At 61.7% G+C, this 40897-nt stretch carries 30 protein-coding genes; 11 read left to right on the forward strand and 19 right to left on the reverse strand.

The genetic code is table 11. The features are described from left to right. Positions 1-191, forward strand: a 191-nt coding sequence (locus ACWR1S_RS26635) for a hypothetical protein (RefSeq protein WP_454565583.1), incomplete at its 5' end; no start/stop codon positions are given. 584 nt (positions 192-775) lie between these two features. After that, the gene (locus tag ACWR1S_RS26640) at positions 776-943 is read left to right on the forward strand and encodes a metallothionein (protein WP_194936029.1); all 168 of its coding nucleotides are present in this window, start codon (positions 776-778) and stop codon (positions 941-943) included. A gap of 23 nt (positions 944-966) precedes the next feature. On the opposite strand, the gene ACWR1S_RS26645 is transcribed toward ACWR1S_RS26640, so the two are convergent. Continuing rightward, positions 967-1239: a hypothetical protein gene (locus ACWR1S_RS26645; protein ID WP_454565584.1), complete on the reverse strand. Its 273-nt coding sequence runs from the start codon at positions 1237-1239 to the stop codon at positions 967-969. Between the two features lie 39 nt (positions 1240-1278). Further along, complete coding sequence (locus tag ACWR1S_RS26650) at positions 1279-1506, reverse strand: DUF6555 family protein (RefSeq protein WP_034154602.1); 228 nt, start codon at positions 1504-1506, stop codon at positions 1279-1281. Positions 1507-1642: 136 nt separating this feature from the next. Between ACWR1S_RS26650 and ACWR1S_RS26655 the strand changes: the two genes are divergently transcribed. The 3 genes from ACWR1S_RS26655 (at position 1643) to ACWR1S_RS26665 (ending at position 3807) form a co-directional block, all read left to right on the forward strand. Next, on the forward strand, positions 1643-2425 hold the full coding sequence (locus tag ACWR1S_RS26655) for an AraC family transcriptional regulator (RefSeq protein WP_454565585.1): 783 nt from the start codon (positions 1643-1645) through the stop codon (positions 2423-2425). 221 nt (positions 2426-2646) lie between these two features. Then, positions 2647-2820, forward strand: coding sequence for a DUF1427 family protein (locus ACWR1S_RS26660; RefSeq protein ID WP_080750762.1), 174 nt, complete (start codon positions 2647-2649; stop codon positions 2818-2820). A gap of 30 nt (positions 2821-2850) precedes the next feature. Beyond that, entirely contained in the window at positions 2851-3807 is a 957-nt protein-coding gene (locus ACWR1S_RS26665) for a quinone oxidoreductase family protein (protein WP_454565586.1), read from the forward strand. Positions 3808-3929: 122 nt separating this feature from the next. On the opposite strand, the gene ACWR1S_RS26670 is transcribed toward ACWR1S_RS26665, so the two are convergent. Next, positions 3930-4952 carry a purine-nucleoside phosphorylase gene (locus ACWR1S_RS26670; protein ID WP_454565587.1) on the reverse strand — a complete coding sequence of 341 codons (1023 nt, stop codon included), beginning with the start codon at positions 4950-4952 and terminating at the stop codon, positions 3930-3932. A gap of 15 nt (positions 4953-4967) precedes the next feature. After that, complete coding sequence (locus ACWR1S_RS26675; RefSeq protein WP_454565588.1) at positions 4968-5927, reverse strand: nucleoside-specific channel-forming protein Tsx; 960 nt, start codon at positions 5925-5927, stop codon at positions 4968-4970. Between the two features lie 511 nt (positions 5928-6438). Between ACWR1S_RS26675 and ACWR1S_RS26680 the strand changes: the two genes are divergently transcribed. From ACWR1S_RS26680 to mnmH, 3 genes are all read left to right on the forward strand, one after another. After that, positions 6439-16956 (forward strand): autotransporter-associated beta strand repeat-containing protein, encoded by a 10518-nt coding sequence (locus ACWR1S_RS26680; RefSeq protein WP_454565589.1) that lies wholly within the window; start codon positions 6439-6441, stop codon positions 16954-16956. Between the two features lie 230 nt (positions 16957-17186). Next, the gene (gene selD, locus ACWR1S_RS26685) at positions 17187-18221 is read left to right on the forward strand and encodes a selenide, water dikinase SelD (protein ID WP_454565590.1); all 1035 of its coding nucleotides are present in this window, start codon (positions 17187-17189) and stop codon (positions 18219-18221) included. Next, a complete protein-coding gene (gene mnmH / locus ACWR1S_RS26690) occupies positions 18221-19321 on the forward strand; it encodes a tRNA 2-selenouridine(34) synthase MnmH (protein ID WP_454565591.1) in 1101 nt (366 codons plus the stop codon). Before selD ends, mnmH begins: the two co-directional genes overlap by 1 nt. Before the next feature lie 122 nt (positions 19322-19443). Here mnmH and ACWR1S_RS26695 read toward each other — a convergent pair whose 3' ends face one another. Then, positions 19444-20118 carry a histidine phosphatase family protein gene (locus ACWR1S_RS26695; protein ID WP_454565592.1) on the reverse strand — a complete coding sequence of 225 codons (675 nt, stop codon included), beginning with the start codon at positions 20116-20118 and terminating at the stop codon, positions 19444-19446. A gap of 316 nt (positions 20119-20434) precedes the next feature. Between ACWR1S_RS26695 and ACWR1S_RS26700 the strand changes: the two genes are divergently transcribed. Further along, positions 20435-21133: a glutathione binding-like protein gene (locus ACWR1S_RS26700; protein WP_454565593.1), complete on the forward strand. Its 699-nt coding sequence runs from the start codon at positions 20435-20437 to the stop codon at positions 21131-21133. 242 nt (positions 21134-21375) lie between these two features. Continuing rightward, positions 21376-22350, forward strand: a complete 975-nt coding sequence (gene hemB / locus ACWR1S_RS26705; protein WP_454565594.1) for a porphobilinogen synthase — start codon at positions 21376-21378, stop codon at positions 22348-22350. Between the two features lie 125 nt (positions 22351-22475). Here hemB and ACWR1S_RS26710 read toward each other — a convergent pair whose 3' ends face one another. After that, positions 22476-24011, reverse strand: a complete 1536-nt coding sequence (locus tag ACWR1S_RS26710) for an FAD-dependent oxidoreductase (protein ID WP_454565595.1) — start codon at positions 24009-24011, stop codon at positions 22476-22478. Positions 24012-24448: 437 nt separating this feature from the next. Continuing rightward, positions 24449-26653 (reverse strand): TonB-dependent receptor, encoded by a 2205-nt coding sequence (locus ACWR1S_RS26715; protein WP_454565596.1) that lies wholly within the window; start codon positions 26651-26653, stop codon positions 24449-24451. 292 nt (positions 26654-26945) lie between these two features. On the opposite strand from ACWR1S_RS26715, the gene ACWR1S_RS26720 reads away from it, so the two are divergent. Continuing rightward, positions 26946-28037: a DUF1615 domain-containing protein gene (locus ACWR1S_RS26720; RefSeq protein WP_454565597.1), complete on the forward strand. Its 1092-nt coding sequence runs from the start codon at positions 26946-26948 to the stop codon at positions 28035-28037. A 70-nt stretch (positions 28038-28107) separates the two neighbouring features. On the opposite strand, the gene ACWR1S_RS26725 is transcribed toward ACWR1S_RS26720, so the two are convergent. The 12 genes from ACWR1S_RS26725 to ACWR1S_RS26780 form a co-directional block, all read right to left on the reverse strand. Then, positions 28108-28548 carry a phage infection protein gene (locus ACWR1S_RS26725; RefSeq protein ID WP_454565598.1) on the reverse strand — a complete coding sequence of 147 codons (441 nt, stop codon included), beginning with the start codon at positions 28546-28548 and terminating at the stop codon, positions 28108-28110. A 132-nt stretch (positions 28549-28680) separates the two neighbouring features. After that, a complete protein-coding gene (locus tag ACWR1S_RS26730) occupies positions 28681-29373 on the reverse strand; it encodes an anti-sigma factor (RefSeq protein ID WP_454565599.1) in 693 nt (230 codons plus the stop codon). Beyond that, positions 29370-29903, reverse strand: a complete 534-nt coding sequence (locus ACWR1S_RS26735; protein ID WP_454565600.1) for a sigma-70 family RNA polymerase sigma factor — start codon at positions 29901-29903, stop codon at positions 29370-29372. Before ACWR1S_RS26735 ends, ACWR1S_RS26730 begins: the two co-directional genes overlap by 4 nt. 163 nt (positions 29904-30066) lie before the next feature. Then, on the reverse strand, positions 30067-30588 hold the full coding sequence (locus tag ACWR1S_RS26740) for a DUF3455 domain-containing protein (RefSeq protein WP_454565601.1): 522 nt from the start codon (positions 30586-30588) through the stop codon (positions 30067-30069). Between the two features lie 169 nt (positions 30589-30757). After that, positions 30758-32392 (reverse strand): ABC transporter ATP-binding protein, encoded by a 1635-nt coding sequence (locus ACWR1S_RS26745; protein WP_454565602.1) that lies wholly within the window; start codon positions 32390-32392, stop codon positions 30758-30760. A 1-nt stretch (position 32393) separates the two neighbouring features. After that, positions 32394-33416 carry an ABC transporter permease gene (locus ACWR1S_RS26750; protein ID WP_454565603.1) on the reverse strand — a complete coding sequence of 341 codons (1023 nt, stop codon included), beginning with the start codon at positions 33414-33416 and terminating at the stop codon, positions 32394-32396. Further along, positions 33416-34480 carry a microcin C ABC transporter permease YejB gene (locus tag ACWR1S_RS26755; RefSeq protein ID WP_454565604.1) on the reverse strand — a complete coding sequence of 355 codons (1065 nt, stop codon included), beginning with the start codon at positions 34478-34480 and terminating at the stop codon, positions 33416-33418. The genes ACWR1S_RS26750 and ACWR1S_RS26755 overlap by 1 nt, the downstream gene beginning before the upstream one ends. 1 nt (position 34481) lies before the next feature. Then, entirely contained in the window at positions 34482-36347 is a 1866-nt protein-coding gene (locus ACWR1S_RS26760) for an extracellular solute-binding protein (protein WP_454565605.1), read from the reverse strand. Positions 36348-36496: 149 nt separating this feature from the next. Beyond that, entirely contained in the window at positions 36497-39208 is a 2712-nt protein-coding gene (locus ACWR1S_RS26765; protein WP_454565606.1) for a TonB-dependent receptor, read from the reverse strand. A gap of 207 nt (positions 39209-39415) precedes the next feature. Further along, a complete protein-coding gene (locus tag ACWR1S_RS26770) occupies positions 39416-39817 on the reverse strand; it encodes an ExbD/TolR family protein (protein WP_093433931.1) in 402 nt (133 codons plus the stop codon). Next, positions 39817-40503 (reverse strand): MotA/TolQ/ExbB proton channel family protein, encoded by a 687-nt coding sequence (locus ACWR1S_RS26775; RefSeq protein WP_454565608.1) that lies wholly within the window; start codon positions 40501-40503, stop codon positions 39817-39819. The genes ACWR1S_RS26770 and ACWR1S_RS26775 overlap by 1 nt, the downstream gene beginning before the upstream one ends. 67 nt (positions 40504-40570) lie before the next feature. Beyond that, positions 40571-40897, reverse strand: a 327-nt coding sequence (locus tag ACWR1S_RS26780; protein ID WP_454565607.1) for an energy transducer TonB, incomplete at its 5' end; no start/stop codon positions are given.

Here is a 40897-nt window from a genome sequence, read left to right on the forward strand (position 1 = left end):
GATCAAGATCAAGAGCAGGCGAGCTGACACTCGGCCTATTGAGTGGTGAAGAGCGGGTGGTCGGCTTTGGATTTGTGGTGGATTTGCCCCTCATCGGAACGCCGCCCGCCCAGCCCTCTCCCGAGGGAGAGGGGGCCGATTTTTGGGCCTTTCAGAACCTGAGTTTGGCTCGATATTGCACGTCGGCGTAACTCCCCCAAACACCTCGGTCAGTCCCCTTTTCCTCATGGTGAGGGGGGCAGATTTGTTTGCTTTTTAGAGCCTGAGTTCAACGCGGTATCGCATGTCGGCGTAGCTCTTCCAAACACCCCGGTCAGTCCCCTCTCCCTCTGGGAGAGGGCTAGGGTGAGGGGCTTGTGATCTGGCTTGTGATCTTGCTTTGGCTTCGGCTTTTGATCTTTTGCCCCTTCGGCAGGCCGAGCGGAGGTGTTCATCCGGGGGGTAGGCGCGCAGCGCCGTGCGGCGCAGCCGCATACATCGAGAGGAGGTGCAGCGAAGCAAACCGTAGGCGATGCCCCCGGATGGACACCGTAGCGAGGGAACACTGAGCCTCAGCGAAGTGCCGTACGCCGGGGCAAAGCCTTTTGCTTACTTTTCGGCGTCTGGAAAAGTGAGTCGCTGTAAGAGCGAACCCGCCAGCGGCAACACCCGCAGCAACGGATATGCCCCCAAATCCCCCAACCCCACAACCCCCTAAATCTCCGACAGCTTCTACACTGGTTATCACGGCTCGCCCTTCAAGCCCCAGACAACCCCCACCCAAGGAGTCTGTCCCATGCCCGATAGAAAATGCGATTGTCCCAACTGCAAATGCACCATCAAGGAAGGCGATCATGCCTACGCAGTCCACGGCAAACACTATTGCTGCGAAGCCTGCGCCCACCACCACAAAAGTGGCGAAGAATGTTCAAACAAAGGCTGCCATTGCGCCCATCCGAAATAACAGCACGCATAAAAAAGTGGAGCCTAATCAGGCTCCACTTCCAGTTTCAGACTCTCATCATCCAGCCGCTCTGTATGCCGCACCGTGCCTTGCAGCCGTCGGCCATCAACGCTGACCACGACGGTTTTCGCCCGGTCGAGGTCTTCGGGCAGTGGTGCTGGCACGAGCAGGGCAAAGCTAAAAGGATCATCCGCGACCGCCTCCAGCCCAACGCGGCAGTCCACGCTTTTGGTGATCCGCCCGGATAGCGTATCGAGGCCGTAGTCCAGATGCGCAGGGCTGTTGATGTCGCTCATGGTGCATTCCCCCGAATGAAGCCGATCGCCAGGCTGAGCTTAGCTGGTCGGTCGCCAGACGACGTTTTCCACGCCGAATTTTTCCGCCATCGGTTTGCTGGTCTTCTGCACCTTCTCACGGCCAAAACGCGGGATGCGGCCGACCCCGGCGTCGCAGCTCGCCCAGTGCCACGCCTCGGCGTTGTCCATCTTGTCCGAGCGGATAATGAACGACTTGGGCGTGCCGTGAAGGGTGTAGTCGATGACATAGAGTTTTGCGTTGTTCATAAAGCCCGTATTCCTCCCTGTGGTAATAGAGGGATCGCGGCGCTGCGGGAAAATTCACTCGGATTGTCCGACGGTATCTATCGTTGGCGACGCCGTGGTGCACTGGGTACCATGGAGTTTCCACCAACCCCAATGAATGCTCGCCATGGCCCTTGCCGCCCCCCCTGATCTGAGTGATACCGATGTGCCCGTGCAACGTGTGGCGCGGACTTACCCGCGTGGCTTGTTCATCGAGCCGCACGAGCATGTCTGGGGGCAGTTGCTGTATGCGATGAGCGGGGTGATGTGGGTCGAGACGCCGCACGAAGCGCTGGTGGTGCCGCCGCAGCGGGCGGTGTGGTTGCCGCCGGGCGTGCCGCACGGGATTCGGGTGGTGTCGGATCTGCAGATGCGCAATATCTACTTGCGTCCGGCGCTGGCGGCGACGCTGGATCAGACGGTGCAGGTGATCGAGGTCGGTGGGTTGCTGCGCGAGTTGATTGTCGGGCTGGTGGAGCAGGGCGACAGCGGTGAGCCGGCGTATTACGAGGCGTTGGTCGGGTTGGCGTTGCTGGAGCTGAAACGTGCACGGCGTTCGCAGTTGAAAATCCCGATGCCGGATGACTCTGATCGACGTCTGATGAATCTGTGTCAAGCGGTGATGGCGGCGCCGTCGCTGGAAATTCCTTTCGAACAGCACGCGGAAAACGCCAGCGCCAGCGTGCGCACGTTGGCGCGGTTGTTCAAGGACAGCCTCGGCATGGGCTTCGCCGAATGGCGGCGGCAGGTGCAACTGGCAACAGCGGTGGCGGAACTGATTCAGGGCGTGGCGGTGAGTGTGATTGCCCGGGAACTCGGCTATTCACCCAGTAGCTTCAGCGACATGTTCCGCCGCGAATTGGGTGTGGCGCCCTCGCAATTTGCTGTCGAACACGATTAACCAAACCTGCATAAATACAATGTGGGGAGCCTGCTCGCGAATGCGGTGGATCAGCTGGCTCATCCTTCACTGACACACCGCTTTCGCGAGCAGGCTCGCTCCCACAGGGTTATGTGGTGTTCATCCGATACTTGTCCGAAATTCAGAAGTCCTTGGCCGATGCCATCCCGGCCGGTTCCCTAAACTCTGCCCATTCCCTTCAAACGGCGGAGTTCCTCCCCATGAATTACTTGATTTCGCTGGCCATCGGTCTGGGCGTCGGCCTGCTGTACGGCGCGCTGGATTTTCGTTCGCCCGCACCGCCGGCCATCGCGCTGGTGGGTTTGCTCGGCATGCTGGCCGGTGAGCAGTTGTGGCCGATGGGCCGGCAACTGGTTTCCGGTTGGCTGTCCTGAGTGTCCTTTTCTCCTTCGGTGGATGTCCCTATGAAAGCACTGCAATTCGATAAAACCGGCGACCTGTCTTCCCTGCGCTTCGTTGAGGTGCCGACCCCTGTTCCTGGCGCAAGCGAAGTGTTGGTGCAGATCAAAGCGGCAGGTCTGAATCCGAGCGACGTGAAAAACGTCCTCGGCCGCTTCCCCTACACCACGCTGCCACGGATTCCCGGTCGCGATTTCGCGGGTGTCGTCGTCGAAGGCCCGCAAGCGTTGATCGGTCAGCAAGTCTGGGGCACCGGCCGTGAGCTCGGCTTCTTCGCCGATGGCACCCACGCCGAGTTCGTCAAACTGCCGGCCAATGGCGTGGCGCACAAACCCTCGCATCTGAGTTTCACCCAGGCCGCCAGCCTCGGCGTGCCCTACACCACGGCGTGGGATGCCTTGGAACGTAGTCTGGTGACGGCCGAAACGCGTTTGCTGGTGATCGGCGGCGGCGCGGTGGCCACGGCGGCATTGGCGCTGGCGAAGGTGCGTGGTGCGCAGTTGCTGGCAGCCGCGCGGCGCCCGGAGCAGGTCGCGGATTTGCAGGCGCAGGGTTATCAGACGATTCAACTGGATAAGCCGGAAGACCTCGGCGCGCAGGTCAACGCGGTGTATCGCGGCGGTGCTGATGTGATCTTCGACACCACCGGTTTCTGGCTGCCGGCGTCGGTGGCGGCATTGGCCACGTTCGGACGCATTGCGATCATCGCGGCGCCGGTGGACGGGCATGTGCAACTGCCGGCACTGGCGCTGTATCGCAAGGGCGGTTCGGTGGTCGGGATCAATTCGTTGTTGTATGGCGTAGAAGCGTGTGCGGCGATGCTCGAGCAGTTCGGGCGGTTCTTCGATGAAGGCTTGCTGCCGTTGCCGCAAGGGTTGGTCGAAGCGCCGTTGGCCGAGGGGCTTGCACGTTACGCCGATGTGAATCAGGGCAGCGGCGACAAGGTCATCCTCATCCCCTGATACACCCCAAAACCTTTGTAGGAGTGAGCCTGCTCGCGATCGCGGTGTGTCAGTCACTCATGATTAAACTGACACACCGCTATCGCGAGCAGGCTCACTCCTACAGTTGATTGGTGTTGGGCTCAGGATTGCGGAACACCGTTTTCCCACGCCGACCAGTTTTTCAGGATGTCCTGCACCAGCGGATTACCTGCGCGGTAGAGGTTTTCCAGCGCCGGCACAAAACCTCCCTGATCAGCGTATTTGAGCAAGTTATCCACTTCACTGCCGCCCGGCTGCGGGCGGTCAAAGTCTGAGCCGGCACGCACCACAGCCAGGCGTTGCACATCGACCAGACCTTCGCGACTGGCGCGCAGCAAGGCCTCATAGGTCGAGTTGTCTTCCTGTTGCGTCGTGCAGTATTCGCCCTTGTTGTCGGTCAGTAACTTGGTCCAGACCTCGGCCCGTTCGCTCAGGCGCGTACCGGAAAACCAGGTGTTGCCGGCCAGTGTGTCGCAGCGCGTCACCACCGGTGGTTGATTGGCCGGGGCTGACGGATATTTAAGGCGCCATGCCGCCGATTCCTTGCTTTCGCTGAGCTCGACCTTGTGGCTCAGGGCGAAGGCCTTGGCTTGCAGTTTCGGGTTGAGTTCAAAGACTTCGGTCTTGTAGTCCAGCGGCGGTTTTTCGTTCGGCCCCTTGGTGTTGATGCCCAGATAGCCGGTCGGCCAGGTCGACGGCGCATCCCGCGAATCGATCTCCCATTGCGTGCCGAACTCCACCAGATAATGCGCCCACGCAGCCGTGCCGATGGTCCCGTGTTTCGGGCTGATCCCGGCAATGCCGGCGATCAAAAAATAGCTTTTGCGCAGATCGAATTTCGGCGACAGCGCCAACGCCAATGTCGAAGCGGCCGCGTTGGTCTGGCCCATGCCAGTGGTCAACAGACACACTTGCTGCGCGTTGCAGCGGATGTTCGGATACTCGGCGGACAGGCCCGGCACGCGGATTTCCTGCTTCAACTCCAGGCGATCGATCCAGTTTTGTGCCTCGGGGGCGAACATGGTGATCAGCATGACTTTCGGTTGAATCGGCGCCTCTGCGGCCCACCCGGTGGAAGAGAGCAGGGCCGCGCCGGCCAGGGTCAAACGCATCATTGCTTGCATGGAAAACTCCTTGATTCAGAACTGATAACCGACGCCGGCGTAGTAACCCCAGCCGTTGGAACGCGCACGGAAATTGCCGTCGCCAAAATTCAGCTCGCTGCCGTCCTCCCAGTTGCCGCCGTTGTGGAAATAACGGCCGACCAGGGTGAAGCGCAAGTGGGTGAACGAGTAGAGCAACACGTTGGTCGCCACCGTCGCGTTGGCCGTACGCGCCGGGTTGTCCTTGTGGATGTCAGAGCCGAAATCGAAGTTGGTGAAGCCGATGTAAGTCAGCGAGGCGCCGTTGCTGAATTTGTCGATCGGCACGATGTACTTGAGCTGCGCTCGGTAGCCGTCCCACGAATATTCATTGCTCGCACCGTAGTTTTCCCACTGATAGCGACCATAGAGGTTGGCCGACAGGTTGACCCGCGAGTGGGTATCGATGTCGGTGCCGAAACCGCTGTAGAGGGTGTTGGCGCGGTTCTCCTTGCGGCTGCCGTGGTCGTAGATCCAGTCGAACGCGACGTACCATTCCTTGAACGGGCCGATGGCCAGGCTGCGGCCGGCGAGGTAGTCGATGGAGATGCGCGGTTCGTGTTCCATGAACACCGGCGAGCCGTGATCCCACACGCCTTTGTCGTGGCTGTTGCCGATATTGAAGATCTTCGGGATGTCGACGTAGCCGTACAGTTCGAACGGACCTTTGCGGCCGAAGTACTCGTATTCCAGATAGATGTCGTCGGCCGGTTGCGGGCCGAAGCTGATGTCTTTGCTGCCGATCAGCATCAGGTCCTGGTTGTACCAGTCCGACAGGTACGCACCTTTTTTGGGCGGGCTGGCTTCGGGGCTGAGCGCTTCGCCCTGGGCAGATTCTTCGGCCGGCGCCGGTTGTGCCAGCGCACTATGGCTGAGAAGTCCGGTAACGCCGGTCAGTAGCAAGGAAACAGCAAGCGTGCGCGCAAAAGGTGCGCGAAAAGGCGTGGCGGCGTGCATTCAAAGTCCTTTTTTGCGGATCGAAGCCCGTGTTCCGTGGGCTTGTACGGTTTTGTTACGAAAACGTTGGTATTGCCGTTACGCAAACGTTTGCACAAGGCGTACCAAAACCTTCAATGGGCTGAAAAATATGTCCTTTTTCAGTATTTCCTGATGGATCGGTCAGGCGCGGGTTTGCAGACCCTACAGTTCCCTGTGGGAGCGAGCTTGCTCGCGAAGGCGGGGTATCAGAAAAGTATCCGCAAGCTGACACAACGCATTCGCGAGCAAGCTCGCTCCCACAGTTTTTAACCTCTTCACAGTCAATGACTGCGGGCTGAAACGCTGATTCCAGCCTCCTCTAGTATTAAAGTATTAACACCATTTAATCAGTGCCCCATGGCGGGGCGTCTACTAGCTTTGTCCCCAATCAACGGTTTTGTGATGACCGTCGCAGTCTTGATTCGCGTGTGGAATAAGCACGGCTCTGCGCGCCCTCAAGGAAGAAATTGGCCACGACAAGGAGTAGCCCGTGGAAGCAAGGTTTGGTGTCGCCCTCGTTTCGCGTTTTTCCCCTCTATCCCTTGCCGTGCACCTGAGCGTCGCCGGGCTGTTGTTCGGCGGGGTCAGCGCACCTGCGCTGGCCACGTGCTCCACGGCCGGCTCAATCGTGACGTGTACGGGGGTGCCGCCACTGCCACTGGTTCCCAACGACTTTGCCAGTGCCTCTAACAACCTGACGGTCAACGTCAACAGCGGCGCGCAGATGAACGCGACCCTTGGCGGGCATGTCATGGACCTGACGGGGGTCGGCATCACCCTGAACAACTCCGGCATCATCGATCCGGCAGTCCTCGGTCTGGTGTCGGTTTTGAGTGGCGGGGCATTCATCGGCAGCGGCGCGACCAGCACGGTCAGCGTGCTCAACAACGCTGGCGCGATCATGCGTGGCACCGGGATGTTGCTGGGGCTGAACCTGACGAGCATCGACGGCCTGGCCCTTTCGGTTAACAACGCGGCAACCGGCACCACCAGCATCACCAACAACGGCACCATCACCTCGACCGGTCTGTCGATCGGCGGCATCACCCTCGCCGATACCCCGGTAATCGGCATCTACGGTGGCTCGCAGGTCAACATGACCAACAGCGACACCGGCGTCATCAACGGCCGCATCGCTTTCGAAACGTCGGCGGCGGGCAACACCTTCACCAACGCCGGTGCAATTACCGGCGGTGTGTCGATGGGCGCGGCGAGCACCAACACCTTCACTGCGGTGACCGGCTCCAGCGTCAACGTCGGTGACGGCGTGCAGATCAGCGTCGGTCTCGGCGGTCTGGTCAATATCAACCTGACCTTCGCGCCAACCGGCACGGTCGATGGCGGTGCGGGCGGCACCAACAGCCTGATCCTGCAAAACCCGGCCGGCGTCGGTATCACCGGGACTGGCACGGCATCGAGCGCCACTTACGTCAACTTCAACAACCTGACCCTCAACAGCGGCACCTGGACCTTGCAGGGGCCACTGGTCAGCGGCGCGACCACGCTCAACGGCGGTATCGCGAATTTCAACAACAACGCCACCTTCGGCAGCGGTGTGCTCACCTCCAACGGCGGGGTTCTGCAGGCCAGCAACGCCGGGTTGAACATCAGCAATCTGATCTCCCTCGGCGCCGGCGGCGTCACGCTACAAGGCAGCAACGCGACCACCCTGAGTGGGGTGATTTCCGGCAGCGGCGGTTTCACCAAGGCCGGTACCGGCCAGCTTAATCTCAGCGCCGCCAACACCTATCTGGGCAACACCACGCTCAACGGCGGCACGGTGCAGGTGGGCAACAATCAGGCGTTCAGCACCGGCACGCTCAATGTGACCGGCGCGACAACGCTGAGCGCACCGGGCACCATCAGCCTGGCCAACGCCATCAGCCTCGGCGGCACCTTGACCGCCGGTGGCACTGGCGCGCTGACCCTCGGTGGTTTGATCAGCGGCAGCAGTGGCTTGACCAAAACCGGCAGCGGCAGCCTGACTGTCAGCGGCGTCAACACCGGGTTCACCGGCACCACCACCCTCAGCGCCGGCAGCCTGCTGGTGACCAACAACAACTCGCTGGGCAGCGGTGCGCTGAACACTGCCGCCGGCACCAGTCTGGACAGCACCACCAACGTTACGCTGGCCAATAACATCGGCATGACCGGTGCGCTCAACGTGCTCGGCAGCAATGCCCTGACCCTTGGCGGCGTATTGTCCGGCACCGGCGGCATCACCAAATCCGGCAGTGCCAGCCTGACGTTGACCGGCAACAACAACAACAGCGGCAACACGCTGCTCAATGCCGGTAGCCTGTTGGTGGGCAGCAACACCGCGCTGGGCACGGGCGCACTGAATACCGCCGCCGGGACCACGCTGGATGCGACGGCGGCGGTGACGTTGGCCAACGCCGTCGCAGTGACCGGAGCGCTGACCCTTGGCGGCACGCAGGCATTGGGCCTGAGTGGCGTCGTCAGCGGTGCGGGTAACCTGATCAAGAACGGCACCGCCAACCTGAGCCTCAGCGGCAACAACACGTTCTCCGGCGGCACCGCGCTCAACGCCGGCACGCTGATTGTCGGCTCCAACACCGCGCTGGGCACTGGCGCGTTGACCACGGCGGCGGGCACTACCCTCGACGCCAGCACGGCAGTGGCGTTGACGAACGCGGTCTCCCTGGGTGGCAACCTCAACGTCGGCGGCAGCGCCAACCTGACCCTCGGCGGCATCGTCAGCGGCAGCGGCGGGCTGACCAAAAACGGCGCGGCCAACCTGATTCTCAATGGCGCCAACACTTTCCTCGGTGCGGTCGCGTTGAACGCGGGCACGATCACGGCGGGTGCCAACGCGGCGCTCGGCAGCGGCAACATCACCGTCGGCGGTGTGGCGACTCTCGACAGCAACGCGGCGGTAACCCTCAACAACGCGGTCATTCTCAACAACAGCCTGGGCATTGGCGGCAGCAACGCGCTGACCCTCGGCGGGGTGATCAGCGGCGCCAGCCAATTGGTCAAAAACGGCGCGGCCAATCTCACGCTCAGCGGCTTCAATACCTACAGCGGCGGCACCACGCTGAATGCCGGCAGCCTGACGGTCGGTAACGGCGCGGCACTGGGCACCGGCGCGTTGTCGGTGGAAGGTGCGGGCACGCTCAACAGTAGCTCGGCCGTGACCCTGAACAACAACGTGATCCTCAACGCCAACCTCACCGCCGGCGGCGCCAACGCGCTGACGCTTGGCGGGGCGATCAGTGGCGCCAACGGCTTGATCAAAACCGGCGCGTCGAGCCTGACCCTCAACGGCAATAACACCTACACCGGCACCACCGCGCTGAACGCCGGTTCGCTGATTGTCGGCTCCAATACCGCCCTCGGCACCGGCACACTGAACGCCTCGAACGGCACCACCCTGGATGCCAGCACTGCGGCATCGCTGGCCAATAACGTCAACCTCGGCGGCACCCTGACCCTGGGCGGCAGCAATGCGCTGACCTTGGGCGGCGTGGTCGCCGGTATCGGAGGGCTGACCAAGAACGGCGCTGCCGACCTGACCCTCAATGGCGCCAACACTTATTTTGGCAACACCGCGTTGAACACCGGCAAACTGACCGTCGGCAGCAACAATGCGTTGGGCTCCGGTACGTTGAACGCTGCGGCCAACACCACGCTGGACGCCAACACGGCGGTCAGCCTGAACAATGCCGTGGGACTCGCCGGTGCCTTGAACATCGGCGGCACCGCCAATATGACCCTGACCGGTCTGGTCAGCGGCGCTGGCGGCCTGGTGAAAGACGGCGCGGCCAATCTGATTCTCAACGCCGCCAACAACTACCTTGGCGGCACCACGCTGAACGCCGGCACCCTGACCGTCGGCAACAGTTCGGCGCTCGGTTCCGGTGCATTGACCGTCGCGGGCGCCGCAACGCTGGACAGCAATTCTCCGCTGGTCAGCCTCAACAATGCCGTCGCCCTGAATGCAGCGTTGACCGTGGGTGGCACGCAGAACCTGACCCTCGGCGGCGTCACCAGTGGCACGGGCCAGTTGATCAAGAACGGCGCCGCCAACCTGACCGTCAATGGCAACAACACCTTCAGCGGCGGCACCACGCTCAACGCCGGCACGCTGACCCTGGGCAATGCCAACGGTCTGGGCAGCGGCGCATTGGTCGTCGGTGGCGCGGCAACGCTGGATAACAGCGCTTCGTTCGGCATCGGCAACGCGATCACGCTGAATGCCGGGTTGACCGTCGCCGGCAACAACGATTTGAGTTTGAACGGCATCATTGACGGTGCCGGCAGCCTGACCAAAAACGGTCTGTCGGACCTGGCTCTGGCTGGCAACAACACCTTCACCGGCGCGCTGAACATCGTCTCCGGCAGCGTCACCACGCTCAACAGCAATGCGCTGGGCAGCACTTCCGGGGTCAACATCAGCGCCGGCGCCGGGCTGAATCTGGGCAGCGACGCCAGCCTCGGCGCGCTGACCGGTAGCGGCAGTGTGCAACTCACCGGCAGCAACCTGCTGACCGTCGGCAGCGGCAACGTCACCAGTACGTTTGATGGCGATCTCAGTGGCAGCGGCGGCCTGGTCAAAGTCGGCACCGGTACCTTGAACCTCACCGGGATCAGTGGCATCACCGGCAATACCGCGATCAATGACGGCACCGTCGACCTCAGCGGTTCGCTGGCCAGTGCACAGGTCAACGTCAACACCGGTGGCACGCTCACCGGCACCGGTTCAGCGCTTGGTAGCGTCAACGTCAACAGCGGCGGTCATCTGGCGTTGTCGTCGGGCAACCAGCTGTCCGCCGGTGCGTTGACCCTCGGTGCGGGCAGCAATGTCGATGTCGCGTTGGGCACGCCGTCGACCACTTCACTGATGAACGTCGGCGGCAACCTCACCCTCGACGGCAATCTCAACGTCACCGATGCCGGCGGTTTTGGCGTTGGGGTATATCGCCTGTTCAACTACACCGGCGCCCTGACCAATCTCGGTCTGGACGTCGCCAGCGTGCCGGTCGGTTACGGCCTCGGCGATCTGCTGGTGCAAACCGGGGTGGCCAATCAGATCAACATTCAAGTCTCCGCGCCGAACAGCAACATCCGTTACTGGGACGGCAGCCAGACCATCGCCAACGGCGTCGTCGATGGCGGCAGCGGCACGTGGAATGCGGTCGGCACCAACTGGACCGATGCCAACGGCCTGGTCAATCAACCATGGGCCGGCGATTTCGCGGTGTTCCAGGGCACCGCCGGCACCGTGACGGTGAACGGCACGCAAGCGTTCACCGGCATGCAATTCCTCACCGATGGCTACAACGTGGTCAACGGCGCGGCGGGGCAACTCACAGCGGTCAACGGCACCGGCGGTACCGCCGCATTGCGGGTTGATCCGGGCGTGACGGCAACCATCAATGCCAATATCGATGGCAGCGGCATCCTCAATAAACTCGACGCCGGCACCCTGGTGCTCGGCGGTGCCAACACTTATACCGGCGGCACCCAACTGGACGGCGGCAAGATCATCGTCGGCAGCAACACCGCGCTCGGCACCGGAACGTTGACGGCGAATGCCGGCACGCAACTGGATAGCAACGCGGCGGTGACACTGGCCAACGCCGCGACACTCAACGGCAACCTGACCATCGTCGGCAGCAATGCATTGACCCTCAACGGCGTGATTGGCGGCACCGGTGGCCTGATCAAAACCGGCACGTCCAACCTGACCCTCGGCGGCAACAACGCCTTCCTTGGCCCGGTAGCCTTGAACGCCGGTGGACTGATTCTGGCGTCGAACTCGGCGCTGGGCTCCGGCACGTTGAACGCGGCGGGCGGCACCACGCTGGATGCGAGCACGGCGGTTTCGCTGAACAACGCGGTGAATCTGGCCGGCAATCTCGGCATCGACGGCACGGCGGATCTGACCCTGGCCGGTACGGTCAACGGCGCCGGCAGTCTGAGCAAAAACGGCGCCGCCAACCTGACCCTCAGCGGCAACAACAACTTCCTCGGCGGCATCACCCTCAACGCCGGCACCCTGACCGCTGGCAGTAACTCGGCGCTGGGCCTGGGCAACCTGACCGTGGCGGGTGCCTCGGCGCTGGACAGCAACAGCGCGCTGAGCCTAGGCAACAACGTCGTGCTCAACGCCAATCTGAGCAACACCGGCAGCAACAATCTGACCCTCGCAGGTGTGGTCAGCGGCGCGGGTGGCTTGATCAAGGACGGCGCGTCGAACCTGACACTTAACGGCATCAACACCTTCACCGGCGGGACCACGCTGAATGCCGGCACGCTGACCCTTGGCACTGGCGGCTCTTTGGGCAGCGGCGCGCTGACCGTGGCCGGCGCTTCGACCCTCGACAACTCCGCGCCACTGGTGCTGGCCAACAACCTCAACGTCAACGCCAATCTGGCCCTGGCCGGTAACAACAACCTGACCCTTGGCGGCGTGATTGCCGGCGCCGGTACGCTGAGCAAAAACGGTCTGGCCGACGTGACCCTGAGCGGCAGCAACACTTTCAGCGGCACCTTCGATGTGCTCGCCGGCAGCCTGACCACGCTGAGTGGCGGTGCACTGGGCAACAACGCCACGGTCAATCTCGCGGGCGGTGCAGCGCTCAATCTCGGTGCTTCAGGCAGCCTCGCCAGCCTCACTGGCAGCGGCACGGCGCTGATCGGCACTGGCAATACGCTGAGCCTCGGCGGCAACAATGTCAGCAGCACCTTCGCCGGCATCCTCAGTGGCGACGGCGGCCTGAGCAAACTCGGCACGGGCACCCTGACCCTCAGTGGCGTCAGCGACCTGACCGGTGACACCAACGTCAACGCCGGCACCTTGCAGGTCAACGGCTCACTGGCCAGTGGCAACGTGCTGGTCAACAGCGGCGGCAATCTCGGTGGCAGCGGCACCTTGACCGGTGCCGTGACAGTCGCCGATGGCGGTCATCTGGCGGGCGTTACCGGCAGCACCTTGTCGGTGGACTCGCTGGTGTTCAACGGCAATTCCAACTTCGACGTCGGCCTCGGCACACCGGTGTCCGGTGGCGGCAATGCGCTGGTGAATGTCGGCGGTAACCTGACCCTCGACGGCACCCTCAACGTCAGCGACATCGGCGGGTTCGGTAGCGGTGTGTACCGCTTGATTAACTACACCGGTGGCCTGACCGACAATGGCATGCTCTTCGGCACACTGCCGGGCAGCGTGACGCCGGGTGATCTGACCCTGCAAACCGCACTGGCCAATCAGATCAACCTGCTGGTGACTGCACCGGGCGTCACCGTGCAGTTCTGGGACGGCAACCAACTGGTGGCCAACGGTTCGGTCGAAGGCGGCAGCGGCACCTGGGGCACCGGCACCACCAACTGGACCGACGTCAACGGCACCACCAATCAGGCCTGGACCAACAACTTTGCGGTGTTCCAGGGCGCGGCCGGCACGGTCACCGTCAACGGCGCGCAAACCATTACCGGCATGCAGTTCGTCACCGATGGCTACAGCCTGGTGAACGGCACGGCGGGCTCGCTGAATCTGGTCAACGGTTCACTGGGCAATGCCACGGTGCGGGTTGACCCGAACGCCACGGCAACCATCGGTGTCGCGCTCAACGGCAGCGGCACGCTGGGCAAATACGACAGCGGTACGCTGGTGCTCAACGCGGCCAACGGCTACACCGGTGGCACGGCGCTGAACGGCGGCAAGATCGTGGTCGGTAACGACGCGGCACTCGGCACTGGCGTGTTGACTGCTGCTGACGGCACAGCGCTGGACAGCAACGCGGCCGTCAGTCTGAGCAACGATGTTGTGCTCAACGGTGGCTTGAATGTCGCTGGCTCCAACGCCTTGACCCTCGACGGCGTGGTCAGCGGCAGCGGCAGCCTGATCAAGGCCGGCGCATCGAGCCTGACCCTCAACGGCAGCAACACTTACACCGGTGGTACTCAACTCGCCGGCGGCACGCTGATTCTCGGCAACAACAGTGCCCTCAGCAGCGCTGCGCTCAACGTGACCGGCAACGGCACGCTCGACAGCACCGCGGCGCTGCAACTGGCCAACGCCATCAACCTCGGCGCGCAACTGACCCTCGCCGGCACTCAGAACACCACGTTGATCGGTGCTGTGACCGGCACCGGCAGTCTGCTGAAAAACGGCAGCGGCGATCTCGTCCTCAGTGGCGCCAACACCTACAGCGGCGGCACCACACTGAACGGCGGCACGACGCGCGGTAACACCAGCAGCCTGCAAGGGGCGATCGTCAACAACGCGACGCTGACCTTCGAACAGAACGCCGATGGCAGCTACACCGGCAACCTCACTGGCACCGGTACGCTGAACAAAACCGGCAGCGGCGAATTGCTGCTGACTGGCAACAACAGCTTCACCGGCAACACCTCGGTGCAGGCTGGCAATCTGATCGTCAACGGCGTGCTCAACAGCGCCAATGTCGACGTTGCCAGTGGTGCGGGCATCGGCGGCGGTGGCCAGTTTGGGGGTGCCGTGCAACTGGCCAGCGGCGCGACGCTGCTGGGTGGCGGTACGGCAACGCCATTGTCGGTCGGTTCGCTGGCGCTGTCTTCGGGGACCAATCTGGACTTCAGTCTCGGCTCGGCGGCCAGTTCGACCACGGTGGTCAATGTCGCCGGTAACCTGACCCTCGACGGTACGTTGAACATCAGCAACGCCGGCGGTTTCGGCACCGGCGTCTATCAACTGTTCAGCTACGGCGGCAGCCTGACTGACAACGGTCTGGTGTATGGCAGCCTGCCGGTGTCGGCGGCCAATCTGACGCTGCAAACCGCTATTGCCAACCAGATCAATCTGCTGGTGCAAGGCACCCCGGGTGAGGTGCAGTTCTGGAACGGTGGCACCACCAACCCGGACGGCAGCATCGGTGGCGGCAGCGGCGTGTGGGGGCCGGGCACCAACTGGACCGATCCGAGCGGTACTCAGGCCCTGGCTGCAAATGGTCAGTTCGCGGTGTTCGGCGGTCAGGCAGGTACGGTGACCGTGCAGGGCAATCAGAACTTCACCGGTCTGCAATTCCTCTCCGGCGGCTACAGCCTGGTCCCGGGGGCTGGCGGTACGCTGACGCCGGTCAACGGCGCGGACGGCAGCCTTGCACCGGTGCGGGTCAATGCCGGCGCGAGCGCGGAAATTTCCACGCCACTGGTGGGCACGGGCGGCATCGAGAAGCTTGATTCCGGCACGCTGGTTTTGAGCGGTGCCAACACCTACAGCGGTGGCACCACCGTCAGCGGCGGTACGCTGGTCGGTAACACCACCAGCCTGCAGGGCAACATCCTCAACAACTCATCGCTGCTCTTCTTGCAGAACTTCAATGGTCAGTTCAACGGATCGCTGCGCGGACTGGGCGCGATGCTCAAACGCGGCACCGGCACCTTGCTGTTGACCGGTGATAATCCGTTCAGCGGCACCGTGTCGGTCGATCAAGGCGTGCTGCAAGTCGGCAGCCGTGCGGCGCGGGCTTCGTTGGGCGGGCAAGTCACCGTGGCCAACGGAGCCGGCCTGAGCGGTAATGGCAGTGTCGGTTCGGTGATCAACCATGGTGTAGTGGCCTCCGGCGCCGAGGCCGGAACCCTGAGCGTGGCCGGCAACCTGACCAACGCTAGCGATGGTGTGCTGGCGCTGACAGTCAGTTCGCCAACCGCGACACCATTGGCAGTCGGTGGCACCGCGACGTTGGGCGGCGCCTTGCAGGTCAACTCGCTGGCACCGTTCACCGGCAACACCACGTACTCGCTGATTACGGCGGGTGGCGGTGTCAACGGCACCTTCAGCGCCGCAGACCTGCCGCAATACGCGTTTCTCAACACGGCACTGGTGTATGACGCCAACGCGGTGAACCTGGTGGTCAGTCGCAACGGCAACTCCTTCGCCGATGTCGCCGCCACCGGCAACCAGTTCCGGACCGCCACCGCGCTGTCGAACAACGGCCCGGCGGGCGCGGCGTTGCAGAACGAGATCGTCAACCTCAGTGTTGCCGGTGCGCGTAATGCCTTCGACAGTCTGTCGGGTGAGATCCATGCGAGCACCGCCAGCGCCATCCTCGAGGATTCGCGCTACGTGCGTGACGCGGTCAACGATCGCATGCGCCAACCGTCATGCAGCGCGGCGGATGATCCACGCCGCGCCCTGGCGCCAAGTGACAACCAACTGAGCAGCAACGGCTGCCACGGCGAAATGGTCGGCTGGGCGCGGGCACTCGGCGCATGGGGTGAGTCGGATGGCGACAGCAACGCGGCGAAACTCGATCGCAACCTCAGCGGCTTCATGCTCGGCACCGACAAGCAACTCGATGACCAGTGGCGCGTGGGCATGGCCGCCGGTTACACCCGCAGCGATCTCGATGCGCATGATCGTCGCTCGGACGCCACCGTCGAAAGCTACCACTTGGCGGCGTATCTCAATTCGCAGTTCGACGCCTTGGCGGTGCGCCTCGGCGCGGCTTACAGCTGGCACGACATCGAGACCAAACGCAACGTCAGCGTCGGCAGCTACAACGACCGCTTGAAGGCCAATTACGATGCGCGCAGCGCCCAGGTGTTCGGTGAAGTCGGTTACACGATTGAAGCCGGCGGCATTGCCCTCGAGCCGTTCGCAGGGCTCGCCTACGTCAACTACGACACTGACAAGGCCAAGGAGAAGGGCGGAGTCGGGCGCCTGGAGGCTGATGCCGATCAAGACATCACCTTCTCGACCCTCGGCGTGCGCGCCGGCAAAGTCATCACCCTGGCCAACGGCGGGCAATTCACCCCGCGCGCGGCCGTCGGCTGGCGCCATGCCTTCGGCGACACCAAGCCTGACGCTGATCTGACCTTCATCGACGGCGGCGCTTCGTTCAGCACCCAAGGTGTGCCGATCGCCAAGGACAGCGCCATTGTCGAAGCGGGGGTCGACTTCCAGATCAGCCCGACCGGCAAGCTCGGCGTCGGCTACTCGGGGCAACTGTCGAACGACAGCAACGACCATGCAATGACCATCAGCTTCAGCCTGGGCTTCTGATTTAGGGTCGAAGCACTTTTAGCCGCCCGTAAGGGCGGTTTTTTTTGCCTTGCCTCAAGCTGCTCGTTCCCACGCTCTGCGTGGGAACGCCTCTAGGGACGCTCCGCGTTCCGGCTCCGGAAGGGACGCGGAGCGTCCCGGTCTGCATTCCCACGCGGAGCGTGGGAACGATCGGATAGACCCGGCGTGCTCTGCTAGAATCGCCCCCATCAACAGCCTGAGACTCCCCCATGAGCGAGCCGATTCGTCTGACCCAATACAGCCACGGCGCCGGTTGCGGCTGCAAGATTTCCCCGCAGGTGCTGGAAGTGATTCTGGCCGGCAGCGGTGCGCAGAACCTTGATCCGAAACTGTGGGTCGGTAACGCCTCGCGTGATGACGCAGCGGTGTACGAGATCGACGCCGAGCGCGGTGTGGTCTCGACCACGGACTTTTTCATGCCGATCGTCGATGACCCGTTCGACTTCGGCCGCATCGCTGCGACCAACGCGATCAGCGACATCTATGCGATGGGCGGCGATCCGCTGATGGCGATTGCGATTCTCGGCTGGCCGGTCAATGTGCTGGCGCCGGAAGTGGCGCGTGAAGTGATTCGCGGTGGCCGTGCGGTTTGCGACGCGGCGGGCATTCCACTGGCGGGTGGGCATTCGATCGACGCGCCAGAGCCGATCTTCGGCCTCGCCGTCACTGGTCTGGTCGAGAAGCGCCACATGAAGCGCAACGACACCGCCACCGCCGGCTGCCTGCTGTACCTGACCAAACCGCTGGGCATCGGCATCCTCACCACCGCCGAGAAGAAGGGCAAATTGCGCGCCGCCGACGTCGGCGTGGCCCGCGACTGGATGTGCACCCTGAACAAACCCGGCAGCCGTTTCGGCAAACTCGCCGGCGTGACGGCAATGACTGACGTCACCGGTTTTGGTCTGCTCGGGCACCTGGTGGAAATGGCCGATGGCAGCAAGCTCACCGCGCGCATCGCTTATGACCGCGTGCCGCGTCTGGACAGCGTCGAGTATTACCTCGATCAGGGTTGTGTACCCGGCGGTACGCTGCGTAATTTCGACAGCTATGCGAGCAAGGTCGGCCGCGTGCAGGAGCTGCATAAACGCGTGCTCTGCGACCCGCAAACCAGTGGTGGTCTGTTGATCGCGGTGACGCCTGAAGGCAATGAAGCGTTCCTCGCCCTCGCCGCTGAACTGGGCCTGAACCTGGCGCCAATCGGCGAATTGGTTGAGCGACAGACGAACGCAGTCGAGGTGATTTGATGCTCCGCGACTGCACTGACTACCGAGACATTTTCCTCAACGACCGGCCGCTGATGGACGCCCGCGCGCCGGTCGAGTTTCACAAGGGCGCGTTCCCCGGTGTGATCAACCTGCCGCTGATGAACGACGTCGAACGGCAGAAGATCGGCACCTGCTATAAACAGCACGGTCAGCAGGCCGCCATCGAGTTGGGTCATCAATTGGTCTCGGGAGCGCTGAAAGCCGAGCGCATCCAGGCCTGGGCCGATTTCGCTCGGGCCCATCCTGATGGGTATCTCTATTGTTTTCGCGGTGGTCTGCGCTCGCAGATCACCCAGCAATGGCTGCGTGACGAAGCCGGGATCGACTATCCGCGTATCGGCGGTGGTTACAAGGCGATGCGCAACTTCCTTATCGACACCCTTGAGCAGGCCATCGCGCAATGTGATTTCGTCCTGCTCGGCGGCATGACCGGCACCGGCAAGACCGAAGTGCTGGTGCAACTGCAAAACGGCCTGGACCTGGAAGGGCACGCCAACCATCGCGGCTCCAGCTTCGGCAAACGCGCGACCGGGCAGCCGTCGAACATCGATTTCGAAAACCGCCTGGCCATCGACATTCTCAAGAAGCGCGACGCGGGTATCGCGCAGTTTGTGCTTGAGGATGAGAGCCGGGTGGTGGGCAGTTGCGCCTTGCCGCTGCCGCTGTATCAGGGCATGCAGCAGTACCCGATGGTCTGGCTGGAAGACCGTTTTGAAGACCGTGTTGAGCGGATTTTGCGTGATTACGTGGTCGATCTATCGGCGGAGTTCGTGGCCGTGCACGGGGAGGAGGGTTTTACCTTGTTCTCGGAGCGCCTGCTGGAAAGCCTCAACAATGTGCAAAAGCGCCTCGGTGGCGAGCGTCATCGGCGGATGCTGTTGTTGATGGAAGAGGCGTTGATTGAGCAGGGGCGAAGCGGGGCGGTGGATCTGCATCGCGGCTGGATCGAAGGGTTGCTGCGTGAGTATTACGACCCGATGTATGTGTTTCAGCGCGAGAAGAAGGGCGGGCGGATCGAGTTTGCCGGGGAGCGTGGGGCGGTGCTTGAGTATTTGCGTGAGCGGGCCCAGAAAGGTTGAGGTTGTAGCGGCTGGCCTCTTCGCGAGCAGGCTCGCTCCCACAGGGGATTTGTATTTCACGCAAATCCAATAATGTGGGAGCGAGCCTGCTCGCGAAAGGGCCGGGCCAGGCCAGACAAAACTCAGGTCGGGCAGGTTTCCTTGCCATGATCCAGTCCCTGCTTGTAGCTGTGGCTCTGCAGGCTGGCCTTGCCGTTGTGCCAGGTCAGGGTCAGTACGTAAAGCGAGTCAAAATCATTGCCCGCCCAGTCTTCGGTGATGTTCTGTTTCTCGCCGACCGCTTTGCCGGCGACCTTGTTGATCAGCTCCGGCAGATAGCCGTGGGACCACGCGGTGTAAATCGTCGAGTTGTGATACTTGTCTTCCAGCAGTTCGCGGGCCAGATCGCTGGTGTCGTTGGCCGAGAACTCGATGTTCACCGGCAGGCCGAGCTTGATCGCCGCCGGACTGATGGTCATCAGCGGGCGAATGTAGCTGTAGGAGTTGTCCAGCTCACCTTCCTCGACATTGCGTGTCGGGTTGGCGGCGAACACGTAATCGGCTTTGCCGAATTTTTCCGGCAGCAGGGTCGACAGGTCGATGGCGCGGTTCAGCCCCTGACAGTTGAGCTGACCAAGACCGCCCTCGGGCTTCTCCGCATGACGCAGGAACACCAGCGTCTGGGTGCCGTCCACCGGTTGTGCGCGGCTTTCGCTGGACTCAAGCGACAGGAACAGCGCACTGACGGCCAGCAGGGAAGGCAGGGCCACATACGCACGGTGTTTGAAGCGTTTGGCGAATCGCATAAGGTTCGTCATGAAATAAAAAGTTCTTCAGCTGATTCAATTAAGGCTGACAAACCTTTACACCGCGGGCTCCCAGCACCGGGTGTTTTCCCTGTCATGAACGGCTTCCTCTGCAACAAAGGCATAGCTCAGAGTCCCCTGAGGGCCGATTGGTTCGATCACCCGAGCGCGCAGCACTCTAACGGCAACGTTCAGCGGCCTGGTGGCAGGTTAGCGACAGGATGTTGCGGATTTAAGTAGGTGCAACGACGCTGGCAAAAAGAACCCGCGCTAGAGCGTGTGATCCTGGATTATGCTCAGGACTTTAATTTGTGACTGGATGCTTCCCATGACCGATCTGTCCGCGTTCCCGATCACCCAGAAATGGCCGGCGCAGTACCCTGACTGGATTCAGCTCTATTCCTTGCCGACGCCCAACGGCGTCAAAGTCTCGATCATGCTCGAAGAAATCGGCCTGCCGTACGAGCCGCACAAGGTCGCTTTCGAAACTCAGGATCAGCTGTCCGCTGAGTTCCTGTCGCTGAACCCGAACAACAAGATCCCGGCGATCCTCGACCCGCACGGTCCCGGGGATCAGCCACTGCCGCTGTTCGAGTCGGGGGCGATTCTGATTTACCTGGCCGACAAAAGCGGCCAGTTGCTCGCGCAGGAAGGCGCGCTGCGCTACGAAACCATTCAGTGGCTGATGTTCCAGATGGGCGGCATCGGTCCGATGTTCGGCCAGCTCGGCTTCTTCAATAAATTCGCCGGCAAGGACTACGAGGACAAGCGTCCGCGTGACCGTTACGTCGACGAAAGCAAACGCCTGCTCAAGGTGCTCGACGGTCGGCTCGAGGGCCGTGACTGGATCATGGGCGAGCGCTACACCATTGCCGATATCGCCACGTTTCCGTGGGTACGCAACCTGATCGGGTTTTATGAGGCCGGTGATCTGGTGGGCATTCAGAACTTCCCGAATGTCACCCGTGTGCTTGAGCGTTTTCTCGCTCGCCCAGCGGTGGTTCGCGGCCTGAGCATCCCTTCCTGACACCACACATAACCCCTGTGGGAGCTGCCGAAGGCTGCGATCTTTTGATCTTGCTTTTAAAAATCAACATCAAAAGATCGCAGCCTTCGGCAGCTCCTACAGGGGATTTGGGTACTCTCTGGGATTATTACACCCCCGGTAATGCACTCTTGATTGATCCAGGTTTGTACCCCGCCCCCCGCAAGGCATAAGCTTCGCCCCCTACGACTTTCGTCTCATCTTCCGTTTTCAGGAAAGGCCCCATGTCCAGTCAGTTCCCCGAAGCACGTCCCCGCCGTCTGCGCCGCAATGCGAGCCTGCGCAGCCTGTTCCAGGAAACCGAATTCAGCCTGAATGATCTGGTGCTGCCGATTTTCGTCGAAGAAGACATCGACGACTTCGTGCCGATCAACAGCATGCCGGGTGTGATGCGCATTCCCGAGCGCAAACTGGCCAGCGAAATCGAGCGCTATGCCCGTGCCGGCGTCAAGTCGGTGATGACCTTCGGCGTGTCCCACCATCTGGACAGCAACGGCAGCGACACCTGGCGCGAAGACGGTCTGGTCTCGCGCATGTCGCGCATTGCCAAAGATGCCGTGCCGGAGATGATCGTGATGTCCGACACCTGCTTCTGCGAATACACCGATCACGGCCACTGCGGCGTGATGCACAACCATGAAGTCGACAACGACCAGACCCTGATCAACCTCGGCAAACAGGCTGTAGCCGCTGCCCGCGCCGGTGCCGACGTAATCGCGCCATCGGCAGCGATGGACGGTCAGGTGCGGGCGATTCGTCAGGCCCTGGATGCGGCCGGATTTACTCAAATTCCGATCATGGCCTATTCGACCAAATTTGCTTCGGCGCTCTACGGCCCGTTCCGCGAGGCCGGTGGCAGCGCGCTCAAGGGCGACCGCAAAAGCTATCAGATGAACCCGATGAACCGCCGTGAAGCACTGCGCGAATCGCTGCTCGACGAGCAGGAAGGCGCCGATGCGCTGATGGTCAAACCGGCCGGTGCTTACCTCGACATCATCCGCGATATCCGCGAGGCCTCGAACCTGCCGCTGGCGGCGTATCAGGTCAGTGGCGAGTACGCGATGATCAAGTTCGGTGCACAGGCCGGGGCGATCGATGAGGATCGCGTGGTGCGTGAGAGCCTGGGCGCGATCAAGCGTGCGGGTGCGGATTTGATCTTCACTTACTTTGCGATGGATCTGGCCTTGGCCGGGATCTAAGTAACACCGCAAATCCAAACTGTAGGAGTGAGCCTGCTCGCGATAGCGGTGTATCAGTCAACATTGATGTCGGCTGATACACCGCTATCGCGAGCAGGCTCACTCCTACAGGGTTTTGTGGTGGGTCAGGGACAGTTGAAGTAGGGCCGGATGCCGTGATCGCGGAAGTAGCGTTCAATCACCTTCGGATCCGCACTGTTTTCAGCAATCGCCACATACGTATCCGGGCGCAGCAGATAAAAGCCATTGCGCCCCAATCCTGCCGTGTCAAACGCCGGACGCCAGTCGAACACATGCAGCGGCAGGTGATGTTCGTGGCACCAGGCAATCATCTCGTCGCTGGTGTCGCCGTAGACATGCACCTGCCAGCACGGCTGGCGTAGCGGCTCGTAATTATCCCCCTCACCATCATGCGCCCACGGCAAACGGTCACCGCCGTGGACGTGGCCGGCTGCGCCCTGGCTCAGCGGCATGCCGCGGTAGTTGAGGGTGACCTGCGACACCGTGCGAAAGAGGAACTCGCGACTGGCCTCGAACGAAGCCATTTTCGGGATCAGAAACGGCGCCACACGCATGCGCAGCAAGTCAGCCATGCGCCCCTCGGCAGTGACGAAGCTGAAGACTTTGTCGGTGGTCGACACCAGTCGACGGGCGAAGGCAATGCGTTCGGTTTCGTAGCTGTCGAGCAGGCTCGGCTCGGCGCCGCCGCTGAGCACAGCGGCGAGTTTCCACGCCAGATTGATCGCGTCGCCAATCCCGGTGTTCATGCCCTGACCGCCCGCCGGGCTGTGCACATGCGCGGCATCGCCGAGCAGAAACGCGCGGCCACTGCGGAAATGCTCGGCCACGCGGTGATGCACGCGGTAGGTCGAGAACCAGTGCACGTCTTCGATGTGCACCTTGAGATGTTCGATGGCGCGGCTGCTGACATCGGAAAATTCCAGGGTTTCGGCGCGATCCGCACGCTCGTCCCGCACGGTGCCGATCAGCCTTGCGCGGCCTTCGCCGGCGAGAGGAAACACGGCGAGGAAGTCCGCCTCATCCAGATCCAGGTGCAACTCGCCGTTCATTGCCGGGCCGCTGGCCTTGACGTCGGCGACATAGAAAATCTGCTGATACGTGCCGCCGGGGAAACCGCTGTCGAGGGTTTTGCGCACCACTGAGCGGGCGCCGTCACAGCCGGCCAGATAACAGGCCTGGCAGATTTCCTGCTCGCCATCGGGCAGGCGCAAATGCGCGGTGAGGCCATCGCCGGTTTCCTCGAAACTGTCCAGCGTGGTGTTGCGTTCGACCGTAATGCCATAGTCTTCAAGACGCTCGATCAGCAGCCGTTCGTGCTCATCCTGCGGAAATATTTCGACGAACGCGTAGGGCGTCAGGCCTTCGCCGATGCGGTTCAGCGGTAATTGCGCGACCGGTTTGCCGTTGACCCAGAAATTCGCCGCCGCCACCCGATGGCCGTTGCGCACCACGGTGTCAGCAAGGTCCAGTTGCCGGTACAACTCGAGGGTGCGCGCCTGCACCGCCAGCGCTCGCGAAGTGGTGCCGGGCGCGGAGGTTTTATCGATGATGCGCACGCGCACGCCGAGTTTGCTCAGCCACAGGGCCAGCACCAGACCGGTCGGGCCGGCGCCGATGATCAGAACGTCGCTGCGGTTCATGGGCCTGTCCTCCGTTTGCTGTGCAGCAAGTATGGATCAGAAGGAGAGGGTGGCCAGTTGATCGGCCAGACGGAAAAAGGCTCCGCAGCGGTGAGGCTGCGGGGCCTTTTTCGGGTGTTCGACGGGAGGGCTGTTGTGCTGCGTAGATCCGGGCCCCTCACCCCAGCCCTCACCCCAGCCCTCTCCCGAGGGAGAGGGAGCCGATTTGGGTGCTTTTCAAAACCTGAGTCCGACTCGATATTTCAAGTCGGCGTAATTTGCAAGAACACCACGGTCAGTCCCCTCTCCATTAAAAGGCGAGGGGGAAAGGGAGCCGATTTGGGTGCCTTTCAAAACCTGAGTTCAACTCGGTGGCACACGTCGGCGGAACTCGAAAGAACACCGCAATCAGTCCCCTCTCCCTTTGGGAGAGGGTTAGGGTGAGGGGCTTTTCAGCGTTAGAAATCAATAGTCCCGGACAACTTCGCCACCCGCGGCTCACCCTGAGTCAGATACCCGCCCTGAGCCGATTCCCAGTACTTCTTGTTCGCCAGGTTCTCCACGCCCAGACGCAACGTCACGTCCTTCTCCGACACCTTGAACGCATAACGCGCGCCGGCATCGAAGCGGTTCCAGGTCGGCAGGCTCAGATTGTTCGCCGCATCGGCGTATTGACCGCCGGTACGCAGCATCCGCGCATTCAGTGCTACGCCTTGCAGGCCGGGCACGTCCCAATCCGCACCGGCGTTGAACTGGAAGGTCGGCACACCGATCGCACGGTTGCCGTCGTTGGCGCCGTTGAGGGTGTTCTTCAGTTCGGTGTCCATCAGGGTCAAGCCGCTGATCAGGCGCAGGCCCTGGATCGGCTCGCCGAACACGTTCATTTCCACGCCTTTGTTGATCTGCTCGCCTTCACGCACGTAGGTGCAGGTGGTGGCGCTGTCGATGTTGCAGTAACCGTCGCTCGGCTGTTCGATGCGATAGACACCCAGGCTGGCGCCGTAAGTGCCCATGTCGACCTTCACCCCGACTTCGGTCTGCTTCGAGCGCGCCGGTGCGTAGACTTCGTTGCCGTTGGTCACGCGAAAGCCGCCGGTGCTGGTCGGCGAGGTCGGGCCCTGGGCCAGGCCTTCGATGTGGTTGGCGTAGAACGACACGTGTTCCCACGGCTTGAACACCACGCCATACACCGGTGTGGTGATCGATTCGTCGTAGCTCGACTTGCGATCGCCGCTGCCCCAGCTGGCGTAGTTGTAACCTTGCACCACCAGTTGCTGGCGACGCAGGCCGGCGGTGACCAGCAGGCGATCATCGAAGAAACCGAGGGTGTCGGAGAGTGCGATGCTGCGGTTGAAGGTTTTGCCGACGATACCGGGATCATTCAAATCACCACCGGCAAAATTGCCCACCGGCGACGGCGTCTGCACCGGGTGGTAGATGTTATTGGCGTACTGGGTCAGGTCGAAATCGTAGGCGCTGCGCTGCTCAGCCCAGATACCGGTCAGCCCGAAGTTGACCTTGTGACTGATCGCGCCGGTATTGAATTTGCCGTTGAGGCCAGCCATGACGCTGGTGTTGTCTTCATCGTGGGGGATGAACGAGCCGGTAGTGAACGACGCGCCGCTGTTGCCGACCAACGTGGTCGAGTTGTAACGCCCGACTTCGCGGGTGTGCTTGGCGCCGCCGGCTGCATAGGCGGTCCAGTTGTCGTTCAGGTCGTACTCGGCGCGGAGCATGCCGAAAGTGTCTTCGATGTCGGTGTAGCCCCACTTCGGCGCGTAGTTGGTGTCGGCCGATGGCGCATCCGGAATGTGTGTGGCAGTGCCGAGGTTGACCGAGTTGCGGCCACCGTTGACGCGTTCTTTCTGGTAGGCGAAGTCGCCGGAGAGGCGCAGGGCGTCACCGCGATAATCGAGGCCGATGGCGAACAGTTTCGAGCGCTGGTTTTCGTGATCGATGCCGGTGTCGCCTTCGCGCTGGGACAGGTTGATCCGTGCACCGAAGCGGTTGTCTTCACCGAAGCGCTGGCCAATGTCGAAGTGATGACCGATGCGACCTTCGCTGTTGATGTCGGTGGTGTAACGACGCAGCGGCACGTCGCCGGCGCGTTTTGGTTGCAGGTTGACGCCACCGCCAATGCCGGAACCGGTCGGGGTCACGCCATTGATAAAGGCGTTCGGACCTTTGAACACTTCCACGCGCTCCAGCGCATCGGTGGAAATGATCTGCCGTGGCAACACGCCGTAGAGGCCGTTATAGGAAATGTCGTCGCCGGTCAGCGGCAGGCCGCGGATCATGAAAATCTGCGCCTGGTTAGAGAAACCCGAGGCCTGGCGCACCGACGAATCGTTGAGCAATACGTCGGCGACGTCTTCGGCCTGCTGATCCTGAATCAATTGTTCGGTGTAGGAGGCGGCGCTGAACGGCACGTCCATCATGTCCTGATTTCCCAGCACGCCGAGCTGGCCGCCACGGGCGACCTGACCACCCGCGTAAACCGGGGGCAGGGCGTTAGGCGTCGGGGCTTGGGCGTTGACGTTGACGTCGTCCAGCACCAACGCTTTGGTATCGCCTTCGGCGGCGTAAGCGGTGACAGTCAGGGAGCACAGCAGGGCGAGAAGCGTCGGGCGAAACGGGACGGCGAGTCGAGCTGGAACGGGCATGTAGGGACCTGGAGGCACGCGGCCGGTGAGAAAAATAAGGGCGGCGCGGGAACTCCTTGCGCAAATGCGACTCCAGGTGCAAATGATAGGTTTTCTCAGTAACGTTTTGCAATCAGTTTGTCATCACCTCTTCAAAACCCATATTTCTGTGTAGGAGCTGCCGAAGGCTGCGATCTTTTGATCTCGTTTTTAAAATCAAAGTCAAAAGATCGTCCGATCGCGGCCCGAGCCTTCGGCAGCTCCTACACGGATTGTGTATGGTGTTCGGGCTTAATGGACTGGATGGAGCAACATGCACAGCCTTCGATTACCGATCACGCTCGCCGCACTGCTGGTGCTCGCCGGTTGCGCCGGGCAGCGCAGCCAGGAACCGCTGCCCCGTGCCCCCGCTGAAGTAAAGGCTGAGATCGTGCGGCTGTTGCCGGCCAAGACCGCCGATCGCCAAGGCTGGGCCACCGATATCTACGCTGCATTTGCCGCGCAGAACATCAGCCCGACCACGCAGAATCTGTGTTCGGTGCTGGCCGTGGCCGAACAGGAATCCACCTTCCAGGCCGACCCTACAGTGCCCGGTCTGGGCAAAATCGCCCGCGACGAAATCGACCGCCGCGCTGCCAAAGTGCATATCCCCAGCCTGTTGGTCAGTGGTGCATTGCAAGTGCGCTCAACCAATGGCAAGACCTACAGCGAACGCCTGAACGCGGCGCGCAGTGAAAAAGAACTCAGCGCCATTTTCGACGACTTCATCGGCCGGGTGCCGATGGGGCGCACGCTGTTTGGTGGCTTCAACCCGGTGCACACCGGCGGGCCGATGCAGGTCAGCATCGAGTTTGCCGAACAGCACGCCAAGGATTATCCCTACCCGGTGGATGGCACGATCCGCCGCGAAGTGTTCAGCCGCCGGGGTGGCATGTATTTCGGCATCGCGCATTTGCTCGGCTATCCGGTGAGTTATCGCGAGCCGCTGTACCGGTTTGCTGATTTCAATGCCGGTTGGTACGCCAGTCGCAACGCGGCATTTCAAAACGCGGTGAGCCGCGCTTCGGGCATTCCACTGGCACTCGATGGCGATCTGATCCGCTACGACTCGATCATGCCCGGCGGCACGGAACTGGCGGTGCGAACCCTCGGCAAGTCGCTGGGCATGCGCAACCCGACTATTCGCGATCAGCTAGAGAAGGGCAAAACCCTGGAGTTCGAAGAGACCAAGCTCTATCAGCGAGTGTTCGAACTGGCGGAGCAAGCGGAGGGGAAAAAGCTGCCGCGCGCGGTGTTGCCGGGGATCGTGCTGCAAAGCCCGAAGATTACCCGCAAACTCACGACGGCGTGGTTCGCCAAGCGCGTGGACGAGCGCTACAAACGCTGCATGGCCAAGGCCGGGTAAAACACACCGACATAAAAAACCCGGCTAGGGCAGCCGGGTTTCTCTGGGGTGTTGCGCTTACAGCCAATCATCAGGCAACGCGGCGTTCGAGCAGACGATCAGCGCCACCTTCAGCGACGCGACGTTCGATCAGACGATCCGAACCACCTTCAGCAACGCGACGTTCGATCAGATGATCCGAGCCACCTTCGGCAACGCGGCGTTCAAGCAGACGATCCGAGCCACCTTCGGCAACGCGGCGTTCGAGCAGACGATCCGAACCACCTTCAGCAACGCGACGTTCAAGCAGACGATCAGCGCCACCTTCGGCAACGCGACGTTCGATCAGACGATCTGAACCACCTTCAGCAACGCGACGTTCAAGCAGACGATCCGAACCACCTTCAGCCAAACGACTTTCGATCAGTTTGTCCGAGCCGCCTTCGGCGATCATGGTGTGGGCCGGGGTAGCGGCGAAAGCGTTGATAGCGAAGACCGAGAAAGCGATTCCGAGAAGAGTTTGGCGTTTCATGATGGTGTGCTCCGGGGTGTTGTTGGTTGGTATGGAGCAGATGTTACGCCCGGGATTTTTTATGAGAACTTCATTGCCGTGATGGTGAACATCGATGCCGATGATGGTAGCCAGGAGCCGCAGAGCAGAGCCTCACAGCACCTTCACAGCGCGCCCGATCGCCTGAATCGGCCCGGTCGGTTTGCCGATCGGCGAGCCATTGGCGCCCTCAAGTGTCAGCTCGAATAGCTGATTGGGTTGCAGCGGCGGCAATTTGTCCAACGGCACCGATAACGCCTGTCCAGGCTTGACCAACCCTAGCGAAACCGGCCCCTGCCAGCCGTCAGCCTTGGTCCAGAATTCCAGCGCCTTGTCTGCCGGCACCTCAACCACACCGAGCGGAATCAACTGAATTTCCCGCGAGTTGCTCGCCTGAATCACCCAGCCCGGGGCCTTGTCCTGCGGCGCAACCAGCACCACCAGATAGCTGGGTTTCGGCGTGGTCTGGGTCAGCAGGATCGAGCCCAGTATCAACGTCGCGGCCAATCCGGCCGCACTCAATCCGCGCCAGAGCGGCAGCAGATTCCACCATGAGGTCGATGGCACTTTCGGCGTGAGTCGTTCGAGACTGCGCTCGATCCTCGGCCACAACTGCGCCGAGGGTTGTTGCGCGGGCGCCAGGTCGGTCAACTCCAGCAGGCGCCGCTCCCAGGCGTCCACCGCTGCACGCAATTCGGGGTCATTCGGCAAGCGCCGTTGCACCTCGATGCGCTGCTCGGTCGGCAGCGTGCCGAGCACATATTCGCCGGCCAGTTCATCGCGGTCCTGCGCCGATTCAGTGGTCATCCCATGCACTCCCGCAACGCGTTGAGGCTGCGTTTGATCCACGCTTTGACGGTGCCCAGCGGCGTGTCGAGGCGTGCGGCAATCTGCGCGTGACTGTAGCCATCGACATAGGCGTGCAGGATGCAGTTGCGGCGTTGCGGCTCCAGTTGTTCCAGACAACCGTGGATGCGCGCCGAATGCGCGGGAGCGTCGTACCCGTAGTCGGCCACAGCGACCTCGTGGACTTCGTCGAATGGCGTTTCCCGCCCGTGATCACGCAGCAGATTCAGCGCCAGATGCCGGGTCACACTGAACATCCAGCCACGCGCCGAACCGCGCGCCGGGTCAAACCCCGCCGCGCCGTTCCAGATCTTGATAAACGCCTCATGAACAATGTCCTCCGCCAGCGCCGTGTCGCGCACCAGCCGCTTGGCAACACCGAGCAGACGCGGGCCTTCCTGCATATACAAATCGCGCAGGGCCGCGCGCTCGCCTCGGGCACAGGCAGCGAGGCGGGCTTCGTAATCGAACGCGGATTCGGCTAAAGGCATGTCGTGCAATCTAGCTCACATTCCCCAAACATCCAGAACACATAATTCCCCTTGTAGGCCTTCGCCTGCTCGCGATAGCGGTGTGTCAGCAGCATATTCTTCACTGATACACCGCTATCGCGAGCAGGCGAAGGCCTACAGGGGATTTGTGGTGTTCCGGAGATCAGTTCGCCGCCCAGAAAATGTAATCGGCCTGATACTTCACGACTTCCTGCTTGCCCTTGTTCGCCGCTGTGCATTCGCTGCCCGGTGCCACGCCGCCCTTGAGCGCGACACGCTGGATGTAACTCACGCCACTCATCGCGCCTTTGCCCTCGGCCGGGTTGGCCTTGACCAGTTGATAGGGCAGGTTGCCCGGAGTCGACGGCGCCACGGCCAATTGCGTACCGGTGACTTTCGAACCGTCCTTGGCCTGCCAGGTGGCCGGCGGGCCGAAGTAAGTGCCGACTTGTTTGCCGCTGCGATCATTGAGCACCGCTTTCGGGCCGACGAAGGTCCACTCGGTCTGTCCGGCCGCGTTGGGTTTGTCGCGGCATTCGTAAGTGATCTCGCCGACCCCGGTGGTTTCCAGGGCGATCTTGTGGCCATCCGGGACTTTGATCGCGTCGGGGTAACTGCTTTGGGCGAAGGTCGTCGAGGACAGGGCGAGCAAACCGGTGAAGCCAATCAGCTGGGTGATGTTCATCAGTGTTATCTCCGAAAAGGGTAGACCGCTGGCAGCCGAAAAGGGCTGTTACAGGGACTACCCGTGGCGGAGGCGTTTGGATGCAGTGCCCGGAAAATAAATTTCAATGGCCCACCCCAATCCCTTGTAGGAGTGAGCCTGCTCGCGATGGCGGTGGGTCAGTCAAAACTTATGTCACTGGGATACCGCTATCGCGAGCAGGCTCACTCCTACAGGGTTCTTCATTCGGCTTGAGGCCGGAGGCTTTCAGGAGTTCCTGGGTATAAGGGTGTTTGGGCGCGGCGAAAATCTCGCGTGAAGAGCCTTGCTCAACCACCTTGCCATCCTTGATCACCATCAAGTCATGCGCCAACGCATGCACCACCGCCAGATCATGGCTGATGAACAAATACGTCAGCCCATGTTTGATCTGTAATTGCCGCAACAACTCCACCACCTGCTTCTGCACCGTGCGATCCAGCGCCGACGTCGGTTCATCGAGCAGAATCAGCGCCGGTTCCAGCACCAGCGCACGGGCGATGGAAATGCGTTGGCGCTGCCCACCGGAAAATTCGTGGGGATAACGATGGCGGCTCTGCGGATCGAGGCCAACTTCCTCCAGCACCCGAATCACCGCCGCCTCACGCTCGGCTTCAGTGCCGATGCCGTGGGTCAGTAACCCCTCGGCAATGATCTGCTGCACCGACATCCGTGGGCTGAGGCTGCCGAACGGATCCTGGAACACCACTTGAATCTGCCGCCGCAACGGCCGCATCAAGCGCTGATTGAGCAGGCTCAGTTGCTTGTTGCCGAAACGGATATTGCCCTCCGATTCGACCAGCCGCAGGATCGCCTGACCCAGCGTCGACTTGCCCGAACCCGACTCGCCGACAATCCCCAAGGTCTTACCGCGTTGCAGGGTGAAACTGACGCCGTCCACCGCTTTGATGTAATCCTGCTGGCGACTGAACAACGCTTTGGGCAGCGGAAACCAGACCTTCAAATCATCGACTTCAAGCAGATTGTGATCGTACTCACTCGGCACCGGCGCGCCGCTGGGTTCCGCCTCGATCAACAAGCGGCTGTAAGGATGCTGCGGCGCCCGAAACAGCGCTTCGCAATCGGCCTGTTCGACGATCTCGCCATGGCGCATCACGCAAACGCGCTGAGCGATACGGCGCACCAGATTGAGGTCATGGCTGATCAGCAACAGCGACATGCCCAGCCGTTGCTGAAGCTCGATCAGCAGTTCGAGAATCTTCTGCTGCACCGTCACATCCAGCGCCGTCGTCGGCTCATCGGCAATCAACAACTCCGGCTCGTTGGCCAGCGCCATGGCGATCATCACCCGTTGCCGCTGACCGCCGGAGAGCTGATGTGGATAGGCTTTCAAACGCTGCAACGGCTGGCGAATCCCGACCAGTTCTAGCAACTCCAATGTCCGTTCGCGGGCAGCGCGGCCCTTCAGGCCTTTGTGAATCTCCAGCACCTCGCTGACCTGCTTTTCCACCGTGTGCAAAGGATTCAGTGAGGTCATCGGCTCCTGAAAAATCATCGCAATGCGGTTGCCGCGCAAACCGCGCATCTGCTGCTCGCTGGCGTGCAATAAATCCACGCCGTTGTAGCGGATCGCGCCGCTGCTGCTGACGTTCTTGCCCGGCAACAAACGCAGGATCGAATGCGCCGTCACCGACTTGCCCGAGCCGGATTCACCGACCAGTGCCAGGCATTCGCCACGGCGAATATCGAGGTTCAAACCATGCACCACTTCCTGCCCGGCGAAGGCCACGCGCAGGTCGCGAATCTCGATCAAATTGTCTTTCATGTCAGCTCCGGGGATCGAATGCATCACGGCAAGCCTCACCAATAAAAACCAACAAAGACAGAATCAGCGCCAGGGCGAAAAACGCCGTCAGCCCCAGCCACGGCGCTTGCAGATTGCGCTTGGCCTGACCGATCAATTCGCCCAGCGACGCGGTACCGGCCGGCATGCCGAAGCCGAGAAAGTCCAGCGCGGTCAGCGTGGCGATGGCGCCGGTCAGAATGAACGGCAGGTAGGTGAGGGTGGAGGTCATCGCGTTGGGCAGGATGTGCCGGCACATCAGTTCGTTATCGGTCAGGCCCAGCGCTCGCGCAGCTTTGACGTATTCCAGATTGCGTCCACGCAGAAACTCGGCACGCACGACATCGACCAATGCCAGCCAGGAAAACAGCGCCATGATCCCCAGCAGCCACCAGAAACTCGGCGAGACGAAGCCGGACAAAATGATCAGCAGGTACAGCACCGGCAACCCCGACCAGATCTCCAGCACCCGTTGCCCGAGCAAGTCGACCCAACCGCCGTAATAACCCTGCAACGCCCCGGCAACGATGCCGATCAACGCACTGATGGCGGTAAGGATCAGCGCAAACAGAATCGAAATCCGTGTGCCGAAAATCACCCGCGCCAACACGTCGCGCGCCTGATCGTCGGTGCCCAGCCAGTTGCTTGAAGAAGGCGGACTCGGCGCCGGTTCACTGAGGTCGTAATTGACTGTGTCGTAGCTGAACGGAATCGGCGGAAACAGCATCCAGCCGCCCTGATCCTCGATCAGTTTGTGCACGTAACCGCTGGCGTAATCCGGCTGAAACGGCAGCTCGCCACCGAAATCGGTTTCCAGGTAATCGCTGAGGATCGGAAAGTAGAAAGCGTCGTGATAACGGATCACCAACGGCTTGTCGTTGGCGATCAATTCACCGCCAAGACAAATCAGACATAGTCCGATAAACAGCCACAACGACCAGCGTCCGCGCCGGTTGGCCTTGAATTGCGCCACGCGACGCTGACCAAGGGGAGAAAGAGTGAACATCAGGCAGTCCTCGCCGAGAAGTCGATGCGCGGGTCGAGCAGGGTGTAACAGAGGTCGCCGATCAGCTTGATCAACAGGCCGAACAGGGTGAACAGAAACAGCGCGCCGAACACCACCGGATAGTCGCGCGACACCGCCGCTTCGTAGCTCATGCGTCCGAGGCCGTCGAGGTTGAAGATGGTTTCGATCAGCAGGGAGCCGGCGAAAAACACCTCGATCAGTGCCGACGGCACACCGGCCACCACCAACAACATGGCGTTGCGAAACACATGGCCGTAGAGCACGCGTCTCTCGGTCAAACCCTTGGCCCTTGCGGTGATCACGTACTGACGGCTGATCTCGTTGAGGAAGCTGTTTTTGGTCAGGATCGTCAGGGTGGCGAAGCCGCCGATCACCAGCGCCGTCACCGGCAATACCAGGTGCCAGAGGTAATCGCCAATCTTGCCCAGTGTGCTGAGGCTGTCGAAGTTATCCGAGACCAAGCCCTGCACTGGAAACCAGTTGACGTAGCTGCCACCGGCAAACACCACGATCAACAGAATCGCGAAGAGGAACGCCGGCATCGCATAGCCGATGATGATTGCCGTGCTGCTCCAGACATCAAACGCGCTGCCGTTCCTGATCGCTTTGCGAATGCCCAGCGGGATCGAAATCAGGTAGGTGATCAACGTTGCCCACAAGCCCAGCGACAGCGACACCGGCAGCTTCTGCACGATCAGATCGGTGACCTTGGCGCCGCGAAAGAAACTGCTGCCCAGATCCAGCTGCGCGTAGTTTTTCAGCATCAACCACAGGCGTTCGTGCAGCGGCTTGTCGAAGCCGTAATGGTGTTTGATCTCCTCGATCAGCGCCGGATCGAGACCACGGCTGCTGCGCCCGGCACCGCCAATCGCGGCAACCTCGCCACCACCGCCCATGCTGTGCCCGCCGAAGCCTTGCAGACGGGCAATGGCTTGCTCGACCGGACCACCCGGCGCAGCCTGCACAATCAGAAAATTCACCACCAGAATGCACAGCAACGTGGGGATGATCAGCAGCAAACGTCGACTCAAATAACGCAGCATGTCACTGACCCCCCGCGAGTTGGCTGTGCATCTGTTGCGTGGTCAGCGCCTTGGCCGACACCTCCCACCAAGTGTTGAGGCCTTCGTCGTAGGCCGGTTGCACGGGCGGCATGCCGAAGCGGTTCTGATACACCGTCGGCGTGCCTTTGGAGTAGTAGTTGGGAATCATGTAGTAACCCCATTGCAGCACCCGATCGAGGGCGCGGGCGTAATGCACCATGGCTTCGCGGGTGTTGGCCTGGACCAGTCCGTCGATCAGTTGATCGACCGCCGGGTTGGTCAGCACCATTGAGTTGGAACTGCCGATTTGTGTGGCACTTTGCGAGGCATACAGGCTGTACAACTCGCGGCCTGGGGAGACGATCGGATCGCCGCTGCGCGGGAAACTGGTGACGATCATGTCGTAGTCGCGGGCGTTGAGGCGGTTGACGTATTGCGCCGAATCGATCCGGCGCAAATTCAGGGTGATGCCGATCTGCGCGAGGGTGCGTTTGAACGGCAGCAGCATGCGATCGAAGCCACCCTGACCGTCGAGGAAAGTGAACTCCAGCGGCTCACCGGCAGCGTTGACCAGACGATTGTGTTGCGGCGTCCAGCCGGCCTCGGCAAGCAGCTTCAGCGCTTGCAGTTGCTTGTCGCGGATGTAGCCGCTGCCGTCGGTTTTCGGCGCCTGATAAACCTCGGTAAAGACTTCGTCGGGGACCTGCCCACGCAGCGGTTCGAGGATCTTCAATTCCTCGGCGTCGGGCAAGGCGGTGGCGGCCATTTCGCTCTTCGGCCAGAAGCTGTTCTGGCGCACGTAGAAGCCGCGCATCATCTGCTTGTTGGTCCACTCGAAATCCCACAGCAGGCTGATCGCCTGACGCACGCGGCGATCATGGAAGATCGGGTTTTGCAGGTTGAACACGAAGCCCTGCGCCGCCGTCGGTTTCTCCGGCGCCAGAATCGACTGCTGCAAACGACCATCACGCAGTGCCGGGCTGTCGTAACCGACCACGTAACCGGACGAGGAAAATTCGCGGTTGTAGTCGAACGCGCCGGCCTGCAACAGTTGGCGGGCGACGTCGGTGTCGCCGTAGAAATTCACCGTGAGGGTGTCGAAGTTGTACATCCCGCGACTGACCGGCAGGTCCTTGCCCCACCAGTCCGGATCGCGCTGGAAACTGATGCTGCGCCCGGCGTCGACCTTGCTCACCCGGTACGGGCCGCTGCCCAGCGGTGGCTCGAAACCACCGCCATTGGCGAAGTCACGGGTTTGCCACCAGTGCTCGGGGACCACGCGCATCGTCGCCAAGTCCAGTGCGAGGGTGCGGTTGAGGTTGTTCTTGAAGGTGAACCGCACCTGTCGCGGGCCTTCGATCAGCACGTCCTGGACATCGGCGTATTGCTGGCGATAGCTCAGGCTGCCCTTGGTCATCAGCAGGTTGAAGGTGTAGCGCACGTCTTCAGCGGTGATCGGCGTGCCGTCGGCGAAACGTGCTTTTGGATTGAGGGTGAAACGCACCCAGAGTCCATCGGGATCGCGCTCGATCTGCTGGGCGACCAATGCGTAGACGGTGTAGGGCTCGTCGAGCGAACGGAACGCCAACGGCGAGTACACCCAGTCATTGACCTGCACCACGGAAATGCCCTGATCGGCATACGGGCTGATGTAGTTGTACTGGCCGATCTCCATCGACGCGCGGCTGAGCGAACCGCCCTTGGGCGCCTTCGGATCGACGAAGTCGAAGTGCTGGAAGTTCGCCGGATACTTCGGCGCCTCGCCGTACACCGTCAGCGCATAACTGCCAGCGGCCAGCGCCGAGGTGCCGGTGCACAGCAGCGCACTGCCCAGAAGCAGGCCCGCCAAGTTGCGCAAAAAACTCATGCAATCACTCCTCAAAATCCCTGAAGGAACCCGGATCCCTGTGGGAGCGAGCTTGCTCGCGAATGCGGTATATCAGCGAAGGATGTGTTGACTGACACGACGCCTTCGCGAGCAAGCTCGCTCCCACATTGGGGTTGTGGTATTTCCGGTTAGAAGTGGTAAGTCATGCGCGCAAACAAGGTACGGCCCAGCGGGTCGGTGTAGCGCGGGTCATAGCCGCTCTGGAAGTTGTAGGCCTGGTTGGAGAACGGCGGATTGCGGTCGAACACGTTCTTCATCCCGGCATCGACATCCAGCACCTTGTTGAAGGTGTAACCGGCCGACAGGTCCCACACCGAATACGAGGCCACGCGCGCGTGGGTATCACGGTCGTAGTCGTTGTAACCGGTAGTGAAGCGGTTGGTCAGCGCCGCCCGCGCTGCGCCGAAGGTCCAGCTGCCGGTGAGGTTGTGCTTCCAGCGGGCGATCACGCCGTCACCCTGGAAGTCGCCGACCTTATCGGTGAACGGGCCTTTGATGGTGCTCTGGAAGTCGTACTCGTCAACATAGGTGCCTTGCAGGCCCAGACCGAACTGACCGTACGGCGTGTTCGGAAAGCGGTAATCCAGCGACACATCGACACCGTTGGTTTCAACGATGCCGAGGTTGGCGTTGCCGGTGACGATGTAATTGAGCGTGCCGTCGGCGTTGCGCACGAAGCGGTCCGGGTAGGAACCGGCCTGATCAAACACGGTGGATTCCGGGAACGGCTGGATCTGGTTGGAGATGTGAATCCACCAGAAATCCAGACCTACCGAGAGGTTGTTGATCGGCTGATAGACGAAGCCGAGGGTCACGTTACGGGCCTTTTCCGGGGCCAGGTCTTCGTTGCCGCCAATCTGATTGAGGAACTGCTGACCGCAATCGCGGCCGCCGTTGCCGCCCGGTTGCACGACACCGCCGGTACACAGCACCGGGTCGTTGTAGTAGCCCTGGGTGTAGGTGATGCTGCGCGGCGAATACAGCTCGTACAGCGACGGCGCACGGAAGCCTTCACTGTAGGCGCCGCGTACCACCAGCTCTTTCAACGGCTGATAACGGAACGAGTATTTCGGGTTGGTGGTGCTGCCGAAGTCACTGTATTTGTCGTGACGCACGGCGGCGGACAGTTCCAGGCTGTCGAGCACCGGCACGTTGATTTCCGCGTACGCAGCTTTCACGCTGCGGTCACCTTCGACACTGCCAGCCGGGTCGATGCCGAGGCTCTGGATGTCGCCGGCGAACGACTCGAAGTCCTGATGGAATTTCTCTTTGCGGTACTCGCCACCCAGGGCCAGACCGGACGGGCCGGCGCCGAACCAGTCGCCGATTTCACGACTGATACGACCATCGAAACCGGCTACACGGCCCACAGCAGTGGAATAGGCGCCGTGATACGCCGCGTTATCGATGTACTGCTGACCGGCGGCGGACTGCGGGCCGAACGGGTTGAGCAAACCGCTGGCCAGACCGTTGATCATCGCTTGATCGCTGACATACCCGCTGGTGACGCTGGAGACGATTTTGTTCTGGTTGTACGAGGCGCCGACGTTGTAATCCCAACCACCGACCAGACCATCGAAGCTGAGCAGGAAGCGCTGGCTGGTGTTCTGGTCTTTCGATTCACGTGGGCCGGCCGCAGTTTCACGCCAGTTGACGTCGACCGGTTGGGTCGGGTCGAGGGCGAAATCGGTCGGCGCCGGGGTGATGCCGTTGCCGGGGTAGTAGGGCGACGAGCCGTCGAGGCTCAGGCCGGTCAGTGGCGCCGGGCCGACCGCCGTGGCGTTGTTGTTGCGCGACCAGAAGTATTCGAGGTTGACGTTGTGATCGTCGCCGAGTTTGCCGGTGGTCTTGCCGAAGAACGAGGTCTTCTCGGTTTGCGGCACCAGGTCGATGAATTCACGGGTGCTGAAGCGGCACAAGCCGTCGCGGGCGATCAGGTTGGGGCCGTTGCAATTGCTGTTGGCCAACGGGTTGGTGGCGTTGCCGTTCTGGCTGTAGTTGCCGGGAAACGCGGTGCCGGAAGTCTGATCCAGACCGCGACCGGGGGCGTAGTCGGTGGCAAAAGAGCGGTCGTTGGCGTCGAGGTTCTGCTGCTTGTTGTAGTTGAACACGCCGAGAACGTTGAAGCGGTCTTCGTCCAGATCGCCGTAGCCCCAACTGGCGCTCATGTCTTTGGTTTGGCCGCCGCCGCTGTGGGTCGGGGTTTCGCCGCCGAGGGTCAATTGGCCGTCAGTCAGGGATTTCTTGGTGATGAAGTTGATCACGCCGCCGATGGCGTCGGTGCCGTACAGGGCCGAGGCGCCGTCGCGCAGCACTTCGACGCGTTCGATGGCGGCAAACGGGATCATGTTCAGATCCACCGCGCCGCCGGCCGAGTTGGTCCCCGACAAGGCGTTGTTGGCCAGGCGTCGACCGTTGAGCAGCACCAGCGTCTTGTTCGCGCCGATACCGCGCATGTCTGCAAACGAGGCGCCGCCAGTGGCCGCGCCGACCGATCCGGCACTGTTGTTGATCGATTGGCTGCCGGTGATGCGCTGCACCAGTTCGGCGGTGGTGGTCACGCCCTGTTTGCGCAGCTCATCGGCCTTGAGAATGGTGATCGGCACCGCCGTTTCCGCATCGACCCGGCGAATCGCCGAACCGGTCACTTCGACCCGTTGCAGTTGCGTGGTCGGCGCTACCACTGCCGCTGCCGCCGGGACGGCAGCGTTGTCGTCCTCGGCCGCTTGCACGGAGCCGGCGCCCATCCCCATGGCCACCAGATACAACGGAACAAAACGGTGGCGAGAAATCGTTGCCACCAAGGGTTTGAGCGTGAAGCGTGGAGTGTTCATCAGCATGGTTATTTCCGACTTTTTAGACGTTATCGAATTGGCCTTGTGAGCCCCTCATTGCTCCGCTATCGGTGATACCGCGTGCGGAAAACCACTTTCTTCAAGCAAGCCGATCCCCTCCGAAGACGCGTGGCGTTTTTTCGGTCGGCTGGTTGCGACGGGAGTCAGCGAACGGTGGCGGGCGTGTCCCTCAAGGCGCGCCCGCCACCGCACTCAGTGGGTGGTCATCACCGATATTTTGGTAATGCCCGAGCGTTCGATAGACGCCATGGCCTTGGCCACCTGGCCGTAATTGACGGCGGAGTCGGCCTGCAACTGCACGCGCACCTCGCTGTCCTTGGCCTTGACCTCTTTGAGGCTGGCTTCCAGCGATTCCGGGGCCAGCTCGGTTTTCGCCAGATAGAACTTGCCGTCCTGATCGACGCTGACCACCACCGGGTCTTTCTTCTCGGCAGGGGCGACGGCGTCGGTTTTCGGCAAGTTGACTTTGATTGCGTTGGTCATCAGCGGTGCGGTGACGATGAACACCACCAGCAGCACGAGCATCACGTCGACCAGTGGCGTGACGTTCATTTCGCTGAGCACTTCATCGCTGTCTTGAGTGGAAAAGGACATCAGCTGGCCTCCCGCACGGCGGCTGTGGTTTTGCTGGCGATGGCCTGACGGCTGATGGAAAACGCACTGCGCGAGGCGAGAGCGTCGAAGTCGTGGGCGAAGTCATCCATGTCGGCCGAAGCGAGCTTCAAGCGACGCAGGAAGAAGTTGTAAATCAGCACCGCCGGTACGGCGACGGCGATACCGACACCGGTGGCGATCAGCGCGTGACCGATCGGCCCAGCGACCGCTTCAAGGCTGGCCGAGCCGGTTTCGCCGATGCTTTTCAGCGCTTCCATGATTCCCCACACGGTGCCGAACAGGCCAATGAACGGCGCGGTGCTGCCGATACTGGCGAGAATTGCCTGGCCGTTTTCCAGCGAGCGGCGTTCCTTCTGGATCTGCTGGCGCAGGTTGCGCTCCAGGCGCTCCGAGCGGTTGATGGTGTGCGCCAATTGCTGCGTGGTGCGCGGCGAATCTTCCACCAGCAGCGCCTCGAAACCGCTGCTGGCGATGCGCGCCAGCGAACCCGGATATTGACTGGCGTGTTCGGCGGCGGTGAGCAGATCCGGCGCGCCCCAGAAGGCTTTTGTGAATTGTTTGTTCTGCGCTTTCTGGCGCAGGTACTGCGCCGACTTGACCAGCAGGATCGCCCAGCTGACCACGGAAAACAGCACCAGACCCCAGAGCACGCCGGGGACAATCATCGAAGACAAATCGTTCATGGTGACACCTCGCTTGCGTTATTCGGTTGTGCGTTGATTGAGCGTTCGGTTATTGCGGCAATTTGAAATCGATGGTCTGCGTGGCGAAGCCGTCAATCGGCGTGTCCCCGCGTTTGGCCGGAATAAATTTCCAGTTCTTTACGGCGGCGACGGCCGCGTCATCCAGTTGCGGTTTGCCGCTGGATTTGGTCACCGTCACCGAGCCGGCGCGCCCGTTGGCCAGTACCTGAATGCGCAGCACCACGCTGCCTTCCCAGTTGCGGCGCAGGGCCAGCGACGGATATTCCGGCGGCGGGTTGCCGAGGCTGGCGAGACCGGAAATCGCTGCCGACTCCTTGACCGGACCCGGCGTGGCGGCAGGGGCCGGCGGTGCGCT

The organism is Pseudomonas sp. AIG, assembly GCF_977020205.1.

What these genes read in the sequence shown, in the direction of transcription:
- ACWR1S_RS26775 (WP_454565608.1), bottom strand. Translation starts at nt 40,503, where the DNA reads ATGATTGTCCCCGGCGTGCTCTGGGGTCTGGTGCTGTTTTCCGTGGTC.
- ACWR1S_RS26730 (WP_454565599.1), bottom strand. Translation starts at nt 29,373, where the DNA reads ATGACCACTGAATCGGCGCAGGACCGCGATGAACTGGCCGGCGAATAT.
- ACWR1S_RS26675 (WP_454565588.1), bottom strand. Translation starts at nt 5,927, where the DNA reads ATGCACGCCGCCACGCCTTTTCGCGCACCTTTTGCGCGCACGCTTGCT.
- mnmH (WP_454565591.1), top strand. Translation starts at nt 18,221, where the DNA reads ATGCTCCGCGACTGCACTGACTACCGAGACATTTTCCTCAACGACCGG.
- ACWR1S_RS26735 (WP_454565600.1), bottom strand. Translation starts at nt 29,903, where the DNA reads ATGCCTTTAGCCGAATCCGCGTTCGATTACGAAGCCCGCCTCGCTGCC.
- hemB (WP_454565594.1), top strand. Translation starts at nt 21,376, where the DNA reads ATGTCCAGTCAGTTCCCCGAAGCACGTCCCCGCCGTCTGCGCCGCAAT.
- ACWR1S_RS26750 (WP_454565603.1), bottom strand. Translation starts at nt 33,416, where the DNA reads ATGTTCACTCTTTCTCCCCTTGGTCAGCGTCGCGTGGCGCAATTCAAG.
- ACWR1S_RS26765 (WP_454565606.1), bottom strand. Translation starts at nt 39,208, where the DNA reads ATGCTGATGAACACTCCACGCTTCACGCTCAAACCCTTGGTGGCAACG.
- ACWR1S_RS26665 (WP_454565586.1), top strand. Translation starts at nt 2,851, where the DNA reads ATGAAAGCACTGCAATTCGATAAAACCGGCGACCTGTCTTCCCTGCGC.
- ACWR1S_RS26640 (WP_194936029.1), top strand. Translation starts at nt 776, where the DNA reads ATGCCCGATAGAAAATGCGATTGTCCCAACTGCAAATGCACCATCAAG.
- ACWR1S_RS26740 (WP_454565601.1), bottom strand. Translation starts at nt 30,588, where the DNA reads ATGAACATCACCCAGCTGATTGGCTTCACCGGTTTGCTCGCCCTGTCC.
- ACWR1S_RS26660 (WP_080750762.1), top strand. Translation starts at nt 2,647, where the DNA reads ATGAATTACTTGATTTCGCTGGCCATCGGTCTGGGCGTCGGCCTGCTG.
- ACWR1S_RS26770 (WP_093433931.1), bottom strand. Translation starts at nt 39,817, where the DNA reads ATGTCCTTTTCCACTCAAGACAGCGATGAAGTGCTCAGCGAAATGAAC.
- ACWR1S_RS26760 (WP_454565605.1), bottom strand. Translation starts at nt 36,347, where the DNA reads ATGAGTTTTTTGCGCAACTTGGCGGGCCTGCTTCTGGGCAGTGCGCTG.
- ACWR1S_RS26645 (WP_454565584.1), bottom strand. Translation starts at nt 1,239, where the DNA reads ATGAGCGACATCAACAGCCCTGCGCATCTGGACTACGGCCTCGATACG.
- ACWR1S_RS26715 (WP_454565596.1), bottom strand. Translation starts at nt 26,653, where the DNA reads ATGCCCGTTCCAGCTCGACTCGCCGTCCCGTTTCGCCCGACGCTTCTC.
- selD (WP_454565590.1), top strand. Translation starts at nt 17,187, where the DNA reads ATGAGCGAGCCGATTCGTCTGACCCAATACAGCCACGGCGCCGGTTGC.
- ACWR1S_RS26720 (WP_454565597.1), top strand. Translation starts at nt 26,946, where the DNA reads ATGCACAGCCTTCGATTACCGATCACGCTCGCCGCACTGCTGGTGCTC.
- ACWR1S_RS26670 (WP_454565587.1), bottom strand. Translation starts at nt 4,952, where the DNA reads ATGCAAGCAATGATGCGTTTGACCCTGGCCGGCGCGGCCCTGCTCTCT.
- ACWR1S_RS26725 (WP_454565598.1), bottom strand. Translation starts at nt 28,548, where the DNA reads ATGAAACGCCAAACTCTTCTCGGAATCGCTTTCTCGGTCTTCGCTATC.
- ACWR1S_RS26710 (WP_454565595.1), bottom strand. Translation starts at nt 24,011, where the DNA reads ATGAACCGCAGCGACGTTCTGATCATCGGCGCCGGCCCGACCGGTCTG.
- ACWR1S_RS26695 (WP_454565592.1), bottom strand. Translation starts at nt 20,118, where the DNA reads ATGACGAACCTTATGCGATTCGCCAAACGCTTCAAACACCGTGCGTAT.
- ACWR1S_RS26755 (WP_454565604.1), bottom strand. Translation starts at nt 34,480, where the DNA reads ATGCTGCGTTATTTGAGTCGACGTTTGCTGCTGATCATCCCCACGTTG.
- ACWR1S_RS26655 (WP_454565585.1), top strand. Translation starts at nt 1,643, where the DNA reads ATGCTCGCCATGGCCCTTGCCGCCCCCCCTGATCTGAGTGATACCGAT.
- ACWR1S_RS26650 (WP_034154602.1), bottom strand. Translation starts at nt 1,506, where the DNA reads ATGAACAACGCAAAACTCTATGTCATCGACTACACCCTTCACGGCACG.
- ACWR1S_RS26700 (WP_454565593.1), top strand. Translation starts at nt 20,435, where the DNA reads ATGACCGATCTGTCCGCGTTCCCGATCACCCAGAAATGGCCGGCGCAG.
- ACWR1S_RS26745 (WP_454565602.1), bottom strand. Translation starts at nt 32,392, where the DNA reads ATGAAAGACAATTTGATCGAGATTCGCGACCTGCGCGTGGCCTTCGCC.